Genomic DNA, 56,167 nt, shown 5'->3' with positions numbered 1-56,167 from the left:
GGTACTCCTCGAGTTCGGCCTTCGCCTTCTCGCAGCCGCAGTCCGTCATTTTTTGCTCCTGGTGGTCTGCACGGCCCGGTCTCCCTGAACGGCGGAGAGCCCGCGCTCGTGCGCGTAGTCGGTCAGAAGCTCCCGCAGCATGCGACGGCCGCGGTGCAGGCGGCTCATCACGGTGCCGATCGGGGTCTTCATGATGTCGGCGATCTCCTGGTAGGAGAACCCTTCGACATCGGCGAGGTACACGGCCAGCCGGAAGTCCTCCGGGATGGCCTGCAGCGCGTCCTTGACGGCGCTGTCCGGCAGGTGGTCGATCGCCTCGGCCTCGGCCGAGCGGCTCGACGACGACGACATCGACTCGGCTCCGCCGAGCTGCCAGTCCTCGAGTTCGTCGATCGTCCCCTGGTAGGGCTCGCGCTGCTTCTTGCGGTACGTGTTGATGAACGTGTTGGTGAGGATGCGGTACAGCCAGGCCTTCAGGTTGGTGCCCTGCTGGAACTGGTTGAAGGCCGCGTACGCCTTCACGAACGTCTCCTGTACGAGGTCCTGCGCGTCGGACGGGTTCCGCGTCATCCGCAGGGCAGCCGCGTACAGCTGATCCATGAAGGGCAGGGCCTGCTCCTCGAAGAGGCTGCCCGTATCCTCGGTCTCGGTGCTCATCACCGGCCAGTCTAGTTCGGACGCCCGCAGAGCGCCCCAGCGGTCGTCCAGGTCGCGCTCGTCGTCTGCGAGGACGCTCGGGGCGTCGAGCAGAGCGGTGGCGGCCATGGATGATTCCTTCCGGCTGGTGCGATCACGGATAATCTTGACAACAATGCTGATCTCGAAATATTCCGCTCCGGACTTCGACCCGTACGGCGACAACCGCGCCGACGAGCCGAACACGCTGTGGCCCGCTCCGGTCGCGGCCGGTCCCGTGACGGCGACGGTCTCGCTCCCCGGCTCCAAGTCGCTGACGGCGAGGGAGCTGGTGCTGTCGGCCCTCGCCGACGGTCCCTCCCTGCTGCGGGCGCCCCTGCACTCCCGGGACAGCGCCAACATGATCGAGGCGCTCCGCGCGCTGGGCGTCGGCGTGGAGGAGCGGCCGGGGTCCGGCGCGTTCGGCGCCGACCTGCTGGTCACCCCGGCCGAGGAGCTGCTCGGCAGCACCACGATCGAGTGCGGCCAGGCGGGCACGGTGATGCGGTTCGTCCCGCCGATCGCCGGGCTGGCCCTCGGCCCGACGATGTTCGACGCCGACGACTCCGCCCGCGGCCGCCCGATGGGCGCCATCATCGCCGCCCTCCGCGCCCTCGGCGTCGACGTGAACGACGACGGCCGCGGATCCCTCCCCTTCACCGTCCACGGCACCGGGACGGTCGCCGGGGGAGCGATCGAGGTGGATGCGTCCAGCTCCAGCCAGTTCGTGAGCGCTCTGCTGTTGTCGGCCAGCCGCTTCGAGAACGGCCTCGACCTCACGCATTCGGGCGAGCGGCTGCCCAGCCTCCCGCACATCGAGATGACCATCGAGACGCTGGCCGCCCGCGGGGTCGCCGTCGAATCACCGTCGACCGGACGCTGGGTCGTCGCGCCGGGCACGATCGCCGCGCGCGACGTGGACATCGAGCCCGACCTGTCCAACGCCGCCCCGTTCCTCGCGGCCGCGGTCGTCACGGGCGGCACGGTGACGTTCGCCGGCTGGCCGGCCGCGACCACCCAGGTGGGAGCCGACCTCGCCGACCTCCTCCCCCTGTTCGGGGCGACGGTCACCCGCGATGGCGACCGCCTCACGGTCACCGGCCCGGAGCGCCCGAACGGCGTGACGCTCGACCTCACCACCGGCGGCGAACTCGCGCCCGCTCTTGTGGCGATCGCCGCCCTCGCCGACGGGCCGAGCGAGATCACCGGGATCGGGCACATCCGTCACCACGAGACGGACCGTCTCGCGGCGCTGGCCGCGGAGATCAACGGTCTCGGCGGCGCGGTGACCGAGCTCGAGGACGGTCTGCGCATCGAGCCGCGCCCGCTGCACGGCGGCGTCTGGCGCAGCTACGAGGACCACCGGATGGCGACCGCGGGTGCGATCGTCGGCCTTCGCGTGCCCGGCGTCGAGATCGAGAACGTCGCCACCACCGCCAAGACCCTCCCCCAGTTCACCGAGCTGTGGACGCGGATGCTGAACCCGGGCACGGAGCCGCGTGACTGACGGCACCGGGCCCTGGTGGTCGGACGGCGAGGACGAGGACGACGAGTTCGACCTCTACGACGAGTCGAGCATCCGCTCGCGCCCGAACCCGAAGGGGAACCGTCCGCGCACGAAGACGCGCCCCGAGCACGCGGATGCGCAGATCGCGCGCGTGCTGGGCGTCGACCGCGGCCGCTACACCGTGATGCTCGACGAGGACACGCCCGATGAGCGCCAGATCACCGCGGCCCGGGCGAGCGAGCTGCGCCGCAACCCGATCGTGAACGGCGACCGGGTCGCCGTCGTGGGTGACACCTCCGGCGAGGAGGGGTCGCTCGCGCGGATCGTCCGCATCGAGCCGCGCACCACGCTCCTGCGCCGCAGCGCCGACGACACCGACGAGGTCGAGCGCGTGATCGTCGCCAACGCCGACCAGATGCTCATCGTGGTCGCGGCGGCGAATCCGGAGCCGCGCACGCGCCTCGTCGACCGCTACCTCGTGGCGGCGTACGACGCGGGCATCGCGCCGATGCTGTGCGTCACCAAGACCGACCTCGCGGACCCGGAGCCGTTCCTCGAGAACTTCGCCGGGCTGGACCTGCCCGTCTTCACGAGCCGCGAGGACAGCATCCCCGTGCACGACATCCGTGCGGCGCTGGTCGGGCACGACACGGTCGTGGTGGGGCACTCCGGCGTCGGCAAGTCGACGCTCGTGAACGCCCTGGTGCCCGGCGCGCACCGGGCCACCGGTCACGTCAACGTGGTGACGGGTCGCGGCCGGCACACGTCGTCGTCCACGGTGTCCCTCCGGGTGGAGGACGAGGCGGGCCGCCACGGCTGGGTGATCGACACCCCGGGCGTGCGCTCGTTCGGACTCGGGCACGTCAACACGGACAGCATCCTCAAGGCGTTCACCGACCTCGCGGAGCTGGCCGAGGACTGCCCGCGCGGCTGCACCCACCTGCCCGACGCCCCCGACTGCGCCATCATCGAGGCGGTCGAGGCCGGCAAGCTCGGCGAGGCGGGGCGTGCGAGGCTGGATTCGCTCCAGCGGCTGCTGCTGACCTTCGCCCGCTGACGCCTCCGTTCGCTGACAGAATGGAGCCATGACGGATGTGCGACTCGAAGCGGGCGAGCAGGCCCCCGCGTTCAGCCTGACCGACCAGAACGGCTCCACGGTGTCGCTCGGCGACTTCGCCGGCGAGAACGTGATCGTGTACTTCTATCCTGCGGCGATGACCCCGGGCTGCACCACGGAGGCGTGCGACTTCCGCGACAACCTCAACTCGCTGAAGTCGGCGGGCTACCAGGTCATCGGCATCTCCAAGGATGCGCCGGCGCGCAACAAGGAGTTCCAGGAGCAGGAGGGCCTCAACTTCCCGCTGCTCTCAGACGAGGACCTCGCGGTGCACAAGACGTACGGCGCGTACGGCGAGAAGAAGCTCTACGGCAAGACCGTCGAGGGCGTCATCCGCTCGACGTTCGTGGTGGACCCGGACGGCTCGCTGCGCCTGCCGCTGTACAACGTGAAGGCGACCGGGCACGTCGCGTCGCTCCGCAAGAAGTTGGGTATCGACGCGTAGCGGCGGCGGCGGGCACGTCGCGTAGCGGCGGCGGCGGGCACGACGCGTAATCAGGCCGGCAGCCGCGGCACCGACGCGAGCAGCCGGCGCGTGTACGGTTCGCGCGGTGCACCGAGCACCTCAGCCGTGCGCCCCTGCTCGACCACCCGGCCGCCCTGCAGCACGACGGTCTCCGCGCACAGCGACGCCACGACGCCGAGGTCGTGCGAGACCATGACGACGGTCATCCCCTCGGCGGTGGCGAGCTCCGCGAGCAGGTCGATGATCTGGATGCGCGTCGTGACATCGAGCGCGCTGACCGGCTCGTCCGCCAGCAGCACCCGCGGACGCGACACGATGGCACGGGCGATCGCGATGCGCTGGCGCTGACCGCCGGAGAACTCGTGCGGGTACCGCCCGGCGGCGTCCGCGGGCAGGGCGACCGCTTCGAGTGCCCGGGCGACCCGGTCGCGGGCGTCCGTGCCGGACGCGACCCGCAGCGAGGCCAGCGGCTCCCCGACGATGCGGCCGACGCTCTGGCGCGGGTCGAGCGACGAGTACGGGTCCTGGAAGACCGGCTGGACGCTGCGGCGGAAGCGGCGCAGCTGTTCGCGGTCGCGCAGGTCGAGCGGCCGGCCGTCGAACAGCACCGCTCCGGACGTGGGCGCCGCGAGCCCGAGCAGCAGGGAGAGGGCGGTCGTCTTGCCCGCTCCCGACTCGCCGACCAGGCCGACGCTCCGTCCGGGTTCGACCGAGAACGAGACGGCGTCGAGCGCGGGCGTGGCGGCGCGACGGTAGCGGAAGCCTGCGTCGCGGAGCTCCAGGATGGCGGTCATCGCACCTCCAGTGCCGCGTCGAGTTCGCGGGCGCTCCGGACGAGCTCCGCCGTGTACGGCTCCCGAGGCTCGCTCAGCAGCCGGGCGATCGGGCCCTCCTCGACCACACGGCCCGCGCGCAGCACCAGCGCGCGCTGCGCCATCCGCGACACCACCGCGAGGTCGTGGCTGACGAAGAGCAGCGACATGCCGCGGTCCGCCACCAGCCGTTCGAGCAGGGACAGCACGTCGGCCTGCACGGTCACATCCAGCGCCGTGGTCGGCTCGTCGGCGATCAGCAGCCGCGGACGGCACGCGAGCGCCGCAGCGATTGCGACGCGCTGGCGCTGGCCGCCGGAGATCTCCCACGAGTACGCGCGGGCGATGCGCTCCGGCTCCGGCAACCCGACCTCCGCCAGGGCGTCGAGCACGGCACGGCGGAGCGCGTCGCCGCGGAGCCCGAGGTGGCGGCGCAACGGCTCCGCGACCTGACGACCGAGGCGCATGAGCGGGTCGAGAGCGGTCAGCGGCTCCTGGAAGACGGTCGACGCCACGCGCCCGCGCAGCGGCACCAGGTCGCGCTCGCGCGCCCCGATCACCTGCACGCCGTCGAGCAGGACGCTGCCCGACGCCACCAGCCCCTCCGGCAGCAGACCGGTCAGCGCGAACGAGGTCAGCGACTTGCCCGAGCCGGACTCCCCGATCAGGCTCAACCGCTCCCCCGGCGCGAGTCCGAACGACACGTCGTGCACGAGCGGCACGCCGTCGGGCGTCGCCACGGACAGACCGCGGACCTCGAGCACGGGCGTCTGCGCCGACGCCACGGTGGCCTCCTGCGAACGATCGCCGCTCATCGCGACCTCCTCCGTGTCGGGTCCGCCACGTCGCGCAGGCCGTCGGCCACCAGGTTGACGCCGATGACCAGCACCACCAGCGCGACGCCCGGTGCGATGGCGCCGGCCGGCGCCGTCGACACCGTGCCCTGCGCCTCCTGCAGCAGCCGCCCCCACGAGGCGTTCGGCGGCGGGGCGCCGAGGCCCAGGTACGACAGGCTGGCCTCCGCCAGCACGGCGACGCCGAACTGCAGGGCGAGGTTGACGCTGAGCGTCGGCCAGATGTTCGGCAGGATGTGGCGCGCCACGATCCCCGCCCAGGAGGTCCCGGACGTTCGTGCCGCCGTGACGTACTGCTGGGCGAGCACCCGTTTCGCGAGCACGCGGGTCAGCCGGGCGACGACCGCGGACATCGCGAGTCCGATCGCGACGATGGCCGTGCCCAGCGACGCCCCTTGCGCGGCGACGATCAGCATCGCGAGCAGCAGAGTCGGGAACGCGATCAGGATATCGAGCACGGCCGAGAGCGTGTCGTCCAGCCACTTCGTGGCGAAGGCGGCGAGCAGGCCGAGCGTGATGCCGACGACGGCGCCGATGGCGACGGACCCGAGGCCGACGGCGAGCGCGATGCGCGCTCCGATCATCAGCTGCGTCAGGAGGTCGCGTCCGAATCGGTCGGTGCCGAGCCAGTGCGACGCGCTCGGCTGCTCCAGCCGGGTGCCCGACGTGTCGGACTGGGCGTAGGGAAGCCAGAAGAACGAGACGACCGCCACCACGACGACGATGCCGACGAGCGTGAGTCCGATGCCGAGCGACACCGAGCGCCGCGCACGGGTGCGGGTGCCCTTCGCCGGCTCGGGCGCGACCGTGTCGGCCGCCTGCTCCACGATCGCGCTCATGCGTTGCCCGAGATGCTGCGGCGCAGCCGCGGGTCGACGAGGCGCTGCGCGATGTCGGCGAGGAACCCGACGATGAGCACGAGCAGCGTGGAGACGAAGAGGATGCCCTGGATGTTCGGGTAGTCGTGCTGCTCGATCGCCTTGAGCAGCATGCTGCCGAGGCCCGGCAGGGTGAACACGCTCTCGACCACGACCGCTCCGAGGAACGTCGTCGCCAGCTCGATACCGAGCACTGAGATGACCGGGACGGCGCCGTTGCGCAGGCCGTGGCGCCACATCGACCGGGCGAAGCCGGAACCCAGCGCACGGGCGTTGCGCAGGTAGTCGCTGCCGATCACATCCAGCGTCGCGCTCCGCACGTATCGCGAGATGGACGCGCTCATCACGATCGCGATGGTCACGACCGGCAGGGCGAGAGACGTGAGCGCGGCCGTGGGATCGGACCAGTCGTCCCGCGGGAAGCCCCCGGAGGGGAACCACCCGAGCGTGATGGCGAACACGTCGACCAGCAGGATGCCGACCCAGAACACCGGCACCGCGATGCCGAGCTGCGAGAACGCGGACAGGGCCACTCCGTACCAGCGGTCGGCCTTCCAGGCAGCGACGAAGCCGATGGGCAGCGCCAGCACGAGCGCGAGCCCGAACGAGAGCAGCGTCAACGGCACCGTCACCGAGAGCCGGGCCGCGATCTCGGGACCGACGGGCAGGGAACTGATGAACGACTGACCGAGGTCGAGCGTCAGCAGGCTGCCGAACCACGTGACGAACTGCTGGAAGAGCGGCTGGTCGCTGCCCACTTGCCGCTGCGCCGCCGCGATCTGCTCCTTGGTCGCGCCGACCGAGAGGAGGGCGTTGGACGGGTCTCCCGGGAGCACCCGCAGCAGGAAGAACAGCACCACCATGGCGAGCAGCAGCGACACCACGAGGAACGCGGTGCGGCGGAGCAGGTAGGAAGCCATGGTCGTTTCAGCGTAGATGCTCGGGGAGCCGGTCGGCTCCCCGAGCATCAGGGTGTGGAATACGGATCGGGGTGTGGAGGAATCGGCTACTTCTTGACGATGTCGTAGGCGTAGAACTGCGAGTTCAGCCCGTTGACCGGGTAGCCGGTGACGTTGCTGTCGGCCACGACGATCTGCGGGTAGAGGTACAGCCAGGCGCTGGCCGCATCCTTCGCGATCTGCTCGTTGACCTGCTTCAGCTTCGCGGTCTGCTCGGCCGTCGTGGTCGACTGCTCGGCCTCGTCGACCCACTTGGTGACCTGCGGGTTGTCGTAGCCCCAGTAGAAATCGGGGTTGCCGTACCAGACGACGTCACGGTCGTTGACGTGCTCCTGCAGCGTCGCGGTGAAGTCGTGGTTCTTGAACACCTTGGTGTACCACTCGTCCGCCGAGATCGAGTTGATCGTCACGGTGATGCCCACCTTGGCCAGCTCGCTCTTCAGGAACTCGGCCACCGCCGGGTGCGGGTCGTAGGTCGGGGTGTCCAGCGTGAAGCTGAAGCCGTTCGCGAAACCGGCCTCGGCCAGCTCCTTCTTGGCGAGGTTGACGTCGTACGGGTTGACCTTCGTGAGGTCCTCGTACCAGGGGTCGCTCGGCGGGACCATCGAGCCGATCAGCGTGCCGTAGTCGCCCCAGATGGAGTTGAGGAGCTTCTTGGTGTCGATGGCGGAGTAGACCGCCTTGCGCACCTCGACGTTGTTGAACGGCGCGACCTTGTCGTTGAAGGCCAGCAGCTCCTTCGTCGTGGACTTGCCGTCCGAGATCGTGTAGTCCTTGTTGCCCTTGAACGTGCTCAGCGCATCCGGGCTCTGGATGCTCGTGACGATGTCGACCTGCTTGGTCTGCAGCGCGTTGGAGAGGGCCGACGCGTCGGTGAAGTAGTCGAACTCCACCTCCTTGTTCTTCGCCTGGCCGCCCCAGTAGCCGCTCCAGCGCTCGAGGCTCAGCGAGCTGCCGCGCTTCCAGGTGCCCAGCTTGTAGGGGCCGGTGCCGTCCTCGGCGGTCTTGTAGTTCGACGTGCCCGGGCCGTAGATCCAGACGTAGCTGAGGTTGTACGGCAGGGAGATCGAGCGGGAGGACAGCGTGATGGTCACGGTCTTGTCGTCGGGCGTCTCGATGCCCTTGATGACGGCGAGCTGCGACTTGCGCGCGGACTGCGAGTCGTCGGAGGTCACGCGCTCGATGCTGCGCTTCACGTCGGCGCTGGTCAGAGCCTTGCCGGAGTGGAACTTCACGCCGTCGCGCAGGGTGAACGTGTACGTCATGCCGTCGGCGCTGGTCGTGTACTTCGTGGCGAGCAGCGGCTCCACCTTGCCGTCGTCGGTGAGCTTGAACAGGCCCTCGTAGACGTTGCCGTTGAGCGCCTCGGTGACGCCCTGGCCGCCGCCCGCGGTGTTGTCGAGGTTGACGGGCTCGTAGAGCGAGCCGATGGCGATCGAGGCGTCGCTGCCGCCTGCGGAGGACGACGACGCGCCCGCGCAGCCGGCCAGGGCGAGGGCCGAGGCCAGGCCGACGGCGAGCGTCGCGAACAGGGAAGACTTTCTCACGGGTTCTCCAGTGCTGTGGGGGGTGCTGTGGGGTGCTGTGGTGACGGGGGATGCGCTCTCGCGCGGGTTCAGTGGCCGGCGGCTGCGCGGTCTGCCGAGTCGCGGAAGACGACGCGCTTCTCGCCCGCAGTGACCGGTACGGGGAACCGGTTGTTGCGCGGCGGCAGCGGACAGTTGTACTGGTCCGAGAATCCGCAGGGCGGGACGAAGGCGCGGTTGAAGTCGAGGACGACGTGATCGTCGGCGTGCTCGACGAACAGGAACCGGCCGGAGGCGTACGTGCCGTCCTCGCCGTCGGCCCCGTTGCTCGGGTCGCCGAAGACCAGCAGCAGGGTGCCGTCGTCGTCGAAGGCGCTCAGCGTGTAGGAGACGCCGTCGCGCTCGAAGGTGATGTCGCCCGGGACGACGAGGTCGCGGGTGAGGCCGTTGTCACGGATGTGCTCGAACGGGATGGTGCGGTCGTCGGAGACCGGGGTGATCGTGGCCTCGATCACCCAGCTCTCGTCGAACGGGAAGACGTCGATCGTCTCGAAGTCGCGGATGGCGGGCGACGCGGCGTCCCAGAGGCGGATCCCGCGCTCGACCTCGCCGGTCTCCAGGCTCCGCCGGGAGAGCTCGGTCGCCGTGACCGATTCCGGAAGGCCCACGAGTGCGTCCTCGGGGGTCGTGGTGTCGTCCGCGGCGAGCCAGCGGGTCTCGATGAGCGCCAGGTTGCCCGTCGGCGCGGCCACGGACCGCAGGCGGTCGGCGCGCCAGGCGTCCCAGCGCTCGCGGGCGTGCTCGATGGTGGACGGGGAGGCCGAGAGCTGTGTGGAGAGATCAGTCACGATGTCGGACATAACCATCCGAGTCTCGGGCTTGTTCCCGTGTTCGCCTATTCGTGTTGCTCCGTGTTGCGTGCGGTCGCCCGCACGACGGACGGCGTCAGGGCGAGCACGCCGGCGATCACCGCGGGGACGAGGAGCGCCCAGCCGAGGTCCGGACGGGCGTAGAGGCCCTGGAAGCAGCCGACGGCGACCGCCAGCTGCAGGATCTGGATCGTGACGGTGGAGGCACGCGCCCAGCTCTGGCGCCGGAGCAGGCCGACGGTGGTCGAGACGGCCCAGGCGGCCGCCAGGAACGCGAGCACCGTGATCGCGACAGCGGTCGGGTAGGACGTGGGTCGCACGGTGAGCAGGTCCACGAGCAGCCAGACGGCCAGGACCAGGACCAGGACCGCCTCCAGCGCGACGATGACGGTGAGCAGGACCAGCAACCCCGGACGGGCGGGGCGTGCCGCCTGGGGCACGCCGGTGGGGGCGTTCTGAGGGTCGGGCACTATAGCATCCTGACGTTTCCGGCTCGTGTTCCCAGCGTTATCCCATACAAAACTATTGATTCGGGATAAGCGCTATGGGACCATATTCAACGGTCGAGTTAACGCTCACAGGGTCGTGGGCAGGTCTGATTCCCCACGGATCTAAGCACCCTGCAACCCGACTGCTTACCTGCATTCTATGGCCCCCTCGGCCTGGAACCCCCAGTAAACAAGGAGCACATCTACATGGATTGGCGCGACAAAGCCGCCTGCCTCACCGCGGACCCTGAGCTGTTCTTCCCGGTGGGCAACACCGGACCCGCGGTCGACCAGATCGACAAGGCCAAGGCGGTCTGCGCGCGCTGCACCGTGACGGAGATCTGCCTGCAGTACGCCCTCGAGACCGGCCAGGACTCGGGCGTCTGGGGCGGCCTCTCCGAAGACGAGCGTCGCGCGCTCAAGCGCCGCGCCGCTCGCGCCCGCCGCGCCTCCTGAGGCCGGCCCGCTCCATCCGCACCACCGGTCGCCCGGCTTCCGCCGCGCGTCCGAACCCGCCGAGGCGGCGCTCACACACCTAGCACCGAGCGCCTCCTCGGCTTTTTCGTTGCTCAGATCTTGGTGAGGTAGCGCAGCGGCACCTCGATGGTGACCTCGGTTCCCTGCCCCATCATGGTGTGCCAGTCGATCGCCCCGCCGAGCTCGCCCTGGATGAGCGTGCGCACGATCTGCGTACCCAGCCCGCTGCCGACCTTGCCCTCGGGGAGGCCGGACCCGTTGTCCACGACCTTGACGGTCAGGGACTCCTCCGACCGATCCGCCACGATCTCGACCTGACCCTCGCGGCCGGCGAGCCCGTGCTCCACTGCGTTCGTGACGAGCTCCGTCAGCGCGAGCGCGAGCGGAGTCGCGTACTCGGAGGGCAGCGAGCCGAACCGGCCCGTCTTCTTCGGATGCACGGTGGTCGTGTGGCTCGCGGCGACCTCCGCGACGAGCAGCAGCACGCGGTCGAAGACGTCGTCGAAGTCGACGATCTGAGCGAGGCCCGTGGACAGCGTGTCATGGACCACCGCGATGGCCGCAACGCGCCGCATCGCCTGGCTCAGGGCCTCCCGCGCCTCCTCCGAGTGCGTGCGCCGTGCCTGGATGCGCAGCAGCGAGGCGACCGTCTGGAGGTTGTTCTTGACGCGGTGGTGGATCTCGCGGATGGTCGCATCCTTCGTGATCAGCTCGCGCTCCTGGTGCCGCTGCTCGGAGACGTCGCGGCAGAGCACGATCGCGCCCACCCGCTCGCCCCGGTTGCGGATCGGGATGGCGCGGAGGGACACGGTGACGCCGCGCGCCTCGATGTCGGTGCGCCAGGGCGCACGGCCGGTGACGACCAGCGGCAGCGACTCGTCCACCGTGATCGTCCCGGCGAGGAGGCCGGTGGTCACGGTGGCGAGGGACTCCCCCTCGAGCTCGCCCGTGAAGCCCATCCGGTTGAAGGCGCTCAGGGCGTTCGGGCTGGCGAAGCTCGTGGTGCCGTCCACATCCAGCCGGATCAGGCCGTCGGCCGCGCGCGGGGCGCCCCTACGTGGGGCCGCGGGGGCACCCAGGTCCGGGAAGTCGCCGGTGGCGATCATGGCGAAGAGGTCGTTGGCGCACTCGTTGAACGTCAGCTCCTGACGGCTCGGCGTGCGCGCCTCGCTGAGGTTGGTGTGGCGCGTGATCACCGCGACCGGCTCGTCCGCGGTGTCGGGCGAGTGGATGGACAGCCGGCGGATGACCGGGACGGCACGGACCCGCGTGGGCGTCTCCTCGTACCAGTCGGGCGCGGACGTGTCGATGATCTGCTTGGAGCTGAAGGCGTCGATCACCTGCTGACGCCACTCGGGCTTGATCCGCTGACCGACGAAGTCGCGGTAGAACAGCGTCGCCGCCGAGGACGGCCGGGCGTGCGCGACCGCGACGAAGTCGTCGTCCGTCGTCGGCACCCAGAGCACGATGTCCGCGAAGGCGAGATCGGCCAGCAGCTGCCAGTCGCCGACGAGCCCGTGCAGCCATTCCACGTCTTCTTCGGAGGAGCGGCCGTGGGCATGGACGAGATCACTGAGCGTCGACACCACCCCATCCTAAACGGCGCGGTTCGAGCGGGCGTCGAGTTATCCACAGGGCACCAATGCCCTGGCCCGACTCGATACCCCCTGCTTGAGTAAGGCATCGTAAATATCACGGGTCCATCTCATCATGGACCACCGACACACCTCACCAGGAGAACCATTGCACCACCCGGCACTCGCCCCCGCACCCGTCCGTCCGCTCGTTCCGGCGACCCGGCCGACGACGCGGCTGCGCCCCTCCCCCGTCCGCGACCTCCGCGAGGTGCGGGAACTCCGCGAGGCACGCGAGCTCCGCGGCCCCACGGCGGCGCGCACGGCCCGCCCGGCGGATGCGCCCGAACTGGATGCACTCGCCCCGATCGCGGACGCCGCCAACCCGGAGCCCGCGACGCTGTGCGCGAATCTGGCGCGCTGCGCGGTCGAGATCCTGGCCGGCGCCCGGCCGCTCGACCAGATCGGCCGGTGGGTCAGCGACGCCGTCTACGTCCACCTGCTGCGGCGGACGATGATCGCGGCCCGCGCTCGCGCCGTCGCGCCGGAGGGCGCGCTCCGACCGCGCATGCGGATCGGCGAGCCGCGCCTCGCGCGCCCGTCGGAGGGGGTGGTGGAGGCGGTCGTGCTGGTGCACCAGCCGGGTCGCTCACGCGCCGTCGCCATCCGGCTGGAGCGCCATCGGGAACGGTGGCGGGCGAGCGCGATCAACGTGCTCTGAGGCTTCTCAGGCACCTGCTCTGACCGCATTGCGACCGTGAGCAGACGACGGAACGGCGGCCCCGAGGGGCCGCCGTTCGTCATCTCGTGCGCGCGTCCTGCGCTTGCGCCGGGACGCTGCGGATCAGCGCTTCTTGGCCTGCGCCCGGCGCTCGGCCCGGTTGACCGGCGCCTGGTCGTCGCCCTCCTGGACGCGCTGGCCGAAGGCGCCGCGCTGCGTGGCACCCTGCGCCGGCGGGGCCGCGGGGGCCGCATCCTGCTGCTGGGCGCGCTGCGCGCGGGCGGTGGCGGCCTTCTCGAGCTGCCCGCGCTGGTCGCGGACCTCGACGCCGCCCTGCTCGGCCGGAGCCGAGTAGCTGAGCTTCGTGTCGCCCTCGCCGCGGGCCAGGCCCTTCGCCGCGACGGCGGGCGACTCGACCTCTCCGGGCGCCTGGTTGACCTCGACCTCCAGGTTGAACAGGAAGCCGATGGTCTCCTCGCGGATCGCGCCCATCATCTGCTGGAACATGGCGAAGCCCTCGCGCTGGTACTCGACCAGCGGGTCGCGCTGGGCCATCGCGCGGAGGCCGATGCCGTCCTTCAGGTAGTCCATCTCGTAGAGGTGGTCGCGCCAGCGGCGGTCGATCACCGAGAGCACGACACGGCGCTCGAGCTCGCGCATCGCGGGCGCTCCGAGCGACTCCTCGCGGCGCTGGTAGGCGATGCGGGCGTCGGAGAGGATCTCGCGGCGCATGAAGTCGCGGTTGATCCGGCCCTTGTTGCCCGCCTCGGAGATCACCTCGTCGATGCTCACGCCGACCGGGTACAGGGTCTTGAGCTCGGCCCAGAGGGCGTCGAAGTCCCAGTCGTCGCCGCTGCCCTCGCCCGTGTGCTGGTCGAGGATGTCGTCGATCACGTCCGTCAGGAACTGCTGCACGCGCTCGTGCAGATCGTCGCCCTCGAGGATGTGACGGCGGTCGCTGTAGATCGCCTCGCGCTGGCGGTTCAGAACGTCGTCGTACTTGAGGACGTTCTTGCGGATCTCCGCGTTGCGGGCCTCGACCTGCGACTGAGCGCTACGGATCGCCCGGCTGACGACCTTGGACTCGATCGCCATGTCGTCCGGGACGCTGCTGCGGCCCATCAGGCTCTCGGCGGCTCCGGAGTTGAACAGCCGCATGAGGTCGTCGGTCAGCGACAGGTAGAACCGGCTCTCACCGGGGTCGCCCTGGCGACCGGACCGTCCGCGCAGCTGGTTGTCGATGCGGCGGGACTCGTGGCGCTCCGTGCCGAGCACGTACAGGCCGCCGGCCGCGATGACCTTCTCGGCCTCTTCCGCGACCTGCGCCTTGACGTTGCCGAAGACCTCTTCCCAGGCCTCCTCGTACTCGTCGGGCGTCTCGACCGGCGACAGCCCGCGGGCGTTCATCTCGGCGACCGCGATGAACTCGGAGTTGCCGCCGAGCATGATGTCGGTTCCACGGCCGGCCATGTTGGTGGCGACGGTCACAGCGCCGAGGCGTCCGGCCTGGGCGACGATCGCGGCCTCGCGCGCGTGGTTCTTCGCGTTCAGCACCTCGTGACGAACGCCCTTCTTGGCGAGCAGGCGCGAGAGGTACTCGCTCTTCTCGACCGAGGTGGTGCCGACGAGGACGGGCTGGCCCTTCTCGTGCCGCTTGACGATGTCCTCCACGACCTGGTCGAACTTCGCCTTCTCGTTCTTGTAGACGAGGTCGGGCTGGTCGATGCGCTGCATCGGCTTGTTCGTGGGGATGGGGACGACGCCGAGCTTGTAGGTGCTCATGAACTCGGCGGCCTCGGTCTCGGCCGTACCGGTCATGCCGGAGAGCTTCTTGTAGAGGCGGAAGTAGTTCTGCAGGGTCACGGTGGCGAGGGTCTGGTTCTCGGCCTTGACCTCGACACCCTCCTTCGCCTCGATCGCCTGGTGGATGCCCTCGTTGTAGCGGCGGCCGACCAGGATGCGGCCGGTGTGCTCGTCGACGATCAGCACCTCGCCGTTCATGACGACGTAGTCCTTGTCGCGCTTGAACAGGGCGTTCGCCTTGATGGCGTTGTTGAGGAACGAGATGAGCGGGGTGTTCGCGGACTCGTACAGGTTGTCGATGCCGAGGTAGTCCTCGACCTTCTCGATGCCGGGCTCGAGGACGCCGACCGTGCGCTTCTTCTCGTCGACCTCGTAGTCGACGTCGGGCGTGAGCCGCTTCGCGAGGTTCGCGAACTCGTTGAACCAGCGGTTCGCCTCGCCGGACGACGGGCCCGAGATGATGAGCGGCGTGCGCGCCTCGTCGATGAGGATCGAGTCGACCTCGTCGACGATGGCGAAGAAGTGGCCGCGCTGGACCATGTCGCTCGCCTGCCACGCCATGTTGTCGCGCAGGTAGTCGAAGCCGAACTCGTTGTTCGTGCCGTAGGTGATGTCGGCCGCGTACTGCTCGCGGCGCTCCTCGGGCGTCTGGCCGGCGAGGATCACGCCGGTCGTCATCCCGAGCGCGCGGTACACGCGGCCCATCAGCTCGGACTGGTAGCTGGCCAGGTAGTCGTTGACCGTGATGACGTGCACGCCGCGGCTGGCGATCGCGTTGAGGTACGCGGCGGTCGTCGCGACGAGGGTCTTGCCCTCACCGGTCTTCATCTCGGCGATGTTGCCGAGGTGGAGGGCCGCGCCTCCCATGATCTGCACGTCGAAGTGACGCATGCCCAGCGTGCGCTTCGACGCCTCGCGGACCGCGGCGAACGCCTCGGGCAGCAGGTCGTCGAGCGACTCGCCGTTGCCGTACCGCTCGCGCAGCTCGACGGTCTCGTGCGCGAGTTCCTCATCGGTGAGTTCGCTGAAGTCGTCTTCGAGGGCGTTGACCGCCCGCGCGTACGCCTCCAGCCGACGGAGGGTCCGGCCCTCGCCAACACGGAGGACCTTTTCAAGAACTGAGGCCACTGATGCACTCCACTTACGCTCGGTTCGGGCCGATGGCCCGGCGCCCCGACGGACGCGCGCGGACGGCAGACTCCGCCGACGCTAGACACATGCTACTTGTTCAGCCCTGACGTTCGGCCTGCCGAGCCTGAAAGGACTCTGGGCGAAAGCGGTCAGTCCTGGAAGGCGGGCGGATGCGGGCGGCGACAATGGCTCTGCGCCCCGTGGGGACCGCCTCCCTCCGAAAGGACCTCGTCATGCTCCGTGGCCGCATCCGCTCCGTCGCCGCCCTCACCATCGCGGCCGCCGCCGTGCTCACCGGCTGCTCGGCGCAGGATGCGGCACCGACGTCGCCGTCGGCCGCGCCCCACCCGGCGCGGACGACCGAAGAGCTGCGCTCACGGGCGGCCCAACGGGCGCTGGCCGACCTCGAGTCGCAGTACCGGGCGACGCTCGGCGCCTACGCGCTGGACACCGGGACCGGACGTTCCGTCGCTTACCGGGCGGACGAGCGCTTCGCCTACGCGTCCACGTCCAAGGCGCTGCTCGCCGGCGCTCTGCTCGCACGCATCAGCGATGAGCAGCTGGATGCGACGGTGCGCTTCTCGAGCGACGATCTCGTCCCGTACTCCCCGGTGACGGAGACGGCGGTGGCGAGCGGGATGACCGTGCGGGCGGTCGTCGAGGCCGCGCTCCGGCAGAGCGACAACACCGCCGCCAACCTGCTGTTCCGGCAGCTGGGCGGGCCCTCCGAGCTGGAGAAGGCGCTGCGGGAGCTGGGCGACGAGACGACCGAGGTCGACCGCACCGAGCCCGACCTCAACGAGGCGGCGCCGGGCGACGTGCGGGACACCAGCACCCCGCGAGCCCTGGCGGCGGACCTGCGGGCGTACGCCCTGGGAGACGCGCTGCCTCCGGAGAAGCGGGAGCTCCTGGTCGACGACCTGACCGGGAACGCGACCGGCGATCCGCTCATCCGTGCCGGAGCGCCGACCGGATGGACCGTCTCCGACAAGTCGGGCGCCGCCTCCTTCGGGACGCGCAACGACGTCGCCGTACTCACCGCCCCGGGCCGCTCCCCAGTGGTGATGGTGGTGCTCTCCCGGAAGGCGTCGAAGGACGCCGCCTATGACGACGCCCTCATCGCCGACGCCGCGAGAGTGCTCTCGACGGCGCTCGGACTCTGAGGGCGCTCGGACTCTGAGGGCGCGCCTCCCCGGACGGCCCGATGGCGACCGCCGCCCGGGCGGTCGCCATCGGCGTCCGTGCTCGCCGGCCGCGTGGCGGCCGGGTGGGACCGGTCAGCCGAGCTTGCGCGCGGCGGTCGCCACCTCCTGCAGCTCGTCGGCGGAGTCGTCGAGGGAGATCACGCCGTAGTCCCAGCCTTTGCGGCGGTACACGACGCTGGGACGCTGGGTCTCCTGGTCGACGAACAGGTAGAAGTCGTGACCGACGAGCTCCATGTAGTAGAGCGCGTCATCCACGGTCATCGGAAGGGAGGCGAAGACCTTCTTCCGGATCACGACGGGGCTGTACGCCTCCTCCGCCTCCGGAGTCTCCTCCGTCTCATCGGACACCACCGGCGTCGAGCCGGTGCGGACCTGGTCGAGCACGGCGACCGGGGCGGCCGAGAGGCCGACCGCGCTGAAGCCGTCGGTACTCGCCTCGCGCAGCGAGGTCGGTCTGTGCTGGCCGCGATGCACCTTGCGGCGGTCCTTCGCCCTGCGCACCCGCTCCAGGAGCTTGCCGAGGGCGATATCGAAGGCGGCGTACTTGTCCTGCCCCGTCGCCTCGGATCTCACCGTGGCCTTCGGCCCCACGAGGGTCAGCTCGACACGGTCGTCGCCGTTCGAGCTTCCCAGCTTCTCGTTGTGGCGGCTGACCTTGATCTCGAACGAGATGGCCCGTTCGGCCAGGTGTGCGACCTTCTCCGATTTCTCGGTGGCGTACTCCCGGAAGCGATCAGTGATGCCCAGGTTGCGTCCGATGATGTTGATGTCCATGGAGACCTCCCTGATCCGGCGCGATGACCGCCCGGCGGAGTCAGGGCGGATCGCTCGCACCTTTTGGACCACCGTAGTGCGCATCCCCCCGATGCGAAACCGGAAAACATGCGGCATTCCCGGTGCGTCCGCTGAGTGCTCCCTGAGCCTGTCCCGGATTGCGGAGCGGCGTGCGGGCGATCGCCGCAGCGGCCGACACACGACCGCCTGCGGCGCGGATCGCGCGGGCGGCCTCGGCGATGGTCGCGCCGGAGGTGACAATGTCGTCCACGATCAGGCAGTCCCGGCCCGAGAGTCGCGGCGACGCGACGAAGCTGCCCGCGCGGTTCGCCGCGCGCTCCCCCGCCGTGAGCTCGGCCTGGTCGGCCGTCTGCCGGGAAAGCCGCAGGGCTCCCCACAGCGGAGGGACGAGGACGTGCGCCCGGGCGAGCACGGCACGGGTCGGGTGATACCCGCGCCGTCGCCAGGCCGCACGTGTCGAGGGGATGAGGACAGGGAGCAGCGCGGCGTCGCCATTGCCCGGCTCGGCGTCCCGCTGAGCGGCGGCGATCGCACAGCGCAGCGCCCGCGCCAGTGCACGGGCGGCGTCCGTCCGGCCGCCGTCCTTGTAGGCGAGCAGGACGCGGCGAGCGACGCCGTCGTAGCGCAGGGCCGACCAGACGCGGATGCCGTCGACGAGCTGGACGTGCGCAGCCGGGCGGAGCGCCTCCTCGCACTCGTCGCAGAGCGTGCGGTCGGGTCTGCCGCATCCCGCGCAGCGCACCGGCAGCAGGATCGCTGCGGCGTCGAGGAGGGACTCACGGACCAGGGTGTGTGCTGTCATGCTTCGAGCTTCGCGGCGCGGGCCCGCCGCCGGGGCGCGTCGAGCGGATCTGTGCAGAACTGCTCGCGGCCGCGGGGTGTGGAGGGCTCAGGGCTGCCCCTGCTGCACCGCCAGTGCGCCGACCTTGTCGAGCTGCGCCTGCCATCCGTTCCCGGTCGGCGCCAGCAGGGTGCCGTCGGCGCTCAGCACGACGTAGGGCGCGAGGCCGGCGGCGCCGACGATGGTGCGCCCGCTCGCGGGACCGGAGGTCGTCGTCTGCTCGCCGCCGACCGTCTGCTGCGCGATACTCGTCGCCTGCCCCGTCGTGGTGCTGAGGACGGCGATCGTCAGATCGCTCGTCCACGCCGCGGACTGCACGCCGTCCACGAACGCCGCCAGCTCCACCGGCACGGTCAGCGAGGCCGGCGACCCGCCGTTCCCTCGCAGGATGCCCGCCGCCATCAGCGAGTACCCGGTGGGAGTGCGGACCAGTGCGGCGATCCGCGTCCCGTCGCGGGAGACCGCGAGCGACAGGATGGACGAGGCATTGGGCCAGCTCGCGGCCACGGCGTGGGCGTCCCCGCCGTTGGGGGCCGCCACCTGGATGGCGTTGGGCGACGACCCGGGAACGGACCAGACCCAGCCGTCCGTGTCGAGTGACGGGCCGATCAGGCCGGGCCGCGCATCCACCCGGACCGGGTCGCCCGTCTTGCGCACCGAGAACACGCCGGTCGCCGAGAGCACCGCCGCCTGGTCGTGTGACGCGCTGAGGGTGACCGCGGTGGGACGCAGGGCCGCGACCTTCTCGCTCAGGCCGCTGAGGCCCGTCACCGTGTCGCCGTTGAGCGGACCGAACGCGTCGCCGTGCACGACGTAGGCGTGCGCGTCGACCGAGGGGTTCCGGACCGGCGCGGCCGCCGCGCTCAGCGAGGGCACCTGCTGCACGTTGCCCTCGATCGAGAGCTGGACGCTCTGCGCGAGGGTGCCGAGCGACTGCTCGAGCTGGTACTGCATCCGCTGCAGCTGGGCCGGGTCCGCCTGTCCCGCCTCGGAGCTGAGGTCGACCCGCGCCACACCGCCGACCGTGGTCACCGACGGCACCGCGAGTTGCGTCCCCTTGGGGAACGACGTCGAGACCGCGCCGCTCAGCCACGGTGCGGGCCCGGCGAGCAGCGAGCTGGCGACACGGGTGGCCGCGGAGGCCACGCGCGCCGGGAACCAACGCGCATCCGGCACGAGATAGGTGTAGCCCGAACTGTAGAAGTAGAGCGTCTGCTGCGCGTACACGGCACGGAAGGTCGGCTCGTCGATCACCACGCCGTCCGGGGCGACGGAGATGCGCCACTCCCCGTTCTCCTTGAGCAGCTGATAGTTGAGGCCGACGGGCGCGCTGCTCGCGACCGGGTGGTAGGTGCCGATGGCGTCCACGTTGGCGACCGGCGTGACCTCAACCCGCCACAGCGATCCCTGATCCTCGTAGCTGCGGTTCCGGCCGTCGTCGACGGTGACGGACTCGTCCGGATTCCACCTGGCCGCCATCGAGTGGGTGAGGTACTCCCGCGCGATCTGGAAGTTGTTCTTCGGGCTGGAGGCGGCGTCGATGAAGCCCTGCACGATCCGCTGCGGGCTCGCCCCCGTCTCCGGTGGCGAGGGGTTGAAGTCGAGGTCGAGCGGGTCGTTGACCTGGGCGACCGGGCCGCCCTGCCGCACGGGCCCGGAGTCCGGGATGCTCGCGCACGCGGCGAGCGCGACCAGCACCAGCGCCCCGAGCGCTGCGACGAGCGAGCGGCCGCCGCGCATCCCTCTCCTGTTCATGCGTGCGCCTCGCTTCCGGTCCCGGCCGCCTGCGGCATCGTCGCGCCGGCGTCGACCGGCGGCAGCGGAAGCGGGGAGCCGGTGATCTCCCGGCCCGGCACCCGCGGAAGGGTCAGGCGGAAGCAGGAACCGGCGCCGGGCGCCGACCACACCTGCAGCCAGCCGGAGTGCAGGGTCGCATCCTCGAGCGAGATGGCGAGACCGAGGCCCGTGCCGCCGAGGGTGCGCTTGCGGGACGGGTCCGCGCGCCAGAAGCGGTCGAAGACGTGCGCCATGTCCTCCGCGCTCATGCCGATCCCGTAGTCGCGCACGGTCAGCGCCACAGCGCTCTCGTTGCTGTCGACCGTCACGACGACCGGACGTCCCTCACCGTGCTCGATCGCGTTCCCGATCAGGTTGCGGACGACCCGGCGGATGCGCCTCGGGTCCATGGGCACGTCGAAGTAGCCGCCCGGCGCATCCAGAGTCAGCTCGGAGCCGTTCTGCTCGGAGAGGGTGCGCAGCTCGTCGACGCAGTCCTCGGCCAGGCGCACGAGGTTCGTGGGCTCGGCGTCGAGCACGACGGACCCGGCGTCGTACCGGCTGATCTCGAGGAGGTCGGAGAGGAGGCGGTCGAACCGCTCGATCTGGGTGTGGAGCAGCTCCGCGGTGCGCGCCGTCGCGGGGGCGAAGCCCTCCCGCTGGTCGTAGATCACGTCGCCGGCGAGCCGGATCGTGGTGAGCGGCGTGCGGAGCTCGTGCGACACATCCGACACGAACCGCTGCTGCAGCTGCGACAGCGTGCCGAGCTGGTTGATCTGGCTCTGCAGGCTGTCGGCCATCCCGTTGAACGAGCGCGCCAGCGTCGCGAACACGTCCTCGCCGCGTTCCGGGATGCGTACCGCCAGATCGCCGGCGGCCAGCCTCTCGCTGGTGCGCGCGGCGACCCGGATGGGCTCGACCACGAACCGCACGATGACCCAGGTGATGGCGCCGATCAGCAGGATGAGCGCGAGCCCGGCGAGCAGGAGCGTGTTCTGAACGAAGAGCAGCGTGTTCTCGGAGTCGCGCAGGTTGTAGCCGATGTAGAGCTCGTACTTCCCGTACGACGGGAGGGTCAGCTGCGAGCCGACGACGATCCCGGGATCGGTGTCGCCGGTCCCGGCCGGGAGGGCGACCGACTGGTAGTACTGCTTGGTCCCGCCGTTCTGCACCTTCGCGCGGAGCTCCGGCGAGATCACCGAGTTCATGGCCGGGCTCCCCCGGTCGGGCGGAGCGAGCACGCCGGTGTCCTGCCCGGGCACCCGGTAGGCGGCCACCAGCCGGCTCGACGTCGACGCCTGCACGCTCTGCAGCACGGTGTTGAGCAGGTTCTTGCCGCCGTCGCCGGAGGACACGTCGGACGCGTTCAGGGTCGACTGCGCCGTGGTCGTCGCGCGGCTGGAGTCGCGGAGCGCCTGGTCGAGCCGCGACTGGTAGAGGTCGTTGCTGATGCTGAGGGCCATGTAGATGCCCGTGACGAGGATGGCGGCGCCGGTGAGCAGCAGCGTGATCGTCACGGTGCGCAGCTGCAGGGACCCGCGCCACAGGCGCACGAGACGGGACGGCGCCTGCCGCCACACGTCCCGCGTGGGCCACCGGAAGCGCATCCGACCCTCCGCAGCTAGGCGGCCGCGCCGGCGCGGTAGCCGACCCCGCGCACGGTCATGACGATCTTCGGGTTGTCCGGGTCCTGCTCCACCTTGGCGCGCAGCCGCTGGACGTGGACGTTCACCAGCCGGGTGTCCGCCTTGTAGTGGTAGCCCCAGACCTGCTCGAGCAGCATCTCGCGGGTGAACACCTGCTGCGGCTTGGATGCGAGGGCGAGCAGGAGGTCGAACTCCAGCGGGGTGAGCGCGATCCGCTCGTCGCCGCGGCGCACTTCGTGACCCGAGACGTCGACGACCAGGTCGCCGACGGTCAGCTCGTCCGCGGGCGGTGCGGCGGGCGCGGGGCGCAGCCGAGTGCGGATGCGGGCGACGAGCTCCTTGGGGTTGAACGGCTTGACCATGTAGTCGTCGGCGCCCGACTCGAGACCCTTCACCACGTCCGCCGTGTCGGACTTGGCGGTGAGCATGATGATCGGGGTGCCCGACTCGGCACGGATGCGGCCGCACACCTCGATGCCGTCGAGGCCGGGGAGCATGAGGTCGAGCAGCACGAGGTCCGGCTTCGCGGTGCGGAACGTGTCGAGGGCCAGCGCGCCGTCTTCGCAGAAGACCGGGTCGAAACCCTCCGTGCGCAGCACGATGCCGATCATCTCCGCAAGCGCGGTGTCGTCGTCGACAACCAGGATGCGACTAGTCATGTCGGATGTTCCCCGAACCCTCCTCGAGCGGCCACGGCCGCGGACAACATGACCAGCGTAATGGAGCAGGCTGCTACCGGCTTGTATGAAAGCATCACGTGCCCTGTGGACGGGACATCGCGCGGCGGGCCGATGTGCCAGCATGGGACCACAGCTTCGACGCGGGGGAACGGAAGGGCACGGCGTGACCGACGAACAGGACTGGCAGGCGCCGGGGTCGCAGGGCGGCGGGACGCCGGGGGCGGACGGCGCGCAGGGCGCACAGCCCCCGCAGTACGGGCAGCAGCCGCCGCAGTACGGTCAGCAGCCTCCGCAATACGGGCAGCAGGCTCCCCAGTACGGACAGCAGCCCCCGCAGTACGGCTGGCAGCAGCCGCCGTACGGCCAGCAGTACGCACCGGCGGGAGGCCAGCCCGGCTGGACGCCGCCGCCCAAGCCCGGTCTCATCCCGCTACGGCCGCTGACGCTCGGACCGCTGCTGGCCGCCCCGTTCCAGGCGTTGCGGCGCAACCCGCGCATCACGGTCGGCGCCGCGCTGATCCTCCAGGGCATCCCCGCCATCCTGGTCAGCGTCCTCATCGCCGGCGGCATCGCGCTGCTCGTCAGCCGCGCCCTCTCCGCCGACGCGCAGGACAAGCCGGCGCTCCAGGCCGGCCTGATCGGCGGGACCATCGTGCTGGGCGTGCTGTCGCTGGTCATCACCACCGTCTTCGGCGCACTCCTCCAGGGCGTGATCGTGGCCGAGGTCGCCCGCGAGACGCTCGGCGAGAAGCTCACGTTCGGAGCCCTCTGGCGTCTGGTGCGCGGCCGTTTCGGCGCCCTCATCGGCTTCACGCTGCTGTTCGCGCTCGCCTGGATCGTGGTGATCGCCCTCGTCATCGCGATCGTGGTCGCGCTGGCGAGCATCGGCGGCGTGGCCGGGACGATCGGCGCCATCGCGGTCGGTCTTATCGGTGGGCTCGGGCTCATCCCGCTGGCCGTCTGGATCAACACGAAGCTCGCCATGGTGCCGAGCGCGATCGTGCTGGAGCGGCTGCCGATGCGTTCCGCGGTCGCCCGCTCGTGGAGCCTGACGAACGGCTACTTCTGGCGCACGTTCGGCATCATCGCGCTGGTCTGGCTGATCGTCTACGCGATCACCCAGACGATCAGCATCCCGTTCGGCCTGCTCGGCGGCCTGATCGGAGGCGTGTTCGCCCCCACCGCTGCCTCGGCGGGCGACTCGGCGAGCTCGATGACCCAGCTGATCGTCACGCAGCTCGGCGTCAACGTCCTCGCGAGCATCGTGACCGCCGTCGTCGGCGCGATCGGCAGCGTCATCCAGACCGCGGCGGTCTCGCTCTTGTACCTCGATCTCCGGATGCGGAAGGAAGGGCTCGATCTCGAACTCGTCCGCTTCGTGGAGGGCCGGCAGACCGGCCAGGACCTCCCCGATCCGTATCTTCCGCCGGCGGAGCGGGCCCAGCCGCCGCAGCCGCCGGCCGCGGCCGGGTGGCCTGCTGGCTGACCGTGATCCACGTCGACGTCCCGGTTGACCCGAGCTCACCGGAAGCGCAGGAATGGCTGCGCGACGAACTGGCGCGCCCGGAGTACCAGGCTGCGAAGCCGACGTGGTTCGACCTGGCGTCCAAAGCGGTCCAGGATTGGCTGGCCTCGCTCTTCCAGGGCCCGGGCGGCGACGCCGGTCCGGTGCTGCTGCTGGTCGTCGTGCTCATCGTGGCCGGCCTCATCGTGACCGCATTCCTGGTGTTCGGACGTCCGCGCATCAACCGGCGGTCGTCCCTCGAGCGACGCGCGCTGTTCGGTTCGGACGCGATCCGCAGCGCGGCCGAGCTGCGCGCCTCCGCGGAGCGTGCCGCCCGCTCCGGGGACTGGGTGACCGCTGTCGAGGAGCAGTTCCGCGCGATCGCGGCGGGGCTCGACGAGCGGACGCTCGTCCTCGTGTCGCCGGGGACGACGGCCACCGAGTTCTCGCAGCGCGCCGCCGACGCCGTGCCCGCGGAGCGCGACGCGCTGCGCCAGGCGGCGCGTTCGTTCGACGAGGTGCGGTACCTCGATCGACCGGGGACGGAGTCCGCGTACCAGCAGCTCGTCGCCCTCGATCAGCGCCTGCAGGGGGCGCGCGTCGCGCTCCCGGCGGTGACCGCATGAGCGCCCCGGCTCCCGAGCGCGAACGGGCCGCGGCCCCGGGCGCGCCGGACGCGTCCGCGACCCCGGGCGCGGTCCCGGCCGAGGCGCGCGCCGTCTCCCCCACGGTGCGGACGACGGCACGCCGCGCCGTCCCGTGGATCGTGCTCGCGGTCATCGCGGTCCTCATCGCCGTGTTCGGGCTGCTGCTCAGCGGTGGACGCGCGGGTGCGGGCACGCCCCTCGACGCGTCGAACCCCGCTCCGGCAGGAGCGAAGGCGGTGGCCCAGGTGCTGCGCGGCCAGGGGGTGACCGTCCGGGCGGTGAGCTCTCTGAGCGAGGCGCGCGAGGCCGCCGGCGACGACGCGACGGTGCTCGTCTCCGATCCCAACGGCTACCTCCCGGCCGCCGGGTACCGCGGGCTGGCCGGCGATGGACGGACGCTCGTGGTGGTCGAACCCGTCTTCCAGGCCCTGCAGACGCTCGCGCCCGGTGTGAGTGCCGGCGGCGAGCCGCGGGCTCCGGTGTCGGCGGGGTGCGGGGTCCGGGCGGCGGAGCGCGCCGGGCGGATCGACCCGCGTCCGACCCCGAACACCGAGGACGCCGGACTCCCGGGCACCTTCCGGGTGACGGGCGACGGGGTCGCCTGCTTCACCGACGGGAACGGCCGGGCCTCGCTCGTCCGCACCACGTTCGACGACTCCACGGTGTACCTGCTCGGCTCGTCGGCGGTGCTGACGAACGAAGGCGTCGACCGGCTGGGCAACGCCGCCCTCGCCCTCAACCTGCTGGGATCCCACCGCACGCTGGTCTGGTACCTGCCGACGATCGACGACCGGCCGGTCACCGGGCCGCCCGACATCGCGGCGCTCACCCCGGGCTGGGTGACCCCGGTGGTCCTCCTGCTGGTCGCCGTCTTCCTCGCGGCCGCCGTCTGGCGCGGCCGCCGGTTCGGGCCGCTGGTGGTCGAGAACCTCCCGGTCGTGGTGCGGGCCGGCGAGACGCGCGAGGGCCGCGCCCGGCTCTACCAGCGCTCCTCGGCACGCCTGCGCGCCGCCGACGCGCTGCGCATCGGCACGCTGGGCCGACTATCGGCGCTGGTCGGCCTGCCGTCGACCGCGACGACGCAGGAGGTGGTGGATGCGGTGGCCGCCGTCCTCCACTCCGAACGCGGGCGCGTGTCCGACGTGCTGCTCGACCGCATCCCCGCGACCGACCGCGACCTGCTCTCCCTCTCCGACGACCTGGCCGAACTCGAACGCGCCACCGCCGCCGCCGTCACGCCGCAGCCCTCAGCGGGGCCCGACCGGAAGAATGGATGAATGACCGACGTCACGACCGGAACCACCACCCCGCCCACGCCCGGCGCAGCCGCCGACGCGTCGCGCCTCCGTGCCGCCCTCGCGGGCGTCCGCACCGAGGTGGGCAAAGCCGTCGTGGGCCAGGAGGGCGCCGTGACGGGGCTGATCATCGCGCTGCTCGCCCGCGGCCACGTGCTGCTGGAGGGGGTGCCCGGCGTCGCCAAGACGCTGCTGGTCCGCTCGCTGAGCCAGGCGCTGAGCCTCGACACCAAGCGTGTCCAGTTCACCCCGGACCTCATGCCCGGCGATGTGACGGGCTCACTCGTCTACGACGCCCAGACGGGCGGGTTCGTGTTCCGCGAAGGCCCGGTGTTCACCAACATCCTGCTGGCGGATGAGATCAACCGCACGCCCCCGAAGACGCAGTCCGCCCTGCTGGAGGCGATGGAGGAGCGTCAGGTCAGCGTCGACGGCGTCAGCCGCAAGCTGCCCGACCCGTTCATCGTGGCCGCGACGCAGAACCCCATCGAGTACGAGGGGACCTACGCGCTGCCGGAGGCGCAGCTGGACCGGTTCCTGCTCAAGCTCACGCTGGACGTGCCCGAGCGCGACACCGAGGTGGAAGTGCTGCGCCGCCATGCAGCGGGCTTCAACCCGCGCGATCTGACGGCGGCCGGCGTGACGCCGGTCCTCGGCGCCGCGGAGCTCGCCGCGGCCCGGGAGTCGGCCGCGGCGGTGGGGGCGAACGCCGACGTGCTCGCCTACATCGTCGACCTCGCACGGGCGACCCGGCGGAGCCCGTCGGTGCGCCTGGGGGTCAGCCCCCGCGGAACGACGGCGCTCTTGGCGGCCGCGAAGGCGTGGGCCTGGCTCTCGGGGTACTACTCGATCACGCCCGACCACGTGCAGGCGATGCTCGTCCCGGTGTGGCGCCACCGCCTGCAGCTGCGCCCGGAGGCGGAGCTGGAGGGCGTGGGCGCCGACGCGATCCTGCGGTCGATCGTGCAGCAGGTCCAGGTCCCGATCTAGGCGCCCGTCGTGACCGTATCCGGACGTTTCGTCGCCCTGCTCGCGCTCGGCGTCATCCCCGTCGTGCTGCTCGGCGGCCATGACGGCGTGGCGTACGCGGTGCTCGGCGGCTGGCTCGTCCTGTGCCTCGTGCTGGGCGTTCTCGACCTGATTCTGGCCGCATCCCCCCGCCGGGTGGTCCTCGAGCGCAGCCTGCCGGCGCGGGTCCGGCTCGGCGCCGAGGCGACGTCCGAGCTCTACGTGACGAACACCGGCCGGCGCACGTTGCGGGGTGTGGTCCGCGACGCCTGGGAGCCCTCCGCGGGGGCCCAGACGACCCGGGCGCGGGTGTCCCTCCCCGCCGGGGAGCGCCGCCGCCTGACCGCCACCCTGCGCCCGTGGCGCCGCGGCGAGCGCCGCGTGCGCACGGCGACCATCCGCTCGTGGGGGCCGCTGCGGCTGTGGGCCCGCCAGGCGACGCTGGAGGCGCCGGGACGCATCCGCGTGCTGCCGCCCTTCACCGCGCGGAAGCATCTGCCCTCGCGTCTGGCACGGCTGCGGGAGCTCGAGGGCAGCACCACGGTGCTGTTGCGCGGGCAGGGCACCGAGTTCGACTCGCTGCGCGAGTACGTGCGCGGGGACGACGTCCGCTCGATCGACTGGCGTGCCACCGCTCGCCGGCACGATCCGGCGGGCGGACGCGGCGCGCGGGTGATGGTCCGGACGTGGCGGCCGGAGCGCGACCGCCGGGTCGTGATCGTGATCGACACCGCTCGCACGTCCGCCGCGCGCGTCGCCGACGAGCCCCGCATCGACACGGCCTTCGAGTCGGCCCTGCTGCTCGCGGCGCTCGCGACCCGGGCGGGCGACCGCGTCGACCTCGTCGCCTTCGACCGCATCGTTCGCGGACGCGTGCAGGGCGCGAGCGGACCTGAGCTGCTGTCCCGCATGGTGGATGTCATGGCCGGCATCGACCCGGCCCTCATCGAGATGGACTGGTCGGCCGTCCCCGCCCAGGTCTCCGCCATGACCACGCAGCGATCGCTGGTGGTCCTGCTCACGTCGATCGAGTCGCCGGGCGGGTCGCGGGGGCTGCTGTCGGTGCTCCCCCAGCTCACGGCCAAGCACATCGTCGTCGTCGCGAGCGTGACCGACCCGGACACGCTGGAGGCCACGCGCTCCCGGGGCGACCGCGAGGCCGTCTACCGCGCCGCGGCGGCCGAGCGGTCCCTGCTCGACCTCAGCCGCGTGTCCGCCGCGGTCCGCCGCCAGGGCGGTGACGTGGTGACGGGCTCACCCGCCGACCTGCCCCCGGCGCTCGCTGACCGCTATCTGGCCCTGAAGGCCGCCGGGCGGCTCTGAGCGAAGCGGCGAGGCGCTGCCGGGACGGCAGGGTTTCAGGCGCCCACGATGCGCCGGGCCCCGGCCTCGTACTCGGTGAGGTCTCCCGTCTCACCGGCGCGGACCGCGCGGCGGCCGAGCACCAGCATGTAGGCGAGGAAGGCGGCGAGCGCGAGCGCGCCGATCCCGATCTTCGCCCAGACCGGCAGTGCGGAGGGGGTCACGAAGCCCTCGATCAGCCCGGAGACGAAGAGCGAGATGGCGCAGCCGACCGCGACGGTGAACAGGGCGCGCCCGTCCTCGGCGAGCGCCTGGCCGCGGGTGCGCGCACCGGGCGCGATCCACGCCCAGAAGATCCGCAGGCCCGCTGCCGCGGCGACGAAGACGCTGGTGAGCTCGAGGAGGCCGTGCGGCACGATGTACGAGAAGAGGACATCGCCGCGGCCATACGCGAACATGACGCCCGCCGCCGTTCCGACGCCGATGGCGTTCTGCAGGAGCACGTAGGGCACGTAGACGCCGGTGATCCCGAAGGCGATGCACTGCGCGGCGATCCAGGCGTTGTTGGTCCACACCTGGCCGGCGAACGACGACGCCGGGTTGCTGGAGTAGTAGTCGATGAAGTCGTGCTCGACGTACCGGCGGAGGTCCGCGTCGTCGCCCAGGTTGCGGAGCACATCCGGATTGCCCGTGATCCACACCGCGTACAGCGTCGCGACGACCACCGTGGCGACGGCGACCGCCAGCACGATCCAGCGCAGGCGGTAGAGGGCAGCGGGGAGCTGCAGCACGAAGAACCGAGGCAGCTGCGAGAAGAGGTTGGCGCCCGCACCGGTGAAGCGCAGGCGGGCCGACGACAGGGCGAGCGAGAGACGGTCGCCGACCGCGGTGGAGCCGGCACTGGTCTGGATTGCGGACAGATCGGCGGCGCCGGACTGGTAGAGGTCGATCATCCGGTCGGCCTCCGGCCCGTCGAGGCGTCGCTTCGCGGCCAGCCGGGAGAGCTCCTCCCAGTCGGCACTGTGCGCTGCGGCGTAGGCGTCGAGGTCCATCTGCTTAGATGCTATCTATGACGCAGGCCCTGGCGGGGAGCGAGTCGCAGGACGACCGCGAACTGGTCACCGGCGAGGCCGTGACCCTCGACGTGAGACCGGCCAGCTACATCCTGCGCGCCGCCGGCACCATCATCGACTGGCTGTTCTCTCTGCTGGTCATGTTCGGGTGCATCATGCTGCTGGTCGCCACCGGAGCCGGCCTGGACGAGGCGCTCGCCCGGGCGCTGATCGTCCTGATCCTGGTGTTCGGGATGGTCATCCTGCCGACCACGGTCGAGCTCGCGTCGCGCGGGCGGTCGCTGGGCAAGCTCGCCGTGGGCGCGCGGATCGTCCGCGACGACGGCGGCGCCATCGGGTTCCGGCACGCGTTCATCCGTGCCCTCGTCGGGGTGCTCGAGATCTTCATGACCGTCGGCGCCATCGCGGCCCTCACCGGACTCCTGAACACCCGGTCGAAGCGTCTCGGCGACCTGCTGGCCGGCACCTACAGCCAGCTCGTGCGGGTGCCGAAGCCGCAGCCGCTGCCCCTCTACCTGGCTCCGCATCTGGCCGGCTGGGCGACCACGGCCGACGTGGCCCGGCTGCCCGACCGGCTCTCCCGCCGGATCGCGCAGTTCGTGCGGCAGGCGCCCGACCTGACCCCCGCCGCCCGGTACGGCCTCAGCACCGAACTCGCCCGCGAGGCCGCACCCTACGTCTCCCCGCTCCCGCTGGTCGACGCGGAGACCTTCCTGGTCGCCGTCGCCGCGCTGCGCCGCGAGCGCGACGCCCGGGGCCTGGCGCTCGAGCGGCAGCGGCTGGAGCGCCTCGACCCCGTGCTGAGCGCCCTGCCGCACGGCTTCCCCGACCGCTGACCCGAGGAGTCCCGTGAGCCAGATCGTCGACCTCAGCCACCGCATCCGCGCGGGCCTGGTCACCTACCCAGGACTCCCCGCTCCGGTCATCACCCCTCACCTGACGCGTGAGGACTCCCGGGCGGTCTACGCGCCGGGGACCGAGTTCGCCATGGACGTCATCACGATGATCGGCAACACCGGCACGTACCTCGACAGCCCGTACCACCGCTATCCCGGCGGACCTGACCTGGCCGGCCTCGACCTGACGACGCTGGTCGGCCTGCCGGCCGAGGTGGTGCACGTGCCCGCGGGCGGTCCGCGCGGCATCACGGCGGCCGACCTGCGCGACGTGGGCACCGCTGGCGCAGCCGTGCTCCTGCACACCGGATGGGATGCGCACTTCGGGACGCCCGCCTATGCCGGCGGCGCGCCGTTCCTCACCGAGGACGGGGCGCGCCACCTGGCCGACGCGGGTGTCGCCCTGGTGGGCATCGACTCGCTCAACATCGACGACACCGAGTCGGGCGGCACCCGGCCGGCGCACAGCATCCTGCTCGCCGCGGGAGTCCATGTGGTGGAGCACCTGACGGGCCTCGAGAAGCTGCCGGAGCGCGGCGCGCGCTTCACCGCCGCGCCGCCGGCGATCGAAGGGTTCGGGACGTTCCCGGTGCGGGCGTTCGCCGAGCTGCCCTGAGCCTGCCCGCGCGCCCGCGCTCCTGCGCTCAGTCGTGCAGGATGCGCTGGAACAGCACGTGGTCCTGCCAGCGGCCCGCGATCTGCAGGTACTTCGGCGCGACGCCGATGCGCTCGAAGCCCGCGCGCGTCAGCACGGACTGCGAGGCGTGGTTCGCCAGCAGTGTCGCCGCCTGGATGCGGTGCAGCCCGTACTGGTCGCGCGACGCCTCGATGACGGCGGCCAGCGCCGCGGAGGCGAGCCCGCGTCCCGTGTGATTGCGGTCGAGCCAGTAGCCGACCGTCGCCGACTGGAACGCCCCGCGCACGATGCCGCTCAGCGTCATCCCGCCGGCGATCTCCTCACCGTCGACCAGCACCAGCGGCAGACCCGCGTCCATCGAACGCAGGGCGAGCAGCTCGCGGGTCTGCTGCAGCTGGCCGTCCTCCGTGAAGAAGTCCTCGGTGCGCGTCGGGTCCCACGGTGCCAGGTGACCGCGGTTGCGCTGGTAGGCGGCCGCGAGGGCCGGGGCGTCGCGTTCGCTGCGCACCCGCAGGATCAGGCCGCCGGGGAGCTCCCGGTCGGCGAACTCGAGCGCCATCAGTAGCGGTAGTGGTCGACTTTGTACGGCCCGTCGACCGGCACGCCGATGTAGGCGGCCTGTTCGTCCGTCAGCGTGGTGAGTTCGACGCCCAGGGCGTCGAGGTGCAGGCGCGCGACCTTCTCGTCCAGGTGCTTGGGCAGCACGTAGACGCCGACCGGGTACTGCTCGGTGGAGACGTACAGCTCCAGCTGGGCGAGCACCTGGTTGGTGAACGAGTTGCTCATGACGAAGCTCGGGTGGCCGGTGGCGTTGCCGAGGTTCATCAGCCGGCCCTCCGACAGCACCAGGATGCTGCGGCCGGTGGGGAGGCGCCACTCGTGCACCTGCGGCTTGATCTCGACCTTCTCCGCGCCCGGCAGCGCCTCGAGCGACGCCATGTCGATCTCGTTGTCGAAGTGGCCGACGTTGGCGACGATGGCGAGGTGCTTGAGTCCCAGCAGGTGGTCGAGGGTGACCACGTTGAGGTTGCCGGTGCCGGTGATCAGGATGTCGACCTGGTCGATCACGGACTCGAGCCGGGCCACCTGGTAGCCGTCCATCGCGGCCTGCAGCGCGTTGATCGGGTCGACCTCGCTGACGATGACGCGCGCGCCCTGGCCGCGCAGCGCCTCCGCCGCGCCCTTCCCGACGTCGCCGTACCCGGCGACGAACGCGACCTTGCCGCCGATCAGCACGTCGGTGGCGCGGTTGAGGCCGTCCGGGAGGGAGTGGCGGATGCCGTACTTGTTGTCGAACTTGCTCTTGGTGACCGAGTCGTTGACGTTGATGGCCGGGAACAGGAGCTCGCCCGCCTTCGCCAGCTCGTACAGGCGGTGGACGCCGGTCGTGGTCTCCTCCGTCACGCCGAGGATGTCGGCGGCGATCCGGGTCCAGCGGTCCTTCGAGCCGGCGAGGGATGCGCGCAGCGCGGCGAGGATGACGCGGTACTCGTGGCTGTCGCCCTCCGCGTCGTCCGGGACGGCGCCGGCCAGCTCGAACTCGCGGCCCTTGTGCACCAGCAGCGTGGCGTCGCCGCCGTCGTCGAGGATGAGGTTCGGGCCCAGGTAGTCGGCGCCGTCGGCGGCCGCCTCGGCGGACCAGTCGAAGATCTGCTGGGTGCACCACCAGTACTCTTCGAGCGTCTCGCCCTTCCAGGCGAACACCGGGACGCCCGCCGGGGCCTCCGGGGTGCCGTGCGGGCCGACGGCGATCGCCGCAGCGGCCTCGTCCTGCGTGGAGAAGATGTTGCAGCTGGCCCAGCGCACGCGTGCGCCGAGCGCGACCAGCGTCTCGATCAGCACGGCGGTCTGCACGGTCATGTGCAGCGAGCCGGCGATGCGGGCGCCCGCGAGGGGCTGGGCGTCGCCGAACTCGGCGCGCAGGGCCATCAGCCCGGGCATCTCGTTCTCGGCGAGGCGGATCTGGTGGCGTCCCGCTTCGGCGAGGGACAGGTCGGCGACCTTGAAGGGAAGGGCGGTCGAGGTGCTAGCTGGCATGCGCCTATTCTCGCATCCATGTCGCCCGGCCGGGTCACCCCCGGATCAGCGCGAGCACTTCGTCGCGGATGCGCGCCATGGTCGCCTGGTCCCCCGCCTCCACGTTGAGCCGCAACAGCGGCTCCGTGTTGGAGGGGCGGACGGAGAACCACCAGAACGTCTCGTCCTGTCCGACGCGCCCGGTGACGGTGAGCCCGTCGAGCTCGTCGAAGTCGGCGCGGCTGCGGAACGCCTCCACGACCCGGGTGAAGGCGGCGGGCACGTCGTCCACGGTCGAGTTGATCTCGCCGGACATGGCGTAGGGCGTGTACTCGGCCGCGAGGGCGGAGAGCGGGCGGTCCTGCGCGCCGAACTCGGCGAGGAGGTGCATCGCCGCGAGCATGCCGTTGTCGGCGCTCCAGAAGTCGCGGAAGTAGTAGTGCGCCGAGTGCTCGCCCCCGAACACCGCGCCGGATCGCCGCATGGCGTCCTTGATCAGCGTGTGGCCGACCCGCGTGCGCAGCGGCACCGCGCCCGCGGCCTCGATGGTCTCGGGGACGATGTTGGAGGTGATCAGGTTGTGGATGACCGTGATCTCCGCATCCGGGTCCTCCCTCCGGGCGCGCGCGATCTCGCGGACCGCGACGATGGCGGCCACCGCCGACGGCGTGACTGCCGAGCCGCGCTCGTCGACGACGAAGCAGCGGTCGGCGTCGCCGTCGAAGGCGAGCCCGAGGTCGGCGCCGTGCTCGACGACGGCGCGCTGCAGGTCGACCAGGTTCTTCGGCTCCAGCGGGTTGGCCTCGTGGTTCGGGAACGTGCCGTCGAGCTCGAAGTAGAGCGGGATGATCGTGATCGGCAGTGCGGGCAGGCCCGCGGCCTCGCCGAGCACCGCGGGGACGGTGAGCCCGCCCATCCCGTTGCCGGCGTCCACGACGACCGTGATCGGGCGGATGCCGCTGAGGTCCACGAGTGACCGCAGGTAGGCCGCATAGCGGTCGAGCACGTCCTCTTCACGGAACGAACCGGGCTGGTCGACGCTCGGGATGCCGTCGCGCAGGTAGACGTCGGCGCGGTCGCGGACCGCCCCGAGCCCGGTGTCCATGCTGAGGCCCTGGGCGCCCGCGCGGGAGAGCTTGATGCCGTTGTACGTCGGCGGGTTGTGGCTCGCTGTGAACATCGCGGCGGGCGCCTGGAGCGAGCCGGACGCGAAGTACGACTCGTCGGTCGAGCACAGGCCGATCGACACCACGTTCCCGCCGCGGGCCTGCGCGCCGCGCGCGAAGGCGGCGGCGAACGCGGGCGAGGAGTCGCGCATGTCGTGGCCGACGATCACATCGGTCCCCGCAGCCTCGACCTCGTCGACGAAGGCGGCGGCGATGGCCTCCACCAGGTCCTCGGTGAGGTCCTTGCCGACCAGTCCCCGGATGTCGTAGGTCTTGACGACGGACTGCAGACGGGGATCCCGGGGCGCGCTCATGGCCCTAACCTACCGCGAGCGCCCCGTCAGGCGTCGGTCACGCCGACGTGGCGGACGATCTGCCAGCCCTGCGGCGCGGACAGCCGCTCGGCGTGGATCGCGCACAGGTCGTAGGAGTGCGGTTCGTGCGACAGGCTCAGCGGCCCGATGACGGCCATCGAGTCGGCGTACACGTACGTGAGCGTCTGCACGGCGTCGCGCGGGCAGGCGATACGGGAACACGGACGGCTCAACATCGGGCTCAGACTACCCGAGCGCCGCGGACGTAGGATGGCGACATGCCCCGCAACCGCCGCACCAGCAGCCAGCCGCCGGCGACGAGCCGGTGGCGCAGCCGCCACGGCCGGGGCGCGCGCGGGCCGGTGACCGGTCCGCACCTGCCCATGCTGCAGAACCGGATCGACTTCTTCGACATGACGGTCGCATCCACCGCCGACTACCTCAAGGGCATCTGGCCGGAGGAGCTCTCGAACGTGCACTTCGAGGTCGCGGCGACGCCGATCGGCAACTCCGGCGCCGACGGCGTGGACCGCTGGCGCGTCGACGCCGGCCGGCGGCGGATCGTGCTCTACCGCATCCCGATCCAGCGGCTGACGAAGCTGCACCGCGACGACGAGCTCCACCGCCGCATGTACATCGAGGGATGCGTGTTCCGCGCCGTGGCCGAGCTGCTCGGCAAGGACCCGTGGGACCTCGCGCCCGATCGGTACCGCCACTTCTGACGCGGACCGCCGGGGCAACCGGGGTGGCCCGCAGCGGCTCAGCCGGAGCGGCGGCTAGTTCGGGTAGACCGTGATGGGTGCGGCGAGCGGGCCGGGCGGGGCGAGCGCGAAGCTCGAGGTGCGGCCGTCGGCCGCGTAGCTGATGCTCGCCGTCAGGCCGTCCGCACCCGTGACGACGTACGTCCCGGGCTTCAGGTTCGCGCCGGCCCCACCCTCGGCGGGCACGGTCAGCGTGAACGCCTTGCTCCCTGCCGCGACGCTCTGCACCGTGACGGTGCGGTCGGCCTCGCCCGGGTTCGCGACGTGGAGGGTCGGCGTGTACCCGCCCGGGACACTGGTCAGGGCCTGCTTCAGCAGGGGCTGGGCCGACGAGAACCAGGCGAAGTCGCGCGTCTTGGAGCCGATCACGGACGTCCGGGCCGAGGCGACAACGGGCACGCTGGAGTTCACCGTGACGGTGTAGCTGCCGTCCTTCAGGTCGTTGAGCGGCACCTCGGCCACCGTTCCGGCTTTCACCGTGGTGGCGTACGAGTTGCCCGCCGCGGTGCCGGTCTCCCCGACCGCGCCGACGGTCACCTGGGCGTCCTTATCGCCGGGCACGAGGATGCGGACGACCGGGAAGTCGACGCCGACGCCCTCCGCGGACTGCGCGCCCTTCACGGCGTTCATGGATGCGATGGTCACGCCGGGGATGATCTGCTGACGCCCGGGAGCGCCGGTGGCGCCGGCCATCTCGGCGCCGCGGGGCTGGATGCCCTGCTCGTAGCTCTGCTGGAGCGACGCGACCACTTCGCCGCCCGAGGTCGTCACGTGCACGACGGGCGCGGCGGCGGACGGCGCGAGGCCGGCCAGGGGGACCACCTTCTGCGCTCCGGCGGGGACGACGATCCCCGTCGCTCCGGGAGCGCTCACCGGGCCGGACTCGCTGAAGATCGCGAGATCGACCGTCGCGTCGACCGCGCTGGGGTTCGCGAGCAGCACCAGGCTGGTCTGCCCGAGGGCGGTGGAGCCGGCGGCGAGCCAGGTGTCGGCGCTCGGTTCGGCGCACGACGCGGCGGCGAGGCCGGCGAGGTCCTGCGCGGCGGCGTTCTGCAGCTGAGCGCCCGCGATCAGCGGTGCGGCGCTCGCGCCCGGCGGGGTCGAGACGGTGGCCAGGAGCGGCGCCTCATCGGCGGACTCGGAGTCGGTGTCGGCCTTCAGCGTGTGCGTGCGCACCTCGGCGCCGGTGGAGCCCGTCGTGGTGGTGGGCGCGCCGACCGAGCTCGGCCGGGTGGCCGCGCCGGCGTCGGCCGCGAGCTGGAGGAGCGGGCCCGGGCAGACGCGCTGCTGGTCGGCCGGCACCGGGGTGACCGTCTGCGAGGGCGCGCCGATCGCGAAGTCCGGCAGCGGCAGCAGCGTGGCGCCGCCGATGGCGACGACCGCGACCGCGACTCCGACCAGGCCGCCGGCGGCGCGGATGCCGATGCGGGCGAGTCCCTTGCGGTCAGGCACGGTCGCCTCCTTCGAAGCTGCGTCGGGGTCGGATGATGGTCTCCTCGAGGCCGTCCTCGAGCGTCGTGGGACCGGGCGGTGTCGTCACGCGCTCGTGCTCGCGGTCGTCGAAGCGGTCGCCGTCGGTCTCCTCGGCGGGGAGCTCGGGCTCGCGCGTGAGCTCGGGCTCGGGGGTGGGCTCGGGCTCGGGGGCCGGCTCAGGCTCCGGCTCGCGCGCCTCCTCCGGCTCACGTGCCGCCTCCTGCTCGCGCGGCGCCTCCGGCTCGGTCGTCGGCTCCGGCTCGGCCTCGTCCGTCTCCTCCGCCTCGGGGACGGGCTCCTCAGCGGTCTCCCGCAGCTCGTCCTCCTCGGCGGACTCCACGACCGCCTCGTCGGCGGGTTCGGCCTCGTACTCGTCCAGGCTCTCGTCCGCGACGCCGTCGCCCGCGCCCTCGGGCGTCTCGGGCGCATCGTCCGGCTCGACGGCGCGCTCGTCGCCGCGCCCGCGGGGGCGCCGCGCCGACAGCTCGGAGACGCGATCCGCCGAGCGCGTCGTGGGGATGGCCATGAGCAGCGTCACGCCGATCACCAGGCCCTGCAGCACCAGCACGAGCACGCGCCACGGGTCGCCTGCGTCGGCGGGGACGCGCGCGGCAGGCGGGACGTCGGCCGTCGCGCGGTCGAACGCCCACAGCCGTCCGGTGCCCGTCGCACCGACCGGTGCCAGCAGCGGGTTCGCATCCATCGCGACCTCCGCCCGCGAGCGTGTGGCGTCGGCCGCCGACGTGTCGGTCGACCCGAGCGCGGTCGCGGACGGCGTCAGCAGGACGAAATCGATGCCGAGCTGCTTGAGCTGCGCGGACGCGTCGTAGCCGCTCCGCGACGACAGGTTGCCGGCGAGCTCGGCGAGGTCGCGCTGCCCCGGGGTGAGCGCCCGGGAGGTGTCGGCGAGCGTCGACTGCTGGTCGAGCGTCTCTCCGCTGCCGCGCAGGACGTCGGCGCGGATGCCGCCGCCGGGCTCCGGGATGATGCGCAGCGTGCCGGTGCGCGGCTGCGTCGCCGCCTTTGCGGTCACCACGGCCGGCAGGGTGCGTCCGTCGCTCTCCGCGACCGCGGCGTGCCCGTTCAGCGTGGCGATCCCCACCGGGACGGCCGCGATGGCCAGCGTCACGATGGCCGCCCAGGCCGGGTACACGGCGGCGCGCCCGATCGCCGAGAGCGCCAGCACGGCGGCGCCGATCAAGCCCAGCCAGTACAGGCTTACCGCGCTCCCCGGCCAGATCGGCACGACCGTGCCGCCGGAGACGGTGAGCTGGAGGTGCAGCGCGAGCACGGCGGTGGTGAAGCCGGCGAGTGCGACGAGCAGAGCGACGATGGCGCGGACCGTGCCGCGCAGGAACAGCGCGAGGATGGCCAGCACGCCCAGCGGCGCCAGCAGGATGGGGACGAGGATGTTCGCCGAGGCCGTCGGCAGCGAGAGCGCCGTGGCGAGCTGATGCCAGCCGCCGAGGGTGCCGTCGGGGAAGCCCAGCGCGAGCTGCCAGGCCGGGGTCTGCCGCGCATCCAGCGGCACCCCGGGGTCCGCCAGGATGGACAGCCACGCGCCGCGCGCCGCCTGCTGCCACACCAGAGGCGCGAACAGTACGACCGCGGGCAGCGGCAGGAACACGATGCGCGCGGCACGGCGGCCGGCGAACGCGATCGCCGCGATCCAGACGACGACGAGCGCGGGGATCAGGATGGGCGCGCAGGCGACGGTCGCCGCCGCGAGCAGGGCCGTGGTGGCGCTGGCCGCCCACGACCGGCGCGCCGCGAGGCCGGCGAAGAACAGCCACGGCAGCAGGATGTGCGCCAGCACGGCGGCTGGACGCCCGCCCTGCAGCGCGACCAGGATGGTCGGCGCGAGCGCGTACGCCAGGGCGCCGAAGGCGCGCAGCGTCCCGCGTGCCGTCAGCCGCGCGGCCGCCAGCCAGGCGCCGAGCGCCGCGAGCGGGAGCGCCAGCACCCAGAGCAGCACCAGGGACAGCGACGGCTGCCAGAAGGTCAGCGTGCCCAGCACGGCCAGAACGGCCGAGAACGGGTCGGCGGCTCCGGTGAAGCCGAGGTTCACATCCCGCCACCCGTAGCCGAGGTTCGCCCACAGCTGGCCGACCGACGAGTCGAGCGGAAGCAGACCGCCGCCGCTGAGGGCGCCGGAACCGATCAGCGGGAAGAACAGCGCCAGCCCGACCAGCAGGGCGGCGAGAACCGCCCACCCGCCTCCGGTGGCGAAGAAGTCGAGGTCCTGGCGCTCGCCCTGCTGGCGCACCACGGCCGCCTCGCGTTTCAGCGCGCGGGCGCGCCGCACCTCGGCGAAGGGGATGCGCAACGGCGCGACCGCCGCCCAGCCGACCTCGCGGGCCGACGCCAGCCGGCGCCGGGCGTTGCCCACCGCCATGCCGGAGAACGCGACGCGGAAGGCCGCGCCCAGCTCTCCCCCGATCGATCCGGGCTCCTTGCGCAGCAGCCGCACGAGCCCGCGCAGGATGGCGAGCGGCACCAGGGTCAGCCAGTGCAGCGGCACCGCCCAGCCGGGCGCGTACACCATGCGGCGATGCAGCTGCGCGCGGCGACGCTCCCCCGACAGACGCCGGCGGACCGTCCACTTCGGGGACAGGTTGGGACCGGCGAGGCCGTCGCCGCCGAGGGCGACGCGCGCCTGCGCCACGAGCGTGACGCGGAAGCCCGCGAGACGGGCCCGGGTGCAGAAGTCGAGGCCGTCGTCGATGGTCGGGAGGGCCGGGTCGAAGCCGTCGAGCCGCTCCCAGAGCGCCTGGCGCACGAGCATGCCGGCACTGGAGACCGCGAGCACGTCGCTGAGGCCGTCGTGCTGCGCCTGGTCGAGCTCGTTCTCGACCAGTGGCAGGGAGGCGCCGAACGGCGTCATCGCCTCGCCGAACTCGCGGATGAACGCGGGATCGTCCCAGTCGACGAGCTTCGGACCGACGACCGCGACGGACGGCGACACCTCGAGGGCGGCCAGCAGCGCCTCCAGGGCCTGAGGCTCGGGAGCGGTGTCCTGGGCGAGCAGCCACAGCAGCTCGTCGGGACCGGAGGTGGGGGGAAGGACGCGGACGGCCGCGGCGACGGAGGCGCCGAAGGCCAGCTTCTCGGGGAGGGAGAGCAGCTGGGTGGGGTGGGACTCGGACAGCAGCCGGGCGGCGTCGTCGGAGGACGCACAGTCGACGGCGATCACGGCGTCCGGTCGACGGGTCTGCTCCGCGAGGGCGTCGAGAGTGCGCTGCAGGCGGGGGCCGCCGCTCTGGGCGACGACGATGGCGGTGACTCTCGGATACATCGCCAGTCAGCCTAGGTCGGGGTCGCGCCGATCCCTTCTTTGGGCCGGGCGCGGCGCGGATTCGCCGAGGGCGTGGCGGCGGTCAGCCGGCGCGCTTGCGGAGCTTGCGGCGCTCGCGCTCGGAGAGGCCGCCCCAGATCCCGAACCGCTCGTCATTGGCGAGCGCGTACTCGAGGCACTGGGACCGCACCTCGCACGAGGTGCAGATGCGCTTCGCGTCGCGGGTCGATCCGCCCTTCTCCGGGAAGAAGGCCTCCGGGTCGGTCTGGGCGCAGAGGGCGTCGGTCTGCCAGGCGAGCGGGTTGTCGTCCTCGACCTCCGCCGACCGGACACCCGGGACGCCGAGCCGGACCGGATCGATGAACCAGTCGTCGGGTACCCCGGAACGATATTCGGGAACTGGCATATCGGTCTCCCCACCCATGGACTGCTGAAACACGAGATTCCCGTGTGCCACTAATTACACCGTTGTCATTCGCTTCCGTCAAGTCGCGAATCGTAAAGCCTTGACCGCTGGTCGAGAGTTCGCGACGCGCCGGTTAACGACAACAATCGCGACACGCCCGGTGGGGCCGACCCGACGGACCGGTGTCTCAGGACGCCGCCTGGCGTGCTTCCCAGGCGCTGCGCACCATCCCGTCGAGCGTGTGCCGCATCTTCCAGTCGAGATCGCGCGCTGCGAGCTCTCCCGAAGCCACGATCCTCGCCGGATCGCCCGGGCGTCGAGGCCCCACTTCTGGGGTGAAGGGGATTCCGGTCACCTCGGCGACCGTCGACATGATCTGGCCGACGGAGACGCCGTCGCCGCTGCCGAGGTTGTAGACGGGTTCGATCGGCTCCCCGGCGTCCAGCCGCTTGGCCGCGGCGACGTGCGAGACGGCGAGGTCGGCGACGTGGATGTAGTCGCGGACGCACGTGCCGTCCGGGGTCGGGTAGTCGTTCCCGTTGATCCGGGGCGAGCGCCCTTCGGCGAGTGCGTCGAAGACGAGCGGGAAGAGGTTGTGCGGGCTGGTGTCGCGAAGGCTCGGGTCGCCGGAGCCCACCACGTTGAAGTACCGGAGCGACGTGTGACGGAGTCCTGCCGCGACGCCCTGGTCGCGCAGCAGCCACTCGCCGATCAGCTTGGACTCGCCGTACGGCGACTCGGGGTTCTTCGGGGTCGACTCGGTGACGATGTCGACGTCGGGCGTGCCGTAGACCGCGGCCGAGGAGCTGAAGACCACCGCATCCACACCGGCCTCCTGCATTGCCGCCAGCAGCACGGCGGTCGCTGTGACGTTCTGCTCGTAGGTGTGCAGCGGCCGCTGAACGGACACTCCGGCGTACTTGAAGCCGGCGACGTGGACGACCCCGGTGATCCGGTTCTCGGCGAAGATCCGCTCCAGCAGCTCGCCGTCGAGGATGGTGCCGCGGTAGAACGGCACGTCGGCCGGCACGAACTCCTCGTGACCGCTCGACAGGTCGTCGACGACGACCACGTCGATGCCCTCCTGGCGGAACGCCCGCACGACGTGCGCTCCGATGTAGCCTGCGCCTCCGGTCACCAACCACGCCACGGGCGGTCCTCCTGCTCGTTCGACATCACGGTCAGGGCAACCCTACCGGGACCGCGCGAACCGCCTCCGATCGTGCGCCGGCCGAGCCCTCAGACGAACGCCGCCTGGCCGGTGATCGCCCGGCCGACGATGAGGGTGTTCATCTCGCGGGTGCCCTCGTACGAGTACAGGGCCTCGGCGTCGGCGAAGAACCGGGCGACGTCGTAGTCGAGCACGATGCCGTTGCCACCCAGGGCCTCGCGGCACCACGCGACCGTCTCGCGCATCCGCGCCGTCGCGAACGCCTTCGCGAGGGCCGAGTGCTCGTCGCGCTGCTCGCCGTCGTCGAGCATCTGCGAGACACGCGTGCAGAGCCCGATGGAGGCCGTGATGTTGCCGATCGACTTGACCAGGAGGTCCTGGATCAGCTGGTGCGCCGCGATCGGCTTGCCGAACTGCACGCGCTCCTTCGTGTAGCGCAGGGCCGCCTCGTACGCACCCACCGCGACGCCGACCGCCGCCCACGCGACCTCGGCGCGGGTGAGCCGGAGGACGCGCGCGGTGTCCTTGAAGCTGTTCGCGTTCTGGAGCCGCAGCGACTCGGGCACCACGACGTCCTCGAGGGTGATGTCGGCGTTCTGCACGATCCGGAGCGACTGCTTGCCCTCGATCTTGGTCGCCGTGTACCCCGGGGTGGACGTCGGGACGATGAAGCCCTTCACCTGGCCGTCCTCGGCGCTCTTGGCCCAGATGACGGTGATGTCGCTGAAGGTGGCGTTGCCGATCCAGCGCTTCGATCCGTTCAGGATCCAGTTGTCGCCGTCGCGCGTCGCCACCGTCTTGAGGCCCTGCGCGGAGTCGGAGCCGGAGGTGGGCTCGGTGAGGCCGAAGGCGCCGAGCACCTCCCCGCTCGCCAGCTTCGGCAGCCACTCGGCACGCTGCTCGTCGGAGCCGCACACCCCGATCGCGCCGAGCGCGAGGCCGTTCTGCACGCCGACGTAGGTGCTGACGGATGCGTCCACGCGCGCCAGCTCCAGCGCCACCCAGCCGCGGAACACGGCCGAGTTCTCGAACGGGGCGGTCTCCGGGAAGCCGAGCCCGATGGCGCCGTTGCGGTGCAGCACGTCGATGATCTGGTGCGGGAACTCCGCCTTCTCCCAGTACTCGTTGACGATCGGCTTGACCTCCGACTCGAGCTGCGCGCGGAGGTTCGCGATGAACTCCTTCTCGCGGTCGGTCAGCAGGTTCTCGAAGCCGTAGAAGTCTCCGGCGATGGTCTCGAAGGGCATGTTCGCTCCAGTGCGTCCGCGGGATGGTCGGGCCGCCGTCAGCCTAGAGACCCGGACGGGGGCGGACAAAGCGATTGGTAGTTTGGTCCAACGCGACGAAAGGGATGAGGACGCATGTTTGTGCGCATCGGCAACACTCCGCGGGACTACGCCTGGGGCTCGGAGACGGCGATCGCCGGCCTGCTCGGCACCGAGCCGAGCGGCGGTCCGGAGGCGGAGCTGTGGCTGGGCGCGCATCCCGGCTCCCCCGCCCGCGTGCTCGACCCTGCGCTGACCGGCGGCGCGGAGGACCTCGCCGCGTGGGAGCGCACCGCGGAGCTCCCCTACCTGCTGAAGGTGCTCGCGGCGGACGGCCCGCTGTCGTTGCAGGCGCATCCCTCGCCCGAGCAGGCGCGCGCGGGGTTCGAGCGCGAGAACGCCCTCGGGCTCGCGCCGGACTCGCCCGACCGCAACTACAAGGACCCGTTCCACAAGCCCGAGCTGATCTACGCGCTGAGCGACCCCTTCGAGGCGCTGTGCGGCTTCCGCGACCCGGCCGAGAGCCGGGCGGCGTTCGAGCGGCTCACCTCCGCGAGCCGTGGCGGTGCGGTGCTGGCCGGCTTCGCCCGCACCCTGGACGGCGAGCCGAGGGCCGTGCTCCGCCGTGCGACCGAGTGGCTGCTCGGCGGCGACACCGATGTCGACCTCCTGGTGGCCGAAGTGGTCGCCGCGGCGCGCGAGCTGCCCGACGACCGGGACGCCGACACCGTGCGGATGCTCGACGAGGCCTTCCCGGGCGACCCCGGCATCGTGCTGGCCCTGCTGCTCAACCGCGCGACCCTGCGCCCCGGCGAGGTGCTGTACCTGCCCGCCGGCAACATCCACGCCTACCTGCGGGGTCTCGGCATCGAACTGATGGCCGCCTCCGACAATGTGCTGCGCGGCGGCCTCACGCGCAAAAGGATCGACGTGCCGGAGCTGGTCTCGGTGCTGGACTTCTCCCCGATCCGCGCGACGCCGCTGGCGGCGGGTCACCCGGCCGCCGGGGTCGCGGAGTTCCGCCCGGACGTGCCGGACTTCCGCCTCGACGTGGTGCGCCTCGATGCCGCCGTCCCCTCGGCCGAGGTGGCCCTCACCGGCACCGCCATCGCCCTGTGCACCGAGGGCGACCTCGAACTCGCCGGCGAGACCGGAGCGCTGCGCCTCGCCCGCGGCGAAGCGGCCCTGATCACCGGGGACGAGCGGACGCTCTCGGTCGGCTCGGGTCAGGGGACCCTCTTCGTCGCCATGCCGAACGCGTGAGCTATTCTGCGGGAGTGACGAGGCCCTCCGCGCTGGACGAGCGCATCCGCACCGCCCGTTCGGCGAGCGGGACCGGCGAGGCGGTGCTCGCGGCGGTGGTGCTGTTCACGCTGTTCGCGGGCGAGTTCTGGCGCGACCTGATCAGCTGGCCAGGCTACTTCGCGCTGGCCGGTGTTCTGGCCGTGGTGGTCGCCGTCGTGCTGGTGCGCGCGCGTCCGCGGTTCCGCTGGCGGACGACGCCGAAGACACTGCTGGTCTTCCTCGCCCTGGCGATCGTGTCGATCGCGTGGTCGGCCTATCCGGGAGCGAGCGCGCTCGGCGTCCTCGCTCAGCTCGCGACAACGATCGCCGGGCTGTTCCTGGGGCTTCGCCTCGGGATGCGGGGGCTGCTGAGCGCCCTCGGCAACGCCTTCCGGTGGATCCTCGGCCTCTCGCTGCTCTTCGAGCTCGTCGTCGCCGTCTTCGTCCGGCAGCCGGTGCTGCCGCTGACGCCCGTGCAGCCCGCGCCGCCGGGGAAGGTGCCGCAGGCGTTCTTCTGGAGCCGTGACCTGCTGTTCCACGGCGGTCCGATCCAGGGGATCGTCGGCAACTCCAACCTGCTCGCGATGATCGCGCTCCTGGCGATCGTCGTGTTCGGCATCCAGCTCGCGGACAGGGCGGTGCGCCGCGGATCGGCGGCCAGCTGGCTGGTCGTCGCGGTGCTGACGCTGGCGCTCACGCGGTCCGCCACCGTGATCGCGGCCACCCTGGCCGTCGCCGTGGTGCTCGCCTTCGCCCTGTGGGCGCGGCGTGTGGGGCCCGCGCGCCGGACGCCGGTGTACGTCACGGCCTTCGCCCTGCTGATCGCGGGGCTCGTGCTCATCTCCGTGTTCGCCTCGCGCATCCCCGCCCTGTTCGGAAAGAGCGAGGACCTGACCGGCCGGCTGGACATCTGGCACGCCGTAATCGGGCTCGCCCAGCAGCGCCCCGTGTTCGGCTGGGGCTGGGTCAGCTACTGGGCGCCGTGGGTGAAGCCCTTCGACGGCCTCGCCACCCGCAACGGCGTCGAATACCTGCAGGCGCACAACGCCTGGCTGGACGTCTGGCTGCAGCTCGGCATCGTCGGCCTGGTGGTCTTCATCCTGCTGGTGCTCACGACGTTCGGGCGCTCCTGGTTCCTGGCGGTCGACCGCCCCCGCACCGGGATCGCGGACGACGCGGCGTACACCGCGACGGCACTGCTCCCCCTGCTGCTGCTCGCGGCCCTGATCGCGCAGAGCTTCGCCGAGAGCCGCATCCTGATCGAGGGCGGATGGGCGCTGCTCGTCGCGCTGGCGGTCTCGACGAAGCGCGGGGGCTGACGCGCGTCACGATCCGCTGGACATCCTCGTCTACCCCTGTGAAGGCCGCCGTCGGCGGCACCGGAGGGAGACGAGACGATGTCGATGCGATGGGGACGGGCGGCCACGGCCGCCGCTGCTGCGATCGCGGGTGCGCTGGTCGCGCTCACCGTGACCGGACCGGCGGCGAGCGCCGCGACGACCGCCGAGCAGCTGGCGGGTGCACGCTACGTCGCGCTCGGGGACTCGTTCGTCTCCGGGTACGGGCTTCCGCCATACGCCGCCTCGCCGGCCCCGGGCTGCCTGCAGTCGTCCGACAGCATCGCGCACCGGGTGGCGAGCACCTACGGGCTCTCCCTGACCGACGTCAGCTGCACCGGGGCGACGATCGCGAATGTGACCTCGACGCCGCAGGCCGTCCCGGGCGCCACCGTGCCGGCCCAGCTGGATGCGGTCACCGCCGATACGGCGCTCGTCACGGTGTCCATCGGGGGCAATGACGCGGGCTTCTCGACGGTGCTTGCCTCGTGTGCGGCGCTGGGCCCGTCCGGTCCGCTCCTGCAAGATCCGGCGTCGCCCAGCTGCGCCGTGAAATTCGGGTCGCAGCTCGCCGCCGCGGTCGACGGGCTCGCCCCTGGGCTGGATGCGATGCTCGCGGCCATCCACCGGAAGGCGCCGAACGCGAAGGTGATCGTCCTCGGCTACCCCGCCCTCGCGCCGACCGACGCCGCCACTCCGGCCGGCGGGTGCTTCAGCTCGGCGCTCGGCACCGGTCAGCCGCCGCTTCCGCGGAATGCCTTCCCGTTCACGGATGCGGACCGGCCGCTCATCGCGTCGCTCAGCGCACGGCTCGACGCAGCGCAGCGCGCCTCCGCCGACCGCAACGGCGCGACCTTCGTCTCGGTTCTCGCCGACTCCGACGCGCACACGCCCTGCACGGGGACGACCGGTCCGTACCTGAACGGCATCAGCCTGACGTCCCTCCAGCCTCCGACTCTCGCCGAGGGGGCGATGCACCCGAACGCCGCAGGCGCATCCTTCCTCGCCGCCCGGCTGCAGCAGGCGGTCGGCGAGGCGTTTCCGGCGACCGGGGTCCAGCCGGGCAGGGCAGGGACGTCCGATCCCCCGGCCCCATCCCCGACCGTCCAGCCGGCGGCCGTCGACGGGCCGACGACCCGGCTGGCGGAGAGCGGATCCGAGATCACGACGCTCCTGATCACCGGAGGCGCACTGGCAGGGATCGGGGCGCTCCTGGTGCTGACGAGGCGCACGCGTCCGCTCGGCCGCCGGAGCGCCGCACCCGCCCCGAAGTGAGAGCCGCGGGGTCGGCCCCGTAGGATTCCTGGTATGGCAACGCCCCCTCGGACCCTGGTGCCGCCCGCGGTCACCGAGTTCCTGGGCTCCGCCCGCTTCACCTCGACACTCGCCCTCCTCGCGGTGATCACGGGGTTCTCGACGCACGCGATCCGGGGCATGATCGGCTGGCCAGGACTGATCGGCGCGCTCGGCGTCCTCGTCGCCCTGGCGGCCCTGTCGTTCGCGGCGCAGTGGCGGCTCATCGAATGGCACGGGCTCCTGCCCATCTCCGCCCTGCTGTTCGTCGGCTGGTGCGCGCTGTCGCTGCTGTGGAGCCAATACCAGTGGGCGACGTTCGGCGCGGTGATCTACCAGCTGATCTTCGCCTTCCTCGCCGTCTACATCGCGCTGGTGCGGGACGCCATCCAGATCGTCCGGGTCGTCGGCGACGCCTTGCGGTTCCTGCTCACCCTCTCGCTGTCCCTGGAGGTGCTGAGCGGCCTGCTGCTCGACGCCCCGATGAAGTTCCTCGGCATCCAGGGCAACATCGCACTCGGCGGACCGATCCAGGGACTGTTCGGCTCGCGCAACCAGCTCAGCATCGTCGCGCTCATCGCGTTCGTCACCTTCCTGGTCGAGCTGCGCACCCGGTCCGTCCGTCCACCCGTGGCGGCGTTCTCCATCACGCTCGCCGGGCTGTGCATCCTGCTCGCGCACTCCCCCGTCATCGCCGCCGTGTCGGTCGTCGTCGGGCTCGCCACCCTGGCGCTGTACCTGATGCGCAAGGTCCGTCCCCACCAGCGGCCCTACTTCCAGTGGGGGCTCGCCGTCCTCACGGTCGCGGCACTGGTCGCCGCCTACATCTACCGCACCCGCGTCATCGACCTGCTCAACGCGCGCGCCGACTTCCAGGTGCGCTACCAGCTGTGGATCCAGATCTGGCAGCTCATCCCGGTGCAGCAGACCGTGGGCTGGGGATGGGTCGGCTCCTGGCCCACCGACCTCTACCCGTTCACGGCCATCCAGGCGGCGACCGGCGTGTACCACGCGGACGGTCTGAACGCCTACCTCGACGTCTACCTGCAGGTCGGCATCATCGGCCTGCTGCTCTTCGTGGCGCTGATCGCCCTGGCCTTCGGCCGCTCGTGGCTGCTCGCCTCCAACCGCCGCAGCGTCGTCTACGCCTGGGCGCCGCTCGTCCTGGTCGCGCTGCTCGTCACCAGCGTGTTCGAGAGCTCGATCCTGGTCGAGTCCGGGTGGATGCTGCTGGTGATCTGCACCGTCAAGGCGTCGCAGGGCATGAGCTGGCGGCTGCGGCTGCCGCACCACGAAGCGGCGGGATGACGGCAGGCGGCAGCCTGACGACAGACGCCCACCGTCCGGCTCAGGCCGCCGGCGTCGAGCGCGCGAACGACCTCCGGTGCACCCTCAGCCCACGCACCAGGCCGGCCCAGAACACCGCGCCGAACGGCACGACGTAGGTCAGGTACGCCGCGACAGCACGCCCGGGAGCGCGCCCGGCGGCGGCAGCCGCTGCCGGGGCCAGCAGCCCCAGCACAACGAGCGCGAGCAGCACGACCACGACCCACCAGGCGCCCAGCACCAGCGACAGGAGCAGGGCGAGCACGGCGATCACCGGCACGACGGCCAGCGCCCACAGCACGACGTTGCGCAGGGCGCTCGTCCCGGCGTAGCTGTCCACGAAAAGCGTGCCGCGCTCGTACGCGTGGCGCAGGAATCCCCGAACGGTGGTGCGCGGGCGGTACAGCGCGCGGAAGCCGGGGTCGAGCCGGAGCGGACGGCGCTCGCACACGTAGCGCAGCAGCTTCGTGTCGTCGGAGACGAGGTGCGCGTTCTCCTCCGGCCAGGCCGCGAGGCACGCGTCCAGGAACAGCTGCTTGTCGATGACCAGGCAGCCGGTCCCCTTGGGCACGCGGTCGAAGTTGTCGAGGCCGATCTCGGTCGGCGCGGGATGCGCGAGGTAGTCACCCCAGAAGATGTGGGTCGGCACCTCCCAGAAGCGGCCGACCAGCGGAGCGGCCGGGTCGGTCGGCACGTGCCCGTTCCACGGCGGGCTGCCGAGGGCCGCATCCACCGTCTCGAAGTACGCGAACGAGTCGGGGCCCATCAGCAGGCGCGAGTCGAAGATGAGCAAGCGGTCGGCCCGGGCCGCCTGCGCGCCCTCCCAGCGGGCGAGGAAGCGTCCGCGGTTCTCCTGAGCGATTACGCGGAGCGGCACGGCGGAGGTGGACGCCAGCTCGGCGAGCACCTCGGCCGTTCCGTCGGTGGATCCGTCGTCGACGACCACGATCTCGGCGCGGACGTCCGACCGAGCCAGCGCCGTCTGCAGCGACCCGATGGTGGTCGGCAGCCACGGGGCCGAGTCGTAGGACGCGATCACGATGCTGAGGTCGAGCCCGCTCGCACGGTCGTCGGTCATGCCCGCTCCTCCCCCGTCGCCGCGCTCGGCTCGGCGTCACCGGTCGCACGCGGACGCAGCCACCACAGGTGCACCGCGATGCCGACCGCGGGTCCGGCCGCGAGCGCGAGAGCGGCACGGCCTTCGAGCGGGAGCGGCAGGAACAGCAGCACGATCGTCACGACCGACGCCGCCACCCAGCCGATGGCGTAGCCGCCGTGCAGGTTGCGCGCCAGCACGGCCGAGCCCGTGACGCACAGGATGCCGATCATGCCGGACGACGCCACGAGAGCCGTCAGCGTGGCCGCGTCGAGGTCGAACTGGCTGCCGAACACCGCGCGGATGACCGGCACCCCGAAGAGCCACGCGCACAGGCAGAGCACCGCGACCACCGCGGCGATCAGCACCGACAGGCGGGTGACGAGCCGGATGGCGCCGTGCGGCGCCCGGGCGAACTGGCTGACCAGGAAGCTGGAGAGGGCCATGAGCGGCACCAGGATGGGCGCACGGGTGAGCGTCACCGCGAGCACGAGCGAGCCGAGCGCCCGGTGTCCGGACGGGCTCGCGAAGAACGACAGGATGAGCGGGAACCCGTTGATGAGCACCGCCGTCGCCGACCCCGCGATCATCGTGCGGAGGGTGTTGGCCGCGAGTCCGCGCATCCGCTCGGGCACCACGGCGCGTCGCACCAGTTCGCGCGGCGCGGTGAGGAAGACGACGGCCAGCGCCAGCGGGAACGGCAGGATGACGGCCAGTGCGAGCGCCCAGGGCTGCGTGGTCACGGCGAGGGTCAGCAGCACGAACGCGACGCGCAGCACGCCGTCGAGGGCGACGACCCCCGCGAGCTGCCGCCACATCCCGCTGCCGGCCATGACCCCGGAGCCGGCGGCGACCAGGCAGTTGAACGCCGCGCCGACGGCGACGAAGACGCTCAGTCCCGCGTTGTCGGGGCCGAGCGACGGGGGCGCCCAGAGGAGGGCGCTGACAAGCACGACGGCCAGCACGACCACCGCCAGCACGGCGGCGAACAGCCAGATCGACGATCGGCGGGCGCCAGGCTGCACCGCGGCGGACTCGCGGTCCGCCTGGGCGACGGCACGGGTCGCCTCCTGCTGCACGCCGAACAGAACGCCGACGACGAGGAACAGCGCCGACCAGAACACCGAGAACACGGCGTAACCGGCCGCACCGCTGGCGGTGAACACGCGCCACGTGACCAGGTAGCCGCTGAGCCCGGAGACGACCGTCGCACCGAGGATCAGCGCGACGGACGACCGGGTCCCCGACCTCGTCGACGTCTGGGAGCCCTCGCCGGCCGCCGTCTGCACGGGCAGCGGCTCGTTGAGCGGTTCGTAGCTGGTCACGGCCGCCCCGGCTCCCCCTCGGCGGTCCCAGCCGGCTCCACGGTGCGGTGCCGCCGCAGCAGCACCCAGTGGATGGCGTAGAGCGACAGGAAGACGAACAGGCCGATGACGCCGTTGGCGACCAGCCAGGCGTCGATGTCGGGCAGGGTGAGCGACGCGGCCGCCCACTGCGCGAGCGTGGCCAGCGCGAAGACGGCGAGCGCGACGCGGGAGGCGGCGGCCGTGATCCGCACCAGGATGCCCTGGGCGAGCGCCCACGGCAGCCACGCGATCGCGAAACCGACGACGATCTGCCCGGTCAGCGCGTAGTGCGAACCGAAGAGCAGGCCGACGATCCAGTCGCCGGCCACCGCGACGATCACGAACATCGCGACGCCGGTCAGCGCGGTGATGACGAGGATCACGGTCACGCCGAGGTTGGTGAGCGCGGCGTTCCCCCGCGAGCGCACGAAGCGCGGGAGCAGGTAGAGCGAGAAGGTGGCGGGCACGATGAGCGTCGTCTTGATCAGCACGGCTGCTGCCGCGTAGGCGCCGGCGACCTCCTGCGGCGTGCCGGAGCGCACGAACACCACGTCGGCGTTCGTCAACCACGCGAAGCCGATGGTCAGCAGCAGCACGACCGTGCTGTTGACGGTGAACGGGCGGCCGGTGAGCGGCACCGCCTCGCGCCGCGCCTGGAGGCTCGCGCCGATCGCCCCGGCGAGCGCCGTCAGCACGAGGATGGCGAGGATGGCGCTCGACTGCGCCGAGAGGAGCACCGCGATCAGCGCCAGCACCGCCTGCGCGACCTGGGCTCCCGTCGACCACCACACCACGGCGCGCGAGTCTCCGGCGCCCTGGAGGCGGCCCTGCGCTCGCGCGAACAGGAAGTTGGGGATCATCGCGGCCGCGGTGAGCAGCACGGTGACGAGACCGAGAGCGCCGGGGGCCGCGAGCGTCGAGGAGAGCGCGAAGACGCCCAGGGTGCCGAGGCCTCCCAGCACCAGGGCCTCGATGAACGACCCGTCGAGCCGGCGGCGGCCGGTCGCGGCCGGCGCGAGGCCGCTGTGGAGGGTCTCGGCCGTGGTCACGGCGACGGAGTTGCGCAGCGCGGAGCTGCCGATCGCCGCGACGTTGATGAGCGCGAGCGCCGCCGCGAGCAGACCGTACGAGGACGGCCCCAGTCCGCGGATCGTGATGATCTGGAAGGCCGTCGTCGCGACGATGCCGAGCGCGCTGACGATGCCGATCTCCGCGAGCGCGCGGCCGTGCCGCGCGACCATGCCGCGAGCGCCGCTCGCCGGCGCGCCGGCCGGGTCGACGCTAATCGGCGTACCCCCTGCTCACCAGGTCGGCGACGATGATGTCGGACGGCGAGAACTCGGGCCGCTCCAGGCCGTGGCGCATCGACTCGTAGTCGGTCAGGAAGCCGCGCAGGCGACCGAGGTCCCACTCCGAGAGCAGGATGTTGCGGCCGATGCCCTCCGCCTGCTCCGTGGCCTTGCGGTGGATGAGCGTGGGCAGCCCGAGCAGGGCGGACTCCGCCTGCACGCCGCCGGAGTCGGTGACGACGAAGGCGGCCTGCTTCAGCATCTCGACGAAGGCGTCGTGGCTGAGCTTCGGGATGACGGTGATGCGGTCGCCGCCGGTCTTCTGCAGCGCCTTCTCCAGCGTCTCGCGGTTGAAGACGTCGACGATGAGCCGGACCGGGATGGGGCTCTCCTGGAGGACCGCGAGGGTGTCATCCACCAGCTGCGAGTTGGAGATGAACTCGAACCGGTGCAGCAGGGCGACGCCGAACGGCTCCTCGCCCCCGCCCGCCTGGTCGCCGTGATCGAGCACGGCGTCGAGCGCGGTGTTGCCGTACGTGTAGACGACGTTGTCGCGCTTGGCCAGGTTGCGGGTGGCCTCCTCCGACGGCGTGTAGTGCACCGTCGCCATGGTGCCGACGATGCGGCGGTCGAGCTCTTCCGGGAAGGGGTGGCGCCAGTTGCCGCTGCGGAGGCCGGCCTCGATGTGCGCGCACGGCAGGCCGAGGCGCTTCGCGATCCAGGCGCCGGCGACGCTCGTCATCGTGTCCCCGTGGACGACGATGACCGTGTCGGGGGGCAGCGTCTGCTTGAGCCGCTTGCGGTTGCGCCGCAGCCATCCCGCGACGGAGGTGCCCCAGCTGACGACGTCGCGCGTGCCGCGCAGCGGCCGGCCGTTGGCCCCGTTGGCGATGACGACGTCGGGCTCGCCGAGTCCGAGCTGGTCCATGACCTTCACGAGCGCGTCCGTGTGCTGCATCGTGACCCACTGCTGGATGCGATTGCCCCGGGCCCGGAGACGCCGGATCACGGGAGCGAGCTTGATCGCTTCCGCCGTCGTTCCATAGATGAAGACGATCATGTGCGTGGTGGGAGCCTTTTCGGTGTCCTGAGCAGGGCACACCTATTCAACCATGTCGGGAAGCGGACGGCCGCGATCCGGCCGCCCGCCCGATGAACTGGTATTTTCGACTGCGGACGCCGCATCCCGCGCCCGCACCGCCCCGAGAGGACCACCACGTGACGTTCGTCGCCTCCGACGCCGATGTGTCCGCCGACGCGGTCGTCGGCGACGGGACGAAGATCTGGAACCTGGCGCAGGTGCGGGAGCACGCCACCATCGGCCGCTCGTGCATCGTCGGCCGCGGCGCCTACATCGGCGCGGGTGTGACGGTCGGCGACAACTGCAAGATCCAGAACCTGGCGCTGGTGTACGAGCCCGCCGCGATCGGCGACGGCGTCTTCATCGGCCCGGCGGTCGTCTTCACCAACGACCAGTACCCGCGCGCCGTGAGCCCGGACGGCGAGCTGAAGTCGGCCGCCGACTGGACGCCGGTCGGCGTGACCGTGCTCGAGGGCGCCTCCATCGGCGCCCGGGCCGTGTGCGTCGCGCCCGTCACCATCGGGCGCTGGGCGACCGTCGCCGCGGGCGCCGTGGTGACCAAGGATGTGCCCGACCACGCTCTCGTCGTCGGGGTGCCCGCCCGCCGCATCGGCTGGGTCGGGCGCGCGGGGGTCCCCCTGCGCGAAGAGGGCGGCGTGTGGAGCTGCCCGCGAACCGGAGAAAGGTACCGAGAGGCGAACGGCGCTCTCGAACGAATCGAATGACCCAGCCAGAATTCATCCCTGCCGCCCGTCCGCTCATCGGTGAGGAGGAGCGCTCGGCCGTCGACGCCGTGCTGCGCAGCGGCATGCTCGCCCAGGGGCCCGAGGTGGCCGCGTTCGAGCGCGAGTTCGCCGACGCCCTGGTGGACGGCCGGCACACGGCCGCCGTCAACTCCGGCACCTCCGGGCTCCACCTGGGCCTACTGGCCGCCGGCATCGGTCCGGGCGACGAGGTGATCGTGCCGTCGTTCACGTTCGCCGCGACCGCGAACGCGGTCGTCCTCGCCGGCGCCGAGCCGGTGTTCGCGGACATCGACCCGGACAGCTTCAACCTCGACCCGGCCGCCGTCGAGAGCCTGGTCGGGCCGCGCACGGCCGCGATCATGCCGGTGCACCTCTACGGCCACCCCGCGGACATGGCAGGCATCCAGCGGATCGCGGACGACCACTCGCTCGCCGTGTTCGAGGACGCCGCGCAGGCGCACGCCGCCACCATCGACGGACGCCCGGTCGGCACCTTCGGCGCCTTCGCGATGTTCAGCCTCTACCCCACCAAGAACATGACGTCGGGCGAGGGCGGGATGGTCGTCTCCGCCGACGCGGACGTCGACCACCGCGTCCGGCTGCTGCGCAACCAGGGCATGGAGAAGCAGTACCAGAACGAGCTCGCCGGGTTCAACGCGCGGATGACCGACCTGCACGCCGCGATCGGCCGTGCCCAGCTGCGCAAGCTCGCCGGCTGGACGGCCGACCGCCGCCGCAACGCCGCCCGCTTCGACCGCGAGCTGTCCGGAGTGGTGATCCCGCCCGTGGCGGAGGGCGTCGAGCACGTCTACCACCAGTACACGATCCGGGTCCCCGAGGACCGCGACGGCTTCGCGAAGGCCCTGCGCGAGGAGTACGCGATCGGTAGCGGCGTCTACTACCCGGTGCCCGTGCACCGCCTCCCTTCGTTCGGCCGCACCGACGACCTGCCCGAGACGGAGCGCGCCGCACGCGAGGTGCTCTCGCTCCCGGTCCACCCGTCCCTCACGGAGGCGGACCTCGACCGCGTCGTCTCCGCCGTCAACACCCTCGCGAAGGCGGGAAGCTGATGGCCGCCCTGCGATACGCCGTCATCGGCCTGGGCGTGATGGGCCGCAACCACGCGCGCGTCATCCGCGAGCTCGACGGGGTGACCCTCGCCGCGGTCGTCGATCCGTTCGCATCCGAGGGCGACATCCCGGGCGTGCCGGTCCACGCCGAGGTGGATGCGGTGCTCGGCTCGGGCATCGACGCCGCGATCGTCGCGGTGCCGACGACAGCCCACGAGGAGGTCGCGCTCCAGCTCGCCGAGGCGGGCGTGCACGTGCTCGTCGAGAAGCCGATCGCGGCGGACGTCGAGCAGGGCGCCCGTATGGCCGAGGCGTTCCGCTCGCGAGGCCTGGTCGGCGCCGTCGGCCACATCGAGCGCTTCAACCCGGCGCTGCAGAACCTGCGCAAGCGCCTCGACGCGGGAGAGCTGGGCGACGTCTACCAGATCGCCACCCGCCGCCAGGGGCCCTTCCCCGCCCGCATCGCGGACGTCGGCGTGATCAAAGACCTGGCGACGCACGACATCGATTTGACCTCGTGGCTCGCGCAGAGCCCGTTCCGCACCGTCCACGCGAACACCTCCCGCCGCAGCGGCCGCCCGCACGAGGACCTCGTCGCGTTCAACGGACGCCTGGACGACGGCATCATCACCAACCACCTGGTGAACTGGATGTCGCCGATGAAGGAGCGGATCACCGTCGTGACCGGCGAGTCGGGCGCGTTCGTCGCCGACACCCTGAGCGGCGACCTCACCTTCTACGAGAACGGCACGGACGCCACCGAGTGGGATGCGGTGTCCGCCTTCCGCGGCGTGGCCGAGGGGTCCGTCATCCGGTACGCGCTCAAGAAGCGCGAGCCGCTGCGCATCGAGCACGAGGCGTTCCGCGACGCCATCCTGCACGGTCGCCCCGGCATCGTCACGATGGACGAGGGCCTGGCGACGCTCGCGGTCGCGGAGGCCGTCATGCAGTCGGCGGCCCAGGAGCGCGAGGTCGTCGTCGACCGGGTCGCCGGGCCGGCGGAGTCCGCGCGATGACCGCCGGAGTCGAGTACCAGGAGGCCCCGCCGGCACGGACGTGGGGGCTCTTCGGCCTGGGCCGCGTCCGCACCGTGATCGCCGCGCTCATCCCGGTCGCGCTGCTGGCCGCCCTGCTGTCGTGGGCGCTGGCGTCCCCGGTCGGGGCGAGCCCGGACGAGGACTACCACCTCGGCAGCATCTGGTGCGCGCAGGGCGACCGCGCCGGCCTGTGCGAGTCGACGGCCGATCCCGGCGTCAAGCGCGTGCCCGCC

General features: G+C 71.8%; 52 protein-coding genes (2 of these 52 only partly in view). 22 read left to right on the top strand and 30 right to left on the bottom strand.

The window, feature by feature from the left end; all coding sequences use genetic code 11:
- Positions 1-49 carry the 5' end (the start) of a zf-HC2 domain-containing protein gene (locus J2W45_RS18305; RefSeq protein ID WP_175336723.1) on the bottom strand. 197 nt of this gene lie to the left of the window's left edge, so 49 of the gene's 246 nt are visible here — the first part of the coding sequence; it begins with the start codon at positions 47-49; its stop codon lies off the left edge, out of view.
- Positions 46-765: a sigma-70 family RNA polymerase sigma factor gene (locus tag J2W45_RS18300; protein ID WP_396427100.1), complete on the bottom strand. Its 720-nt coding sequence runs from the start codon at positions 763-765 to the stop codon at positions 46-48. Before J2W45_RS18300 ends, J2W45_RS18305 begins: the two co-directional genes overlap by 4 nt.
- A gap of 46 nt (positions 766-811) precedes the next feature.
- On the opposite strand from J2W45_RS18300, the gene aroA reads away from it, so the two are divergent.
- The 3 genes from aroA to bcp are packed head-to-tail and all read left to right on the top strand — an operon-like array spanning position 812 to position 3,744.
- The gene (aroA, locus tag J2W45_RS18295; protein WP_310134784.1) at positions 812-2,182 is read left to right on the top strand and encodes a 3-phosphoshikimate 1-carboxyvinyltransferase; all 1,371 of its coding nucleotides are present in this window, start codon (positions 812-814) and stop codon (positions 2,180-2,182) included.
- Complete coding sequence (gene rsgA, locus J2W45_RS18290; RefSeq protein WP_310134781.1) at positions 2,175-3,239, top strand: ribosome small subunit-dependent GTPase A; 1,065 nt, start codon at positions 2,175-2,177, stop codon at positions 3,237-3,239. Before aroA ends, rsgA begins: the two co-directional genes overlap by 8 nt.
- Before the next feature lie 28 nt (positions 3,240-3,267).
- Positions 3,268-3,744, top strand: coding sequence for a thioredoxin-dependent thiol peroxidase (bcp, locus tag J2W45_RS18285; RefSeq protein ID WP_310134780.1), 477 nt, complete (start codon positions 3,268-3,270; stop codon positions 3,742-3,744).
- A gap of 50 nt (positions 3,745-3,794) precedes the next feature.
- Here the strand turns inward: bcp and J2W45_RS18280 are convergent, their stop codons facing one another.
- From J2W45_RS18280 to J2W45_RS18250, 7 genes are all read right to left on the bottom strand, one after another.
- Positions 3,795-4,559: an ABC transporter ATP-binding protein gene (locus J2W45_RS18280; RefSeq protein WP_310134777.1), complete on the bottom strand. Its 765-nt coding sequence runs from the start codon at positions 4,557-4,559 to the stop codon at positions 3,795-3,797.
- Entirely contained in the window at positions 4,556-5,392 is an 837-nt protein-coding gene (locus J2W45_RS18275) for an ABC transporter ATP-binding protein (protein ID WP_310134775.1), read from the bottom strand. Before J2W45_RS18275 ends, J2W45_RS18280 begins: the two co-directional genes overlap by 4 nt.
- A complete protein-coding gene (locus tag J2W45_RS18270; protein WP_310134772.1) occupies positions 5,389-6,270 on the bottom strand; it encodes an ABC transporter permease in 882 nt (293 codons plus the stop codon). Before J2W45_RS18270 ends, J2W45_RS18275 begins: the two co-directional genes overlap by 4 nt.
- On the bottom strand, positions 6,267-7,229 hold the full coding sequence (locus J2W45_RS18265; protein WP_310134769.1) for an ABC transporter permease: 963 nt from the start codon (positions 7,227-7,229) through the stop codon (positions 6,267-6,269). The genes J2W45_RS18270 and J2W45_RS18265 overlap by 4 nt, the downstream gene beginning before the upstream one ends.
- Before the next feature lie 86 nt (positions 7,230-7,315).
- Positions 7,316-8,815 carry an ABC transporter substrate-binding protein gene (locus tag J2W45_RS18260; protein WP_310134768.1) on the bottom strand — a complete coding sequence of 500 codons (1,500 nt, stop codon included), beginning with the start codon at positions 8,813-8,815 and terminating at the stop codon, positions 7,316-7,318.
- Positions 8,816-8,883: 68 nt separating this feature from the next.
- Positions 8,884-9,654: a DUF1684 domain-containing protein gene (locus J2W45_RS18255; RefSeq protein ID WP_310134766.1), complete on the bottom strand. Its 771-nt coding sequence runs from the start codon at positions 9,652-9,654 to the stop codon at positions 8,884-8,886.
- 35 nt (positions 9,655-9,689) lie between these two features.
- Entirely contained in the window at positions 9,690-10,133 is a 444-nt protein-coding gene (locus J2W45_RS18250; protein WP_310134765.1) for a hypothetical protein, read from the bottom strand.
- A 225-nt stretch (positions 10,134-10,358) separates the two neighbouring features.
- Here J2W45_RS18250 and J2W45_RS18245 point away from each other — a divergent pair, with 225 nt between their 5' ends.
- Positions 10,359-10,607 carry a WhiB family transcriptional regulator gene (locus tag J2W45_RS18245; protein WP_018190103.1) on the top strand — a complete coding sequence of 83 codons (249 nt, stop codon included), beginning with the start codon at positions 10,359-10,361 and terminating at the stop codon, positions 10,605-10,607.
- A gap of 113 nt (positions 10,608-10,720) precedes the next feature.
- Here J2W45_RS18245 and J2W45_RS18240 read toward each other — a convergent pair whose 3' ends face one another.
- Positions 10,721-12,214, bottom strand: a complete 1,494-nt coding sequence (locus tag J2W45_RS18240; protein ID WP_310134763.1) for a sensor histidine kinase — start codon at positions 12,212-12,214, stop codon at positions 10,721-10,723.
- Positions 12,215-12,338: 124 nt separating this feature from the next.
- Here J2W45_RS18240 and J2W45_RS18235 point away from each other — a divergent pair, with 124 nt between their 5' ends.
- Entirely contained in the window at positions 12,339-12,923 is a 585-nt protein-coding gene (locus J2W45_RS18235) for an Rv3235 family protein (RefSeq protein WP_310134761.1), read from the top strand.
- 123 nt (positions 12,924-13,046) lie between these two features.
- Here the strand turns inward: J2W45_RS18235 and secA are convergent, their stop codons facing one another.
- Entirely contained in the window at positions 13,047-15,854 is a 2,808-nt protein-coding gene (gene secA, locus J2W45_RS18230; RefSeq protein WP_310134759.1) for a preprotein translocase subunit SecA, read from the bottom strand.
- A 236-nt stretch (positions 15,855-16,090) separates the two neighbouring features.
- Here secA and bla point away from each other — a divergent pair, with 236 nt between their 5' ends.
- Positions 16,091-17,020: a class A beta-lactamase gene (gene bla / locus J2W45_RS18225; protein ID WP_310134758.1), complete on the top strand. Its 930-nt coding sequence runs from the start codon at positions 16,091-16,093 to the stop codon at positions 17,018-17,020.
- 114 nt (positions 17,021-17,134) lie between these two features.
- On the opposite strand, the gene hpf is transcribed toward bla, so the two are convergent.
- The 5 genes from hpf to mtrA form a co-directional block, all read right to left on the bottom strand.
- The gene (hpf, locus tag J2W45_RS18220; protein ID WP_310134756.1) at positions 17,135-17,836 is read right to left on the bottom strand and encodes a ribosome hibernation-promoting factor, HPF/YfiA family; all 702 of its coding nucleotides are present in this window, start codon (positions 17,834-17,836) and stop codon (positions 17,135-17,137) included.
- A gap of 40 nt (positions 17,837-17,876) precedes the next feature.
- The gene (locus tag J2W45_RS18215) at positions 17,877-18,659 is read right to left on the bottom strand and encodes a ComF family protein (protein ID WP_310134753.1); all 783 of its coding nucleotides are present in this window, start codon (positions 18,657-18,659) and stop codon (positions 17,877-17,879) included.
- Between the two features lie 87 nt (positions 18,660-18,746).
- Positions 18,747-20,453 carry an LpqB family beta-propeller domain-containing protein gene (locus J2W45_RS18210; protein ID WP_310134751.1) on the bottom strand — a complete coding sequence of 569 codons (1,707 nt, stop codon included), beginning with the start codon at positions 20,451-20,453 and terminating at the stop codon, positions 18,747-18,749.
- Positions 20,450-22,081, bottom strand: a complete 1,632-nt coding sequence (gene mtrB / locus J2W45_RS18205; RefSeq protein WP_310134747.1) for an MtrAB system histidine kinase MtrB — start codon at positions 22,079-22,081, stop codon at positions 20,450-20,452. The genes J2W45_RS18210 and mtrB overlap by 4 nt, the downstream gene beginning before the upstream one ends.
- 14 nt (positions 22,082-22,095) lie before the next feature.
- Entirely contained in the window at positions 22,096-22,779 is a 684-nt protein-coding gene (gene mtrA / locus J2W45_RS18200; RefSeq protein WP_310134744.1) for an MtrAB system response regulator MtrA, read from the bottom strand.
- Positions 22,780-22,963: 184 nt separating this feature from the next.
- Between mtrA and J2W45_RS18195 the strand changes: the two genes are divergently transcribed.
- The 5 genes from J2W45_RS18195 to J2W45_RS18175 are packed head-to-tail and all read left to right on the top strand — an operon-like array spanning position 22,964 to position 28,577.
- Positions 22,964-24,286: a hypothetical protein gene (locus tag J2W45_RS18195; RefSeq protein WP_310134738.1), complete on the top strand. Its 1,323-nt coding sequence runs from the start codon at positions 22,964-22,966 to the stop codon at positions 24,284-24,286.
- A 2-nt stretch (positions 24,287-24,288) separates the two neighbouring features.
- The gene (locus J2W45_RS18190) at positions 24,289-24,930 is read left to right on the top strand and encodes a DUF4129 domain-containing protein (protein ID WP_310134735.1); all 642 of its coding nucleotides are present in this window, start codon (positions 24,289-24,291) and stop codon (positions 24,928-24,930) included.
- Positions 24,927-26,228, top strand: a complete 1,302-nt coding sequence (locus tag J2W45_RS18185) for a DUF4350 domain-containing protein (protein ID WP_310134730.1) — start codon at positions 24,927-24,929, stop codon at positions 26,226-26,228. Before J2W45_RS18190 ends, J2W45_RS18185 begins: the two co-directional genes overlap by 4 nt.
- The gene (locus tag J2W45_RS18180) at positions 26,229-27,236 is read left to right on the top strand and encodes an AAA family ATPase (RefSeq protein WP_310134728.1); all 1,008 of its coding nucleotides are present in this window, start codon (positions 26,229-26,231) and stop codon (positions 27,234-27,236) included.
- A gap of 9 nt (positions 27,237-27,245) precedes the next feature.
- The gene (locus tag J2W45_RS18175) at positions 27,246-28,577 is read left to right on the top strand and encodes a DUF58 domain-containing protein (protein WP_310134726.1); all 1,332 of its coding nucleotides are present in this window, start codon (positions 27,246-27,248) and stop codon (positions 28,575-28,577) included.
- 35 nt (positions 28,578-28,612) lie between these two features.
- Here J2W45_RS18175 and J2W45_RS18170 read toward each other — a convergent pair whose 3' ends face one another.
- Complete coding sequence (locus tag J2W45_RS18170; RefSeq protein ID WP_310134723.1) at positions 28,613-29,608, bottom strand: stage II sporulation protein M; 996 nt, start codon at positions 29,606-29,608, stop codon at positions 28,613-28,615.
- 17 nt (positions 29,609-29,625) lie between these two features.
- Between J2W45_RS18170 and J2W45_RS18165 the strand changes: the two genes are divergently transcribed.
- Both J2W45_RS18165 and J2W45_RS18160 read left to right on the top strand, forming a co-directional pair.
- Complete coding sequence (locus J2W45_RS18165) at positions 29,626-30,465, top strand: RDD family protein (RefSeq protein WP_310134721.1); 840 nt, start codon at positions 29,626-29,628, stop codon at positions 30,463-30,465.
- Positions 30,466-30,478: 13 nt separating this feature from the next.
- Positions 30,479-31,141 carry a cyclase family protein gene (locus tag J2W45_RS18160; protein WP_310134719.1) on the top strand — a complete coding sequence of 221 codons (663 nt, stop codon included), beginning with the start codon at positions 30,479-30,481 and terminating at the stop codon, positions 31,139-31,141.
- A 28-nt stretch (positions 31,142-31,169) separates the two neighbouring features.
- Here J2W45_RS18160 and J2W45_RS18155 read toward each other — a convergent pair whose 3' ends face one another.
- Genes J2W45_RS18155 through J2W45_RS18140 form a run of 4 tightly spaced genes read right to left on the bottom strand, consistent with a single transcriptional unit; the run spans position 31,170 to position 34,894 of the window.
- On the bottom strand, positions 31,170-31,721 hold the full coding sequence (locus J2W45_RS18155; protein WP_310134716.1) for a GNAT family N-acetyltransferase: 552 nt from the start codon (positions 31,719-31,721) through the stop codon (positions 31,170-31,172).
- Complete coding sequence (gene ahcY, locus J2W45_RS18150) at positions 31,721-33,199, bottom strand: adenosylhomocysteinase (protein ID WP_310134712.1); 1,479 nt, start codon at positions 33,197-33,199, stop codon at positions 31,721-31,723. Before ahcY ends, J2W45_RS18155 begins: the two co-directional genes overlap by 1 nt.
- Positions 33,200-33,233: 34 nt before the next feature.
- On the bottom strand, positions 33,234-34,658 hold the full coding sequence (locus tag J2W45_RS18145; protein WP_310134711.1) for a phosphomannomutase/phosphoglucomutase: 1,425 nt from the start codon (positions 34,656-34,658) through the stop codon (positions 33,234-33,236).
- Between the two features lie 26 nt (positions 34,659-34,684).
- Positions 34,685-34,894 carry a DUF3499 family protein gene (locus J2W45_RS18140; protein ID WP_310134710.1) on the bottom strand — a complete coding sequence of 70 codons (210 nt, stop codon included), beginning with the start codon at positions 34,892-34,894 and terminating at the stop codon, positions 34,685-34,687.
- A 42-nt stretch (positions 34,895-34,936) separates the two neighbouring features.
- Here J2W45_RS18140 and J2W45_RS18135 point away from each other — a divergent pair, with 42 nt between their 5' ends.
- Positions 34,937-35,380 (top strand): metallopeptidase family protein, encoded by a 444-nt coding sequence (locus J2W45_RS18135; protein WP_310134708.1) that lies wholly within the window; start codon positions 34,937-34,939, stop codon positions 35,378-35,380.
- A gap of 54 nt (positions 35,381-35,434) precedes the next feature.
- Here J2W45_RS18135 and J2W45_RS18130 read toward each other — a convergent pair whose 3' ends face one another.
- The 5 genes from J2W45_RS18130 to J2W45_RS18110 form a co-directional block, all read right to left on the bottom strand.
- Positions 35,435-36,871 (bottom strand): DUF5719 family protein, encoded by a 1,437-nt coding sequence (locus J2W45_RS18130; protein WP_310134706.1) that lies wholly within the window; start codon positions 36,869-36,871, stop codon positions 35,435-35,437.
- Positions 36,864-40,187, bottom strand: a complete 3,324-nt coding sequence (locus J2W45_RS18125) for a glycosyltransferase (protein ID WP_310134704.1) — start codon at positions 40,185-40,187, stop codon at positions 36,864-36,866. The genes J2W45_RS18130 and J2W45_RS18125 overlap by 8 nt, the downstream gene beginning before the upstream one ends.
- An 82-nt stretch (positions 40,188-40,269) precedes the next feature.
- Entirely contained in the window at positions 40,270-40,593 is a 324-nt protein-coding gene (locus J2W45_RS18120; protein ID WP_310134702.1) for a WhiB family transcriptional regulator, read from the bottom strand.
- A 187-nt stretch (positions 40,594-40,780) separates the two neighbouring features.
- The gene (gene galE, locus J2W45_RS18115) at positions 40,781-41,743 is read right to left on the bottom strand and encodes a UDP-glucose 4-epimerase GalE (RefSeq protein WP_310134699.1); all 963 of its coding nucleotides are present in this window, start codon (positions 41,741-41,743) and stop codon (positions 40,781-40,783) included.
- Between the two features lie 89 nt (positions 41,744-41,832).
- Entirely contained in the window at positions 41,833-43,011 is a 1,179-nt protein-coding gene (locus J2W45_RS18110; protein ID WP_310134696.1) for an acyl-CoA dehydrogenase family protein, read from the bottom strand.
- Between the two features lie 114 nt (positions 43,012-43,125).
- Between J2W45_RS18110 and manA the strand changes: the two genes are divergently transcribed.
- From manA to J2W45_RS18090, 4 genes are all read left to right on the top strand, one after another.
- The gene (manA, locus tag J2W45_RS18105) at positions 43,126-44,292 is read left to right on the top strand and encodes a mannose-6-phosphate isomerase, class I (RefSeq protein WP_310134694.1); all 1,167 of its coding nucleotides are present in this window, start codon (positions 43,126-43,128) and stop codon (positions 44,290-44,292) included.
- 14 nt (positions 44,293-44,306) lie between these two features.
- Positions 44,307-45,632: an O-antigen ligase family protein gene (locus tag J2W45_RS18100; RefSeq protein WP_310134692.1), complete on the top strand. Its 1,326-nt coding sequence runs from the start codon at positions 44,307-44,309 to the stop codon at positions 45,630-45,632.
- A gap of 78 nt (positions 45,633-45,710) precedes the next feature.
- Entirely contained in the window at positions 45,711-46,925 is a 1,215-nt protein-coding gene (locus J2W45_RS18095) for an SGNH/GDSL hydrolase family protein (protein WP_310134690.1), read from the top strand.
- Positions 46,926-46,958: 33 nt separating this feature from the next.
- On the top strand, positions 46,959-48,251 hold the full coding sequence (locus tag J2W45_RS18090) for an O-antigen ligase family protein (RefSeq protein WP_310134687.1): 1,293 nt from the start codon (positions 46,959-46,961) through the stop codon (positions 48,249-48,251).
- Positions 48,252-48,291: 40 nt separating this feature from the next.
- Here J2W45_RS18090 and J2W45_RS18085 read toward each other — a convergent pair whose 3' ends face one another.
- Genes J2W45_RS18085 through J2W45_RS18070 form a run of 4 tightly spaced genes read right to left on the bottom strand, consistent with a single transcriptional unit; the run spans position 48,292 to position 53,060 of the window.
- A complete protein-coding gene (locus J2W45_RS18085) occupies positions 48,292-49,347 on the bottom strand; it encodes a glycosyltransferase family 2 protein (RefSeq protein ID WP_310134685.1) in 1,056 nt (351 codons plus the stop codon).
- Positions 49,344-50,690, bottom strand: coding sequence for a lipopolysaccharide biosynthesis protein (locus J2W45_RS18080; protein WP_310134684.1), 1,347 nt, complete (start codon positions 50,688-50,690; stop codon positions 49,344-49,346). The genes J2W45_RS18085 and J2W45_RS18080 overlap by 4 nt, the downstream gene beginning before the upstream one ends.
- A complete protein-coding gene (locus tag J2W45_RS18075) occupies positions 50,687-51,952 on the bottom strand; it encodes a hypothetical protein (RefSeq protein WP_310134682.1) in 1,266 nt (421 codons plus the stop codon). Before J2W45_RS18075 ends, J2W45_RS18080 begins: the two co-directional genes overlap by 4 nt.
- A gap of 40 nt (positions 51,953-51,992) precedes the next feature.
- Positions 51,993-53,060, bottom strand: a complete 1,068-nt coding sequence (locus tag J2W45_RS18070; protein WP_310134681.1) for a UDP-N-acetylglucosamine 2-epimerase — start codon at positions 53,058-53,060, stop codon at positions 51,993-51,995.
- Between the two features lie 158 nt (positions 53,061-53,218).
- On the opposite strand from J2W45_RS18070, the gene J2W45_RS18065 reads away from it, so the two are divergent.
- The 4 genes in view from J2W45_RS18065 to J2W45_RS18050 are tightly spaced (each overlapping or abutting the next) and all read left to right on the top strand, a layout consistent with a single transcriptional unit that may run on beyond the window.
- Positions 53,219-53,806, top strand: coding sequence for an acyltransferase (locus tag J2W45_RS18065; RefSeq protein WP_310134679.1), 588 nt, complete (start codon positions 53,219-53,221; stop codon positions 53,804-53,806).
- Positions 53,803-54,897: a DegT/DnrJ/EryC1/StrS family aminotransferase gene (locus J2W45_RS18060; protein WP_310134677.1), complete on the top strand. Its 1,095-nt coding sequence runs from the start codon at positions 53,803-53,805 to the stop codon at positions 54,895-54,897. Before J2W45_RS18065 ends, J2W45_RS18060 begins: the two co-directional genes overlap by 4 nt.
- Complete coding sequence (locus J2W45_RS18055; protein WP_310134676.1) at positions 54,897-55,913, top strand: Gfo/Idh/MocA family oxidoreductase; 1,017 nt, start codon at positions 54,897-54,899, stop codon at positions 55,911-55,913. Before J2W45_RS18060 ends, J2W45_RS18055 begins: the two co-directional genes overlap by 1 nt.
- On the top strand, positions 55,910-56,167 hold the beginning of the coding sequence (locus J2W45_RS18050; protein ID WP_310134674.1) for a DUF2142 domain-containing protein. It continues 1,278 nt past the right edge of the window; the window shows 258 of its 1,536 coding nt (coding positions 1-258); the start codon lies at positions 55,910-55,912; the stop codon falls past the right edge of the window. The genes J2W45_RS18055 and J2W45_RS18050 overlap by 4 nt, the downstream gene beginning before the upstream one ends.

This window comes from Leifsonia shinshuensis, from assembly GCF_031456835.1.
Lineage (GTDB): Bacteria > Actinomycetota > Actinomycetes > Actinomycetales > Microbacteriaceae > Leifsonia > Leifsonia shinshuensis_C.
Note: the sequence above shows the minus strand (reverse complement) of the source record. Positions and strands in the feature narration are given on the sequence as shown.

Bases quoted from the DNA above. Each gene is read 5' to 3' on its own strand.
- J2W45_RS18300 (WP_396427100.1), bottom strand. From the start codon at position 765: ATGGCCGCCACCGCTCTGCTCGACGCCCCGAGCGTCCTCGCAGACGAC.
- aroA (WP_310134784.1), top strand. From the start codon at position 812: ATGCTGATCTCGAAATATTCCGCTCCGGACTTCGACCCGTACGGCGAC.
- bcp (WP_310134780.1), top strand. From the start codon at position 3,268: ATGACGGATGTGCGACTCGAAGCGGGCGAGCAGGCCCCCGCGTTCAGC.
- J2W45_RS18280 (WP_310134777.1), bottom strand. From the start codon at position 4,559: ATGACCGCCATCCTGGAGCTCCGCGACGCAGGCTTCCGCTACCGTCGC.
- J2W45_RS18275 (WP_310134775.1), bottom strand. From the start codon at position 5,392: ATGAGCGGCGATCGTTCGCAGGAGGCCACCGTGGCGTCGGCGCAGACG.
- J2W45_RS18270 (WP_310134772.1), bottom strand. From the start codon at position 6,270: ATGAGCGCGATCGTGGAGCAGGCGGCCGACACGGTCGCGCCCGAGCCG.
- J2W45_RS18265 (WP_310134769.1), bottom strand. From the start codon at position 7,229: ATGGCTTCCTACCTGCTCCGCCGCACCGCGTTCCTCGTGGTGTCGCTG.
- J2W45_RS18255 (WP_310134766.1), bottom strand. From the start codon at position 9,654: ATGTCCGACATCGTGACTGATCTCTCCACACAGCTCTCGGCCTCCCCG.
- J2W45_RS18245 (WP_018190103.1), top strand. From the start codon at position 10,359: ATGGATTGGCGCGACAAAGCCGCCTGCCTCACCGCGGACCCTGAGCTG.
- J2W45_RS18235 (WP_310134761.1), top strand. From the start codon at position 12,339: ATGGACCACCGACACACCTCACCAGGAGAACCATTGCACCACCCGGCA.
- bla (WP_310134758.1), top strand. From the start codon at position 16,091: ATGCTCCGTGGCCGCATCCGCTCCGTCGCCGCCCTCACCATCGCGGCC.
- hpf (WP_310134756.1), bottom strand. From the start codon at position 17,836: ATGGACATCAACATCATCGGACGCAACCTGGGCATCACTGATCGCTTC.
- J2W45_RS18215 (WP_310134753.1), bottom strand. From the start codon at position 18,659: ATGACAGCACACACCCTGGTCCGTGAGTCCCTCCTCGACGCCGCAGCG.
- J2W45_RS18210 (WP_310134751.1), bottom strand. From the start codon at position 20,453: ATGAACAGGAGAGGGATGCGCGGCGGCCGCTCGCTCGTCGCAGCGCTC.
- mtrB (WP_310134747.1), bottom strand. From the start codon at position 22,081: ATGCGCTTCCGGTGGCCCACGCGGGACGTGTGGCGGCAGGCGCCGTCC.
- mtrA (WP_310134744.1), bottom strand. From the start codon at position 22,779: ATGACTAGTCGCATCCTGGTTGTCGACGACGACACCGCGCTTGCGGAG.
- J2W45_RS18185 (WP_310134730.1), top strand. From the start codon at position 24,927: ATGAGCGCCCCGGCTCCCGAGCGCGAACGGGCCGCGGCCCCGGGCGCG.
- J2W45_RS18180 (WP_310134728.1), top strand. From the start codon at position 26,229: ATGACCGACGTCACGACCGGAACCACCACCCCGCCCACGCCCGGCGCA.
- J2W45_RS18170 (WP_310134723.1), bottom strand. From the start codon at position 29,608: ATGGACCTCGACGCCTACGCCGCAGCGCACAGTGCCGACTGGGAGGAG.
- J2W45_RS18165 (WP_310134721.1), top strand. From the start codon at position 29,626: ATGACGCAGGCCCTGGCGGGGAGCGAGTCGCAGGACGACCGCGAACTG.
- J2W45_RS18155 (WP_310134716.1), bottom strand. From the start codon at position 31,721: ATGGCGCTCGAGTTCGCCGACCGGGAGCTCCCCGGCGGCCTGATCCTG.
- ahcY (WP_310134712.1), bottom strand. From the start codon at position 33,199: ATGCCAGCTAGCACCTCGACCGCCCTTCCCTTCAAGGTCGCCGACCTG.
- J2W45_RS18145 (WP_310134711.1), bottom strand. From the start codon at position 34,658: ATGAGCGCGCCCCGGGATCCCCGTCTGCAGTCCGTCGTCAAGACCTAC.
- J2W45_RS18140 (WP_310134710.1), bottom strand. From the start codon at position 34,894: ATGTTGAGCCGTCCGTGTTCCCGTATCGCCTGCCCGCGCGACGCCGTG.
- J2W45_RS18135 (WP_310134708.1), top strand. From the start codon at position 34,937: ATGCCCCGCAACCGCCGCACCAGCAGCCAGCCGCCGGCGACGAGCCGG.
- J2W45_RS18125 (WP_310134704.1), bottom strand. From the start codon at position 40,187: ATGTATCCGAGAGTCACCGCCATCGTCGTCGCCCAGAGCGGCGGCCCC.
- J2W45_RS18120 (WP_310134702.1), bottom strand. From the start codon at position 40,593: ATGCCAGTTCCCGAATATCGTTCCGGGGTACCCGACGACTGGTTCATC.
- J2W45_RS18110 (WP_310134696.1), bottom strand. From the start codon at position 43,011: ATGCCCTTCGAGACCATCGCCGGAGACTTCTACGGCTTCGAGAACCTG.
- manA (WP_310134694.1), top strand. From the start codon at position 43,126: ATGTTTGTGCGCATCGGCAACACTCCGCGGGACTACGCCTGGGGCTCG.
- J2W45_RS18095 (WP_310134690.1), top strand. From the start codon at position 45,711: ATGTCGATGCGATGGGGACGGGCGGCCACGGCCGCCGCTGCTGCGATC.
- J2W45_RS18090 (WP_310134687.1), top strand. From the start codon at position 46,959: ATGGCAACGCCCCCTCGGACCCTGGTGCCGCCCGCGGTCACCGAGTTC.
- J2W45_RS18085 (WP_310134685.1), bottom strand. From the start codon at position 49,347: ATGACCGACGACCGTGCGAGCGGGCTCGACCTCAGCATCGTGATCGCG.
- J2W45_RS18075 (WP_310134682.1), bottom strand. From the start codon at position 51,952: ATGGTCGCGCGGCACGGCCGCGCGCTCGCGGAGATCGGCATCGTCAGC.
- J2W45_RS18070 (WP_310134681.1), bottom strand. From the start codon at position 53,060: ATGATCGTCTTCATCTATGGAACGACGGCGGAAGCGATCAAGCTCGCT.
- J2W45_RS18060 (WP_310134677.1), top strand. From the start codon at position 53,803: ATGACCCAGCCAGAATTCATCCCTGCCGCCCGTCCGCTCATCGGTGAG.
- J2W45_RS18055 (WP_310134676.1), top strand. From the start codon at position 54,897: ATGGCCGCCCTGCGATACGCCGTCATCGGCCTGGGCGTGATGGGCCGC.